Here is a 57,671-nt window from a genome sequence, read left to right on the forward strand (position 1 = left end):
CGACGTCACCCGCGCGCTGAACCAGGCGTACGACGTCCTCCTCGGCCACCGCGCCCTGCACCACGCGCGCAGCCCGGAACTCCGCGGCCGCGCGCCCCTTTTGCCTGCGGTGCCGCCGGAGCGGACGTGGGACGTCTCACACCCCGGCCCGGCGTATGGACCACCCCGGACAAGTGCAAAGATGGAGCCCGGCAGGACAGGGCCCCACCCGAGGGCCGAAGCATCAAGCGGCCGGACACCAGCCGCCTGCCGGTCACCGACGACCGGCGTACGGCGCACATGCATGGAGGACGTGACGTGGCGAACGACGCCAGCACCGTTTTCGACCTAGTGATCCTCGGCGGTGGCAGCGGTGGTTACGCCGCGGCCCTGCGCGGAGCGCAGCTGGGCCTGGACGTCGCCCTGATCGAGAAGGACAAGGTCGGCGGCACCTGCCTGCACCGGGGCTGCATCCCCACCAAGGCCCTGCTGCACGCGGGCGAGATCGCCGACCAGGCCCGCGAGAGCGAGCAGTTCGGTGTGAAGGCCACCTTCGAGGGCATCGACGTCCCGGCCGTCCACAAGTACAAGGACGACGTGATCTCGGGCCTCTACAAGGGCCTCCAGGGTCTGATCGCCTCGCGCAAGGTGACGTACATCGAGGGCGAGGGCCGGCTGTCCTCCCCCACCTCGGTGGACGTGGGCGGCCAGCGCGTCCAGGGCCGTCACGTCCTGCTCGCGACCGGCTCCGTGCCGAAGTCGCTGCCGGGCCTGGAGATCGACGGCGACCGGATCATCTCCTCCGACCACGCCCTGGTCCTGGACCGCGTGCCCAAGTCCGCGATCATCCTCGGCGGCGGTGTCATCGGCGTCGAGTTCGCCTCGGCCTGGAAGTCCTTCGGCGCCGACGTGACCGTCATCGAGGGTCTCAAGCACCTGGTGCCGGTCGAGGACGAGAACTCCTCCAAGCTCCTGGAGCGCGCCTTCCGCAAGCGCGGCATCAAGTTCAACCTGGGCACCTTCTTCGAGAAGGCCGAGTACACCCAGGACGGCGTCAAGGTCACCCTCGCCGACGGCAAGGAGTTCGAGGCGGAGGTCCTGCTCGTCGCCGTCGGCCGCGGCCCGGTGTCGCAGGGTCTCGGCTACGAGGAGCAGGGCGTCGCGATGGACCGCGGCTACGTCCTGGTCGACGAGTACATGCGCACCAACGTGCCGACCATCTCGGCCGTCGGTGACCTGGTCCCGACCCTCCAGCTCGCGCACGTCGGCTTCGCCGAGGGCATCCTGGTGGCGGAGCGCCTGGCCGGTCTGAAGACCGTCCCGATCGACTACGACGGTGTCCCCCGCGTGACGTACTGCCACCCGGAGGTCGCCTCCGTGGGCATCACCGAGGCCAAGGCCAAGGAGATCTACGGCGCGGACAAGGTCGTCGCTCTGAAGTACAGCCTGGCGGGCAACGGCAAGAGCAAGATCCTGAAGACCGCGGGCGAGATCAAGCTCGTCCAGGTCAAGGACGGTGCCGTGGTCGGCGTCCACATGGTCGGCGACCGCATGGGCGAGCAGGTCGGCGAGGCTCAGCTCATCTACAACTGGGAAGCGCTGCCGGCCGAGGTCGCCCAGCTCATCCACGCCCACCCGACGCAGAACGAGGCGCTCGGCGAGGCGCACCTGGCGCTGGCCGGCAAGCCGCTGCACGCCCACGACTGAGCCATCGGCCCTCGGGCGCGACGACACAGACTTCCGCAATTCCTTAAGGAGCAACCGAAACCATGGCGGTTTCCGTAACCCTTCCGGCGCTCGGTGAGAGCGTCACCGAGGGCACTGTCACCCGCTGGCTGAAGGCCGAGGGCGAGCGCGTCGAGGCCGACGAGCCGCTGCTCGAGGTGTCGACCGACAAGGTCGACACCGAGATCCCCTCGCCCGTCTCCGGCGTGCTGGCCTCGATCAAGGTCGCCGAGGACGAGACCGTCGAGGTCGGTGCCGAGCTGGCCCTGATCGACGACGGCTCCGGCGCCCCGGCCGCCGCCCCGGCCCCGGCCGCCGCCGAGGCCCCCGCGGCTCCGGCCCCCGCCGCCGAGCAGGCCCCGCAGTCCGCCCCCTCCACCGAGCAGGCGGCCCCCGCCCCGGCCCCGACCGCCGAGGCCACCTCCGGCGGCGGCTCCGCCGAGGGCACCGACGTGGTCCTGCCCGCGCTCGGCGAGTCCGTCACCGAGGGCACCGTCACCCGCTGGCTGAAGTCGGTCGGCGACTCGGTCGAGGCCGACGAGCCGCTGCTCGAGGTCTCCACCGACAAGGTCGACACCGAGATCCCGGCGCCCGTCTCGGGCACCCTGCTGGAGATCGTGGTCGGCGAGGACGAGACCGCCGAGGTCGGCGCCAAGCTCGCCGTCATCGGTGCCGCCGGTGCCGCCCCCGCGGCCGCCCCGGCCCCCGCCGCCGCTGCCCCGGCCGCCCCGGCCACCCCGGCTCCGGCTCCCGCCCCGGCCGCCCCCGCGGCTCCGGTCGCCCCGGCTCCGGCTCCCGCCGCGCCCGCCGCCGCTGCCCCCGCAGCTCCGGCCGCGCCCGCCGCTGCCGCTCCGGCCCCGGTGGCCCCGGCCGCTCCGGCTCCGGCTCCGGCTCCGGTGACCCCGGCCACCGCGCCCACCTCCCCGACCGCCACGCAGGCGACCGACGAGGGCGCCTACGTGACCCCGCTGGTGCGCAAGCTCGCCGCCGAGAACGGCGTCGACCTGGCCGGCGTCAAGGGCACCGGCGTGGGCGGCCGTATCCGCAAGCAGGACGTCCTCGCCGCCGCCGAGGCCGCGAAGGCCGCCGTCCCGGCTCCGGCTCCGGCCGCCGCCGCTCCGGCCGCCGCGAAGAAGGCCCCGGCGCTGGAGGTCTCCCCGCTGCGCGGCCAGACCGTCAAGATGACCCGCATCCGCAAGGTCATCGGCGACAACATGGTCAAGGCGCTGACCGAGCAGGCCCAGCTCTCCTCGGTCGTCGAGGTCGACGTCACCCGTCTGATGAAGCTGCGCGGCAAGGCGAAGGACTCCTTCGCCGCCCGTGAGGGCGTCAAGCTCTCCCCGATGCCGTTCTTCGTCAAGGCCGCCGCGCAGGCGCTGAAGGCCCACCCGGTCATCAACGCCCGCATCAACGAGGCCGAGGGCACCATCACCTACTTCGACACCGAGAACGTCGGTATCGCGGTGGACTCCGAGAAGGGCCTGATGACCCCGGTCATCAAGCACGCCGGTGACCTCAACATCGCGGGCATCGCCAAGGCGACGGCCGAGCTGGCCGGCAAGGTCCGCGCCAACAAGATCACCCCGGACGAGCTGTCCGGCGCGACCTTCACCATCTCCAACACCGGTTCGCGCGGCGCCCTGTTCGACACGATCATCGTGCCGCCGAACCAGGTCGCCATCCTCGGCATCGGCGCCACGGTGAAGCGCCCGGCCGTCCTGGAGACGGAGGAGGGCACGGTCATCGCCGTCCGCGACATGACCTACCTGACCCTCTCCTACGACCACCGCCTGGTCGACGGCGCCGACGCGGCCCGTTACCTGACGACGGTCAAGCAGATCCTGGAAGCGGGCGAGTTCGAGGTGGAGCTCGGCCTGTAACCCCACGGCCTGTGAAGAAGCCCCCTGTCGGCCACGACAGGGGGCTTCGCCGTTCCCGGAGGGCTTGGGCTTGTCGGCGCCGGCCGGCCGCACCTCGTCAGGGGCGCGGGGCTGTGTCGGTATGCGGCTCCGCCGCGCGGGCGCGACAAGCCACGACGGTGCCGCACCCGCCCCAAACCCGCACCCCTGCGGCGAGATGCCTCGAAAACACCCTGTGCCCCTCGTCTCACCTGGGCAAAAGCACCCCTATGCGCCGCACGGCATCCGCACCGCACCCTTATCGTCGTAGAGCCGCCTCGCGAAGGAGCCCAGAATGACCGCGCCCGTAATCCACTCGCTGCGCGAACAGATCCGCGAGCACATCGTGGAGGGCATCGTCAGCGGCCGCTGGCAACCGGGCGAGCGCATCGTGGAGCGCCGTATCGCCACGGAACTGGAGGTCAGCCAGACCCCGGTCCGCGAGGCGCTCCGCGAGCTGGAGACCCTCCGCCTGATCGAGTCCGCCCCGAACAAGGGCGTCCGCGTCCGCAACCTCACGGCGGCGGACCTGGAGGAGAGCTACCCCGTCAGGGCGGGCCTGGAGGCCATCGCGGCGGAACTCGCGGCCGAGACCCTCGCCGAGGACTGCTCGGCCCTGGAGCCCCACGTGGCGGCCCTCTACCAGGCCGACCGGGCCGCGGACGGCACCGGCCAGGTCCGCCACACCGTCGGTTTCCACCGCGAACTGGTGCGCGCCGCGGGCAACTCCGTGCTGCTGCACACCTGGGAGGGGCTCGGCATCGAGGTCTTCACCGCGCTGTCGATCCGCTGGCTGGGCACCGTCCAGCAGTCGTACGCGGAGGAGCACGAGGAGCTGGTGGAGGCGTTCAAGCGCCACGACCCCCGGATCGCCGAGCTGGTCAAGGCGCACGTGCTGGGCTGCGCGCCCCGCGCCTGAGCCGTACCCCGCTCACCTGCGGAAACGGGCACGAAAACCCGCAAAAACACGGCACCGGGTGCCTGCCCGAAAGACACCGGGTGCCTACTTTCGCGCAAAGACGGGGTTTTCACCCCCAAACCTTTGATCGATCATCGATCAGGGGGTTACAGTCACCGACGGACTTCCACCGAAGTTCTCGCCCTGTCCTGCCAAAGACCAAGGGCACCCCCATACCTCTTCTCCTTGAGGGCACCCCCTTCGACTGAGGAAGGCGGCGACATGACCGACCCCAACGCCATCCAGCAGAGCGCGCTCGACCAGCTCCCGGACCGCGACGCCGAGGAGACCGCCGAGTGGCGGGCCTCCCTGGACGCCGTCGCCAGGGAAGCGGGCCCGCATCGCGCCGCGTACCTGATGCGGCGCACGCTGGAGCGCGCCGAGGCGGACGGCATCGGGCTGCCGAAGCTCGTCGAGACGGACTACCTCAACACCATCCCCACCGCCGCCGAGCCGGGCGTGCCCGGTGACGAGGCGATGGAGTCCCGGATCACCGCCTGGAACCGCTGGAACGCGGCCGCGATGGTCACCCGGGGCAGCAAGTACGGCGTCGGCGGCCACATCGCCACCTTCGCCTCCGCCGCGTGGCTGTACGAGACCGGCTTCAACCACTTCTTCAAGGGCAAGGAGGGCGACGGCTCGGGCGACCAGCTCTACATCCAGGGCCACGCCTCCCCGGGCATCTACGCCCGCGCCTTCCTCGACGGCCGGCTGACCGAGACCCAGCTCGACAACTTCCGCCAGGAGGCGGGCGGCAACGGCCTGCCCTCCTACCCGCACCCGCGCCGGCTGCCCTGGCTGTGGGAGTTCCCGACGGTGTCGATGGGCCTCGGCCCGCTCTCCGCGATCTACCAGGCGCGGTTCAACCGCTACCTGACCAACCGCGGCATCAAGGACGTCTCCGCCTCGCACGTGTGGGCGTTCCTCGGCGACGGCGAGATGGACGAGCCGGAGTCGACGGCGGCTCTCGCGCTCGCCGCCCGTGAGGAGCTGGACAACCTCACCTTCGTCATCAACTGCAACCTGCAGCGCCTGGACGGCCCGGTCCGCGCGAACTTCAAGATCGTGCAGGAGCTGGAGGCCCAGTTCCGCGGCGCGGGCTGGAACGTCATCAAGACGCTGTGGGGCACGGCCTGGGACGAGCTGTTCCAGCTCGACACCACGGGCGCGCTGGTCCGCCGTCTGCGCCAGGTGCCGGACGCCCAGATCCAGACGTACCAGACGCGTGACGCGGCCTACATCCGCCAGGACTTCTTCGGTGCCGACCCGGCGCTGGTGGAGATGGCGAAGCTGCTGAGCGACGACAAGATCCTCGAGTGCTTCCACCTCTCGCGCGGCGGCCACGAGGCCCGCAAGGTCTACGCCGCGTACAAGGCGGCCGTCGAGCACAAGGGCGCGCCGACCGTGATCCTGGCCCAGACGGTCAAGGGCCACACCCTCGGCCCGGGCTTCGCCTCCAAGAACGCCAACCACCAGATGAAGAAGCTCTCGGTGGACGAGTTCAAGGCGATGCGCGACCTCCTCGGGCTGCCGATCCCGGACAGCGCCTTCGCCGACGGCCAGGTGCCCTACGGCCACCCGGGCGCCGACTCCCCCGAGGTCCGCTACCTCCAGGAGCGCCGCGCGGCTCTCGGCGGTCCGGCCCCGGCCCGCCGCACGCAGCCGCTGCCCGCGCTGCCCGCCCCGGCCGACAAGGCGTTCGCCTCCTTCGACAAGGGCTCCGGCTCGCAGAACGTAGCGACCACCATGGCGTTCGTCCGTCTGGTCAAGGACCTGGTCCGCGACAAGGAGACCGGCAAGCGCTGGGTGCCGATCGTCCCCGACGAGGCGCGCACCTTCGGCATGGAGTCGCTCTTCCCGTCGCTCGGCATCTACTCGCCCAAGGGCCAGACGTACGAGCCGGTCGACCGCGACCAGCTGATGTACTACAAGGAGGCCAAGAACGGCCAGATCCTCAACGAGGGGATCACCGAGGCCGGTTCGATGGCCGACTTCATCGCCGCGTCCAGCGCGTACGCCACGCACGGCGAGGCGATGATCCCGTTCTACATCTTCTACTCGATGTTCGGCTGGCAGCGCACGGCCGACCAGATGTGGCAGCTCGGCGACCAGCTCGGCCGCGGCTTCCTCGTCGGCGCGACCGCGGGCCGTACGACCCTGACGGGCGAGGGGCTCCAGCACGCCGACGGCCACTCCCCGGTGATCGCCGCGACCAACCCGGCCGCGCTGACGTACGACCCGGCGTTCGCCTACGAGGTCGCCGCCATCGTCAAGGAGGGTCTGCGCCGGATGTACGGCGAGGCCGCGCCGGACGAGGACAGGGACGTCTTCTACTACCTGACGGTCTACAACGAGCCGCTGCCGCAGCCGGCCAAGCCCGCCGTCCCCGGCATCGACGAGGGCATCGTCAAGGGCCTGTACCGCTTCAACACGGCGGAGTCCGCGGGTGTGACCGTCCCGGCGAACGCCCCCCGCATCCAGCTCCTGGGCTCGGGCACGGCGATCCACTGGGCGCTGGACGCGCAGAAGCTGCTCGCCGAGGAGTGGGGCGTGGCCGCCGACGTGTGGTCCGCGACCTCCTGGTCGGAGCTGCGCCGCGACGCGATGGAGGCCGACGCGGCCCTGCTGCGCGGCGAGGAGCGGGTGCCGTTCGTGCGCCGGGCGCTCCAGGGCGCCGAGGGCCCGGTCCTCGCGGTCTCCGACTACATGCGTCAGGTCCCCGACCAGATCGCGCAGTGGGTCGACCAGGACTGGTCCTCGCTGGGTGCGGACGGCTTCGGCCTCTCCGACACCCGCGCGGCGGCCCGCCGGCACTTCGGTGTCGACGCCGAGTCGATCGTGGTCGCGGCCCTGGCCCAGCTCGCCAAGCGCGGCGCGGTCAAGGCCACGGCGGTGAAGGAAGCCCGCGAGAAGTACGGTCTGTGACCTTCTGAGGTCGGTCGAAGGGGTACGGCAGCACGCCGTGCCCCTTCTTCGTTTCCCGGGTCCGTCTCCCGCCGGTCCACCGTGCCGTTCCGCGTGCGGGGCGGGTGCCGAGGCCCGATGCTTGTGCCGTGATGGACGAGACGGAGTTCTGGGAGCTGATCGACGCCACCCGCGAGGCCGCCGAGGGCGACCCCGAGGAGCAGGCCGACCTGCTGGTGGACAAGCTGCTCCAGCTCGACCCGGACATGGTCCTGGACTTCGCCCGTCACTTCGAGGCCCGCTACAACCGCGCCTACCGCTGGGATCTGTGGGGCGCGGCCTGGATTCTGCTGGACGGGGCGAGCGACGACGCCTTCGACTACTTCCGGTGCTGGCTGATCGGCCAGGGCCGGGAGGTGTTCGAGGGCGCGCTGCACGACCCGGACGCGCTGGCGGAGCTGCTGGACGACTTCGACGAGGAGATGGACGGCGACGGCGAGGAGCTGGGGTACGCGGCCGACGAGGCGTACGAGCGGCTGACCGGGGTGGTCGCCCCGGACCTGGGGATCGCCCCGGCGCCCGCCGAGCCCGCGGGGACGGCCTTCGACTTCGAGAACGACGGGGTGCTGGCGGAACGCTACCCGGTCCTGTGGGAACGCTTCAGGGAGTGAGGCGTGCCCGCCCGCCCTGCGGCGCCCCGTTCACCGGTCCGCCGCTCACCTGCCCTGCAGCCGGGCCGCCGCGTTCCTGATCTCGGGGAGGCGGGCGGTCAGGGCGGCGCCGGGGCAGGTGGTCTGGTAGCCGTCGTTGTGGCCCGCGAGCGCCGGGAGGGTGGCGGTCGTACCGGCCTGGTAGCGGCTCAGTCCACTGCTGGAGACCAGGCGGACCCGGGAGCGCGGGTCGACGTCGGCGAGGCCCAGTTTCCACGCGGCCACGGCGGCGATCGCGTCGGTCATCACGCGCGGGACGGGGACGCCCGCGGTGAAGGTGCCGAGCGCGGCGATCCCGGCGGTGCGGTGGTTGAAGCCCTGGGTGTGGGCGCCGGTGACGGCCCGGTCCTCTCCCCCGGCGCGGCCCTCGTAGACGGTGCCGCAGCGGTCCACGAGGAAGTTGTAGCCGATGTCGTCCCAGTGGCGGCTGCCGGTCTGGCCCGCGTACAGGGCGCGGATGATGCGCGGGGCGTCCGCGCAGTCGTAGCCGTTCGGCGAGTCGGTGTGGTGGACGAAGACGGCGATCACCTTGTCGTCGTAGCGCGGGGCGGGCTGCTCGTGCCGGGCGGTGGCGTCCAGCCAGGCGGAGCGGGGCACGATCACCGGGCGGGGCGCGTGGTGGGGCGTCGGCGCGTGGGGGGCGGTCGTGAGGGGGCGGACGGAGTGGTGGGTGACGATGCTCTCGCTGCCCCGCGCGAGGACGAGCACCGCGATCAGGGCGGTGAGCGCGGGCAGGCAGCCGACGACCAGAAGCACCGCGCCGGGTACCCGGACGCGCCGCCTCTGTCCGTCCGGTCCTCGCGTGGCACGCATGATCCCATCGTCGGATCGCCGGGCCCGGTCCGCGATGTGTGCTGTGCCACCCGGTGGAACCATCGTCCCCGTCCGGGACGTTTCCGGGGGTACACGCACACGCGCGCCGTTTCCCCGCCGGGGCGCTCGCGCGCGGCTGATCAGCGGGCGTGTCCCGACCGTACTGGGGGGTCCGAGAGAAAGGCGGCTTCGTGGACCTGCTCGACGTGCTGCTCGTGCTGGTGGTCCTCGTCTACGCGGCGGCCGGGTACCGGCGTGGTCTGGTGGCCGGGTGTCTGTCGCTGGCCGGGTTCGTGGGCGGCGCGGCCGTCGGTGTCTGGGTGCTGCCCTGGGTGACGGGCCTGGTGGAGCGCGGATCGGCCGCGGCGACCGTGGTCGCGGTGCTGACGGTGCTGGTGCCGGGTGTGATCGGGCACGAGCTGGCGGGCCAGTTGGGACTACGGCTGCGCAGCCGTATCGACCGCACGGGCGGGGGCGCGCTGCGGGTCGTGGACGGCATGGGCGGGGCGGCGGCCAACTCGGTGGCGGTGCTGCTCGTGGCGTGGGTGGCGGCGAGCGTCCTCGCGGCGGCGCCCTCGCAGACGCTGACGACGGCGATCCGCAACTCGGCGCTGCTCGGCGCGGTGCAGAAGACGATGCCGGAGACGACCCCGGTGTGGTTCGCGCGGGCCACCTCGGCGCTGACTCAGGCGGGGTTCCCGCAGGTCTTCAACCCGTTCGAGAACGAGTCCACGGCACAGGTGGCCAAGCCCAGCGGGGACAGCGTGACGGCGGAGGCGACGGAGGCCGCCCGGACGAGCACGGTGAAGATCGAGGGCGCGGTCGGCGCCGAGGGCCGCGAGGGCAGCGGGTTCGTGTACGCGCCCCACCGGGTGATGACGAACGCGCACGTGGTGGCCGGGATCGACGACCCGACGGTGCGGGTGGGCGGGGTCGGCCCGTCGTACGCGGCGCGGGTGGTGCTCTTCGACCCGAACCGGGACGTGGCGGTGCTGTACGTGCCCCGGCTGAGCGCCCCGGTGCTGCGCTTCGACGACGGTGCGCGGCGCGGGGACTCGGCGGTGGTGGCGGGCTATCCGGAGGACGGCGGGCTGGACCTCCAGGCGGCGACGGTGGCGAACCGGGTGCGGGCGACCGGCCAGAACATCTACAACGACCGCACGGTCACGCGCGAGGTCTACTCGGTGCGCTCGACGGTCCGCCCGGGCAACTCGGGCGGACCGCTGCTGACCACGTCCGGGCGGGTGTACGGCGTGGTGTTCGCCCGCTCCACCTCGGACTCCGAGACGGGGTACGCGCTCACGGCGGCGGAGGTCAAGGGCGACGCCTCCCGGGCGGCGAAGGCGACGGCACCGGTGGACACGGGGCATCTGATCACGTCGTCGTAGGGCGCCCGGGAAGCCGCGCGGGGGTCCGGGGGGTCTCAGACCGAGCGGCCCATGCAGATGTCGTCCACGTACTCCCCGGCGATGAGGAACTCCTCCGGGAACACGCCCTCCACCTTGAAGCCCTCGGCCTCGTAGAGCCTGCGGGCCGGGGTGTTGTGGCCGAGGACGCGCAGGGTGAGGCGCCGGGCGCCCTGCGCGCGGGCCAGTTCGACGGCGCCCCGGACCAGGGCGCGGCCGACGCCCAGGCCGCGTGCCTCCTCGGCGACGGCGATGCCCTGGATCTGCCGTACGTGTGCGTTCACGGCGAGCGGGGTGGGCGGGCAGACCCGCACGTAGCCGACGAGGCGGCCGTCGAGTTCGGCGGCCAGGTGGTTCTCCGGGAGGTGCCGGTCGTCGAAGAAGGCCGGGTACGGCGGGCTCGGCTCGGGCTGCACCGAGTGCAGGGTGGACCAGGTGAGCCGGTCGAGCAGGGCCAGTTCCGCCTCGTCCTCGGGCCGGGCGGGTCGTATGCGGGGCTGTGTCGGCTGTGTCATGCGAGGACTGTACGGCGGGCGCCGGGCGGCGACTTGGGGCGCCGGGCGGCCGTTCTCCCCGGTTTCCGGGGCGTGGGCGGCCATGCTGGGATCATGGAGCATTCGAAAATCGCGGTGGCCGGTGCTTCCGGTCTGATCGGCAGCGCCCTGGTGCGGTCCCTGCGGGGCGACGGGCACGAGGTGGTCCGGCTGGTGCGGCACGAGCCGCGGGGCGCGGACGAGGTGCGCTGGGACCCCGGGCGGCAGACCGTGGACGCGGCCGGGCTGAACGGCTGCGACGTGGTGGTGAACCTGGCCGGGGCCGGGATCGGGGACAAGCGCTGGACGCCGGAGTACAAGCGGCTGATCCGGGACAGCCGGGTGCTGGGCACGGCGGCGCTCGCGGACGCTGCCGCCTCGCTGCCGGAGCCGCCCCGGGTCTTCGTGAACGGCAGCGCGATCGGCTACTACGGCGACACCGGGGACCGGATCACCGACGAGAGCGCCCCGCCCGGCGACGGTTTCCTGCCCTCGGTGTGCGAGGAGTGGGAGGAGGCGGCGGCGCCGGTGCGGGAGGCGGGCGTGCGGACGGTGTTCGTGCGCACCGGTCTGGTGGTGGCGTCCGGAGGCGGCGCGTGGGGGCGGCTGTTCCCGCTGTTCAAGGCGGGGCTCGGCGGGCGGCTCGGGGACGGGCGGCAGTACTGGTCGTACATCGCGCTGCACGACGAGGTGGCGGCGATCCGGCACCTGATGGACCGTGAGGATCTGTCGGGGCCGTTCAACCTGACCGCGCCCGAGCCGCTGACCAACCAGGAGATCACCGAGGCGATGGGGCGCGTGCTGCACCGGCCGACCCCGTTCCCGGTCCCGGCGGCGGTGTTGCGCACGGTGCTCGGGGAGATGGCCGGGGATGTGCTGGGCAGTCAACGGGTGGTGCCCACGCGGCTGTTGGAGTCGGGGTTCGCTTTCGCGTTCCCCGGGATCGAGGACACGATCCGCGCGGCGCTGTGACCGTATGCGACCTCCATGCGACCGTGCCCTGTCGATGCGCGACTGTCCCTGACCGTTCGGGGCCCTAACCTCGACCCGAACTCGGGTATCCCCGGGGCCTGTTGGGGGCATCACGTCTCCACCGGCCGCGCAACCACAGGAGGGGCCTCGTGCTTGAGCCCGCGTACCAGGTGGACGTCGTCGTCGTGGGAGCCGGGATCGCCGGCCTCGCGGCGGCCCGTCGGCTCGCCAGTGCTGGAGTGTCGACCGCGGTCCTGGAGGCCGACGCGTGTGTCGGCGGCCGCATGTCGACCGAGAAGGTCGACGGCTTCCGGCTCGACCGGCTCGGACAGCCGCTGTTCACGTCCTGGCCCGAACTGCGCACCGTCCCCGGTCTCGAAGCGCTGCCGCTGCGCCGCTTCGCGCCCGGGGTCCTACTGCACCGCGACGGGCACCGGCACCGGGCGGGCGCCCCGGCGGTCGTAGGGGGCGCAAGGGGCGCACTTCACATCGCGCGCGCCCTCGCGAGCGCCCCTCGGGGCCAGGGAAGCGCCCGCGAGAGCCGTACGGCCGGGGCGGCCGGGGGCGCCGTGGACCGGGCACGGCTCGGCAGCGCCCTGAACCGGCTCGCCGCCACGCCCGTCGACCGTCTGCTGGCCCGTCCCGAACTGCCCGCCGCCCACGCCCTCCAGGCGCGCGGCCTGCCGCCCCGCACCGTCGAGGGCTTCCTGCGCCCGCTGCTCGCCGCCCTGCTGTGCGACCCGGAGCTGACCACCTCCAGCCGGGCCGCCGACCTGGCGCTGCACGCCTTCGCGAGCGGACGGCTGTGCGTGCCGGAGGGCGGCTCCCAGGCGCTCCCGGACCGCCTGGCCCGCTCGCTGCCGCCCGGCACCGTGCGCACCGGCGTCCGCGTCACCTCGGTCTCCACCACCTCGGTCACCACCGCCGAGCACGGCGTGATCCGCTGCCGCGCGGTGCTTCTCGCGACCGGCGCGCGGGCCGCCGCCGAGCTGCTGCCCGGGTTGCGCGTGCCGGACTTCCACCCGGTGACCGTCGTCCACCACACCACCGACGACCCCGCCCCCGCGCTCGCCACCGGCTCCGCTCTGCTCCTGGACGCCGACCGCGGCGGTCCGGTCGCGCACACGGCGGTGCTCAGTGCCGTGGACCCGGGGCGGGCGCCCGCCGGACGCGTGCTGATCTCCTCGACCGTGCTCGGCACCCCGTCCGGCGCCCCCGGCGAGCTGGACGGCGCGGTCCGCATCCAGCTGGCCCGCCTCTACGGCACCTCGACGCACCGCTGGGAGACCCTGGCCGTGCACCACACCCCCGAAGCGGTCCCGGCCCTGCGCCCGCCGTACGACGCGCGCCGCCCGGTGCGCCTGATGGCGGGCCTGTACGTGTGCGGCGACCACCGCGACTCCGGCACCGTCCAGGGCGCCCTGCACTCCGCCCACCGCGCCGCTGCGGCCCTGCTGAGCGACCTCGGCGCGGCGGGCTCGATGCACCGCGCCGACCCGGCGGCGACGGTGCCCCGAGCGGCGTAGCGCGACCAGGGCCGGACCGGCCCCAGGAGGACCAAACGGACCGCCGCTCAGCCCAGGGCGGCGATCCGCTCCCGGTATCCCCGCGCCGGAGCCGCGTCCCGGTAGGGCTCCAGGCGCCGCTCGAAGTCCCGGACGTACTCCACCGCGCGCACCGAGCGCATCTCCGCCGCCTGCGCCGCCGCGTCGGCGGCCAGCGCGCACGCCTGGTCGAGCTCGCCGAGACCGAGCCGGGCGGTGGCGAGGACCACGCGGCAGAACAGCCGGCTGCGGGCGTGCGCCGGGCCGCGCAGCCGCAGCGCGCGCTCCGCGTGCTGCGCGGCCGCGCGGAACTGCTGGAGGTCCCGGTGGCAGTGCCCCAGCTCGTCCGCGAGCTGGCCCTCGTCGAAGAAGCGCGCCCAGTACGGCACCTCGTCGCCGGGCCGGGCGGACTCCAGGGCGCGTTCGGCGCGCAGCAGCGCGCTGGTGCACGCCCGCGCCTCCCCCAGCACCGCGTGCGCCCGCGCCTCCGCCGCGTGCAGCAGCGCCTGGACGACCGGGGGCGCCGTCGTGCCCATCCCTTGCTGGGCGACCCGGGCGAGCTGGAGGGCCTCGCGGCCGTGTCCGAGGTAGACGGCCTGACGGCTCATGGTGACCAGCACGTAGGAACCGTAGGCCCGGTCGCCGGCCGCCTGGGCCAGCCGCAGGGCCTGGACGAAGTAGCGCTGGGCGAGCCCGTGGGCGGCGATGTCGTACGACGTCCAGCCCGCGAGCCGGGTGAGGTCGGCGGCGGCGCCGAAGAGCCTGCGGCCGGTCTGCTCGGAGTAGACCCCGCGCAGCATCGGCTCGCACTCGTGCTCCAGGTAGCGCACGAGGGCCTGCCGGGCGTGGCCGCCGCCGTACTGGTCGTCCAGGGTGCGGAACAGCTCCCCGACCGAGCGCAGCGCGGCGATGTCGCCCGAGGTCACCCGGTGCCCGGAGGAGCGGTCGGGGTGGCCGGGCGGGCGGAGCGCGCCGGGGACGGGCTCGGCCCGCTCGGGCGTGCTGCCGTGGCGGCCCTGCGCGGGCACCCGGGGTGCCGGTTCGCGCGCCACCCGGTCGTCCGGCCTGCCGATCAGCCAGTCCCGGCTGGGCACCACGAGCCCGGCCGGGGTGAAGGCGATCCGGCGCAGTTCGGCGTGGCTGCCGGAGTCCTTGCGCCACAGCCCGCCGACGATGTCCACCGCCTCCTCCGGCGTGGAGGCGAACTCGAGCCCGGCGTACACCGGCGCACACGCGTCCAGGCCGAGGTCCTGCGCGGTCAGCCGGCGTCCGAGGCGGCGCGTGAAGACCTCGGCGATGAGCGCCGGGGTGGTGCCCCGGGGCTGCTGACCGCGCAGCCAGCGGGTGACGGAGGTCTTGTCGTATCTGAGGTCCAGCCCGTGCTCCAGGCCGAGCTGGTCGACGCGCCGGGCCAGACCCGCGTTGGAGAACCCCGCCTCTGCGATGAGCGCGGCGAGCTGGCGGTTGGGGGTGCGCTGCGCGGGTCGGTCCGTCATCTGTGGTGCGGTCTCCTGCCTTCCAGCCCCCTGAGGTGCCGGGATCGCCTGTGAGCAGCCCTTTCGGCCGCACGAACGGCGCGAATGTAGCGGAGAGTGAGCAAGCGGTCGCACATTCCGCCGCGCATTCATCCGATCGTGTGAGGATCACCCGCGGGACTGACGTGTCCGAGCCGGACGTACAGTGGCGTGGGCGCCCGACGCGCCTGACAGACCCGACGAGGGGTGGCCTGAACGAGGGGTCGCCTGAGGGAGGCGCTTGCCGTGAGTGAGTTGCGGTTCGTCCACATGGGGTTCGGCGCGGACGCCGTCGAGTACCAGGAGGCCTGGGACGAGCAGCGCCGGGTGCACGCCGCCCGGTTCGCCGACGAGGTGCCCGACACGGTGCTGCTCCTCGAACACCCCCCGGTGTACACGGCGGGCCGGCGCACCGAGGACAGCGAGCGCCCGCTCGACGGCACCCCGGTGGTGGACGTGGACCGGGGCGGCAAGATCACCTGGCACGGCCCCGGCCAGCTCGTGGGCTACCCGATCCAGAAGCTGCCCCGCCCGGTCGACGTGATCGCCCACGTACGCCGCCTGGAGGAGGCCCTGATCCGCACCTGTGCGGAGTTCGGCCTGGAAACCACCCGTGTCGAGGGCCGCAGCGGGGTCTGGGTGCTCGGCGACCCGGTCGAGCAGCGCCCCGCGCTCGGCGGACTCTCCCTGGACTTCGACCCGCGGCTGAACGACGAGGAGTTCGACCCCCGGCTGAACGGCCCGGAGTACGCCCCCTCCAACGCGGGCCAGCGCCGCGAGGACCGCAAGATCGCCGCGATCGGCATCCGCGTCGCCAAGGGCGTCACGATGCACGGCTTCGCCCTCAACGTGAACCCGGACAACCGCTGGTTCGACCGCATCATCCCCTGCGGCATCCGCGACGCCGGAGTCGCTTCACTGGCCAACGAGCTGGGCCGGGACATCACGATCGCCGAGGTCGTGCCGGTGGTCGAGCGGCATCTGCGGGACGTCATGGAGAACGCGGACCTCAAGCCCCGGGTGATCGAGAAGACCGCCGCGGTCTGATCGGTCCGGCCGGGAACGGTCTGATCGGACCGACCGGGAATTCGGCCTGCGTCCGCGAGGTTTTCCTCACCCGTAGGGCCCAATGAACACGGGCGTACTCTGTTGTACGCCGAAGAATCGAAGCTACAGGGAGCCGGTCGTGTCCGCAGTCGCACCCGACGGACGCAAGATGCTGCGCCTGGAGGTCCGCAACAGCCAGACCCCCATCGAGCGCAAGCCCGAGTGGATCAAGACCCGGGCGAAAATGGGCCCCGAGTACACGAAGATGCAGAACCTCGTGAAGAGCGAGGGTCTGCACACGGTGTGCCAGGAGGCCGGCTGCCCCAACATCTACGAATGCTGGGAGGACCGCGAGGCCACCTTCCTCATCGGCGGCGACCAGTGCACCCGGCGCTGCGACTTCTGCCAGATCGACACCGGCAAGCCCGAGGCCCTGGACCGCGACGAGCCGCGCCGCGTGGGCGAGTCCGTGGTCACCATGGACCTCAACTACGCCACGATCACCGGCGTCGCCCGCGACGACCTGGAGGACGGCGGCGCCTGGCTGTACGCCGAGACCGTGCGCCAGATCCACGCCCAGACCGCGGGCCGCGAGGCCGGCCGCACCAAGGTCGAGCTGCTCGCCCCCGACTTCAACGCGGTGCCCGAGCAGCTCGCCGAGGTCTTCGAGTCCCGCCCCGAGGTCTTCGCGCACAACGTCGAGACGGTCCCGCGCATCTTCAAGCGCATCCGCCCCGGCTTCCGCTACGAGCGCTCGCTGAAGGTCATCACCGAGGCGCGCGACTTCGGCCTGGTCACCAAGTCGAACCTGATCCTCGGCATGGGCGAGACCCGCGAGGAGATCAGCGAGGCGCTGCGCCAGCTGCACGAGGCCGGGTGCGAGCTGGTCACCATCACCCAGTACCTGCGCCCCTCGCTGCGGCACCACCCGGTGGAGCGCTGGGTCAAGCCGCAGGAGTTCGTGGAGCTGAAGGAGGAGGCCGAGGAGATCGGCTTCTCCGGTGTGATGTCCGGCCCGCTGGTCCGCTCGTCGTACCGCGCCGGGCGCCTCTACCAGATGGCGATCGAGAAGCGGGGCGCGTTCGTCGCCAGCCAGGCGGTCTGACGTACCTCCGCCGGCGCACGCGCGCTGACGCGCCCGGCGCGCGCCCCGGGCGCCCGATCGGTGTGAGCAAGCCGTGTGAATTCACGCACAAGTTCCTACTGGCCAGTAATGGCCGAGTCGACGCGGTCCCGGCCGTCCTCGCTGATGAGGGCACCCGCCGGGGCCGCGCCGTCGTACCCGGGGTCCGCATCAGGGCTTCACTGGCGTTTGACCGGTCGGTCACGCCCTGGTAACACCAATCAGTGACCCTGAAATCACGCCCCGTACTCCACCCGCTCCGAGGGGGGACCTCGATCATGCAGGCCGCACCCGTCCGCGCCAACGCCATCCCGTCCCTGAGCGGCGCCCTGCGCGCCGTCGAGTCCCTGCTGATGAACGGCGGTCAGCGCACCGCCCGCCGCAACGCCTGGACCTCGGTCCTGGAGGACCGCCGCCGGGCCAGGGACCGCGTCGAGGCCCAGCAGGTCCTCGACCGCGCCGCCGCCCGTCTCTGACCGTTCCCCGCCCGGGTGTGACCCTCCCGACACCGCCGTCGAGAGCGCTCCGGATGCCACGTAGACTCGTGGCATGGCGAGGAAGGAAACCGCGGCGGACGCCGCGAGCGCAGGGCGACTGAAGCAGATCGCTCTCACGTACAAGATGACCCAGAAGGCCGACAAGACGATCGGCCTGGTACTGGCTGCCGTCGCACTCGGTATCTTCGGTGTCCTCCTCGTGATCGGCTTCCTGGTCGGGCACCCGTACTACTTCGGCTTCGCGGGCCTGCTGATCGGTCTGCTGGCCGCGGCCGTCGTGTTCGGCCGCCGGGCCGAGCGGGCCGCCTTCGGGCAGATGGAGGGCAAGCCGGGCGCCGCCGCGGCGGTGCTGGACAACATCGGCCGGGGCTGGACCACCACCCCCGCCGTGGCGATGAACCGCAGCCAGGACGTCGTGCACCGCGCGGTCGGCAAGGCCGGCATCGTGCTCGTCGCGGAGGGCAACCCGAACCGGGTCAAGAGCCTGCTCGCGGCCGAGAAGAAGAAGATGAACCGCATCGTCGCGGACGTGCCCGTGCACGACCTGATCGTGGGCGGCGGCGAGGGTCAGGTCGACCTGAAGAAGCTGCGCACGACGATGCTGAAGTACCCGCGCGTCCTGACCGGCCCGCAGGTGACCGCCACCAACGACCGGCTGCGCGCGCTCGGCGACCTGATGAGCAACATGCCGCTCCCGAAGGGCCCCATGCCGAAGGGGATGCGCCTGCCGAAGGGCGGCAGCCCGAAGTCCCGCTGACCGGCTTCCCACACGTACGAGAGCGGGGCCCGACCGGAGGAGTTCCTCCCGGTCGGGCCCCGCTCTCGTGTGTTCTCGGTCCTCGCCCGCGCCGTACCGGCTGAATCCGCGCCGCACCGACTGGAGACGGAACTAGATACGGACCTCGACGGTCTTGGCGAGGCGGTCGTGCAGGCCGCGGCCGTCGCGGTCCCAGACCAGGGCGGGGACGGCGAGGCAGAGCAGGACGGTACGGAGCACGGCGCGCAGCGGGTTGACCACGCCGGTCTCCAGGGACACCACGCGCAGCCCGAAGAGCCGCTTGCCCGGGGTGAAGCCGAGGGTGCCGACCAGGACCGCGCTCATCGCGAAGAAGACGAGAAGCGCCCAGTTGCTGGTGGCGGGGCTGTTGCCGTGGGTGATCAGGCCGTATGCGATCAAGACGCACAGCCCCCAGTCCACGGCGAGCGCGCCGAGCCGCCTGCCGGGCCGGGCGACGGAGTTCGGGCCGTCCTCGGGAAGCCCGAGCTGCTCGCCCCGGTACCCGAAGTCCGCGCCCGCCTCTTCCATGGCCGCGCGGGGCCCGGAGAGCCACGATCCCATTGCTTGCCTGTTGTCCACCCGTCCACGGTACTGTGCCCGGTTTCGATCACCGCGTGGAGGGGGGTTCCGGGGCTACGGTGGAGGGGCGGCCGGTTAACTTCTGCGAAACAAACGAGTCACGCCCGAGAAACCGCGCATCCCTAGTGTCGGAACCAGCGTGTGCCACCGCACTGGCCGCACGAACCCGATCTGCCACCCCGACCGGACTGGCCGGGAGTAGGAGGAGCTGGATGTTCCAGAACGCCGACGAGGCCAAGAAGTTCATCGCGGACGAGGACGTCAAGTTCGTAGACGTCCGTTTCTGCGACCTGCCGGGCGTCATGCAGCACTTCACCGTGCCCGTCGAGGCGTTCGACCCGGACGAGGAGCTGGCGTTCGACGGCTCGTCGATCCGCGGTTTCCAGGCCATCCACGAGTCCGACATGGCGCTGCGCGCCGACCTGTCGACGGCCCGTGTGGACCCGTTCCGCCGCGACAAGACGCTGAACATCAACTTCTTCATCCACGACCCGATCACGGGCGAGCAGTACTCCCGTGACCCCCGCAACGTGGCGAAGAAGGCCGAGGCGTACCTCGCCTCCACGGGCATCGCGGACACCGCGTACTTCGGCCCGGAGGCGGAGTTCTACGTCTTCGACTCGGTGCGGTTCGCCACCAGCGCGAACGAGGCGTTCTACCACATCGACTCCGAGGCCGGCGCCTGGAACACCGGCGCGGTCGAGAACAACCGCGGCTACAAGGTCCGCTACAAGGGCGGCTACTTCCCGGTGGCGCCGGTGGACCACTTCGCCGACCTGCGCGCGGAGATCTCCCTGGAGCTGGACAAGGCGGGTCTGAAGGTCGAGCGCCAGCACCACGAGGTGGGCACGGCCGGCCAGGCGGAGATCAACTACAAGTTCAACACGCTGCTCGCCGCGGCCGACGACCTCCAGCTCTTCAAGTACATCGTGAAGAACGTCGCCTGGCGCAACGGCAAGACCGCGACCTTCATGCCGAAGCCGATCTTCGGTGACAACGGCTCGGGCATGCACGTCCACCAGTCCCTGTGGTCCGGCGGCGACCCGCTCTTCTACGACGAGGCCGGTTACGCGGGCCTGTCGGACACCGCCCGCTACTACATCGGCGGCATCCTCAAGCACGCCCCGTCGCTGCTGGCCTTCACCAACCCGACGGTGAACTCGTACCACCGCCTGGTGCCGGGCTTCGAGGCGCCGATCAACCTGGTGTACTCGCAGCGCAACCGCTCCGCGGCGATGCGTATCCCGATCACGGGCTCCAACCCGAAGGCCAAGCGCGTCGAGTTCCGCGCGCCCGACTCCTCCGGCAACCCCTACCTCGCCTTCTCCGCCCTGCTCCTCGCGGGCCTGGACGGCATCAAGAACAAGATCGAGCCCGCCGAGCCGATCGACAAGGACCTCTACGAGCTGGCTCCCGAAGAGCACGCCAACGTGGCCCAGGTCCCCACCTCCCTCGGCGCCGTCCTCGACCGCCTCGAGTCCGACCACGACTTCCTCCTCCAGGGCGACGTCTTCACCCCGGACCTCATCGAGACGTGGATCGACTACAAGCGCACGAACGAGATCGCTCCGCTGGCCCTGCGCCCGCACCCGCACGAGTTCGAGCTGTACTACGACGTGTGATCGTCGGCGCCCGACCCGGCGCCAAGGACGTGCCCCCGGCTCCTGCTTCGGAACCGGGGGCACTCCCGTGTCTGCCTCTTTGTTTCCTCCTCAGACCTCGTACCGGCCGACCTCGAGGAAGTGGCGCAGGGCCTCCGGAGAACCGTCGTCCAGGGCCGCGTTCGCGGCGGCGCGCAGGGCGGGGCTGGTGTTGGGGTCGGCGAGGATCTTGGCGATGGCGACGCGGTCGTCCTCGGCCTGGGCGAGGACGTAGCCGGACTCCAGCCAGGCGCGGATCTCGGCGGGGTCGTTGCGGTCGAGCAGCTCGTTGACCTCGCGCTTCACCCGCTTGCCGCTGTCGGGGTCGCCGAGCAGGCGGACGAGCGCCACCCGGTCGTCCTCGGCCTGGGCCAACGGGTAGCCGGTCTCCAGCCAGGCCCGCATCTCTTCCACGGTCCCGCTGTCGAGCAGCGCGTTGGCCTCCTGCTTCACGCGCTGACCGCTGTCGGGGTCGGCCAGGATGCGCAGGATCGCGATCCGCAGATCGTCCGCGTCCATGTCGTCGTACGGCGACCCGGCGTCGGCCACGAGGGCAGGAGTCGCCGCGGGTGCGGTCGCCGCGGGCGCCGAGGCACCTGCCGCGAAAGAGGGCGTCGCGAACAGCAACGCCGGAGCCATCGCCCCGGCAGCCACAGCAAGCGTCACACGGGTCAGCCTCACGGGATCAACCACCTCGAGTCGTAGTCGCGACCTGACACAGCGGGGTGATGATGCCAGGCGACGCGGCGAAGATCATTGCCGGAACCATGCAGTCTTCGGGGGACGGCTTTGCTGGATCTGGGCGCGATCGCGGCTCCCCCATGGCCCACCCGGGTGCACACTGGACAGCACGGGGCGCTGAGTGCGGGGTGATGCGAGATGCGGAGCCGCTTTCGGAGTGATCGGCGGCTGACCGTGCGGATGACGGTCACGCTGTTTCTGCTCGGGTTGCTGTACGTGGGGTTCGTGGCCGCGCTGATCGTGCTGCTGAAGTCGTGGCTGCTGGTCGTCGTGCTGGTGGGTGCGCTGTTCGTGGCGCAGTTCTGGTTCTCCGACAAGATCGCGATGTTCGCGATGCACGGGAAGGTCGTGGAGCCGGAGGAGTATCCCGAGCTGCACGCGGTGGTGGACCGGCTGTGCGCGATGGCCGACATGCCGAAGCCCGTGGTCGCCGTGTCGTCCATGGACATGCCGAACGCGTTCGCGACCGGGCGGAACCCGGATCACGCCGTGGTCTGTGTGACCACGGGGCTGCTACGGCGCCTGGAGCCCGCCGAGCTGGAGGGCGTGCTCGCGCACGAGCTGTCGCACGTGGCGCACAAGGACGTCGCCGTGATCACGGTCGCGTCGTTCCTCGGGGTGCTCGCGGGGCTGATCGTCCGGTTCGCCTTCTACTCGTCGGTGCTCGGTTCGGGACGCCGGGACCAGAACACGGCGGCGGTGTTCGCGGCGGTGATCGGGGTCTCGGTCGCGGTGTACGCGATCAGCTTCCTGCTGATCCGCGCGCTGTCGCGCTACCGCGAGCTGGCCGCCGACCGCGCGGCCGCGCAGCTCACCGGCCGTCCCTCGGCGCTGGCGTCGGCGCTCACCAAGGTCTCCGGGGACATCGCCCGTATCCCGACGAAGGACCTGCGGACGGCGCAGGCGTTCAACGCGTTCTACTTCACCCCCGCCACCGGCAAGGAGCCTGGCATCGAGCGGTTCTTCTCCACCCACCCGACGCTGGAGCAGCGGCTGCGGCAGCTGGGCCGGATCTCGGCGGAGCTGGGCGAGGCGGCGGCTCCCGAGTCGGCGGGCTGACCATGGGGCTGCTGGACATCCTCCTGGGGCGTACGAAGCCGGTGCCGCCGGATCTGGACCGGCTGTTCGGGCTGCCGTCGGCGGCGGTGACGCTGGAGGTGGTCTCGGGGTTCACCCCGACCGGCACGGGCGCGGTGTGCTTCGCGACGGTCGAGGGCGCGGCCTTCGAGCAGACCCACCGCGAGGTGCAGGCGCTCCTCGACGCGGACACCGAGCGCACCGGACCCCGGGTGGAGCTGGTCCAGGACGCCCTCGGCTACTCCTGGCTCGTCTCCCGTCGCGCCCCCGACCAGCTCCCCCAGCTGGTCAACGACCTGCACGCGGTCAACAGCTCCATGGAGGTCAACGGCTTCGGCCCCCAGCTCCTGTGCTCCCTGGTCACCTTCACCCGCGACAACCCGGCCGACGACCGCTCCCTCGCCCTCGTCTACCTCTACAAACGCGGCAGCTTCTACCCCCTGTGCACCCACGCCGGCCGCCAGTCCCGCGACAACGCGATGGAACTCCAACTGGCGTCGGTGCTGGAGAACGATCTGCGGATGGAACCGGACAAGTCTCGGTGGTTCCCGTTGTGGGACGCGCCGGGGATGAACGGCTGAAGTCACCGCCGTAGGTCCTCGGGTTCTCGCGCCCTCGCGCCCTCGCCCCGCGCTCACTCACGGTCCGGAATTCGATCACTTCTGGCCAACTCGCACCGCGTGGCCGTCGGACGCCGTCTCTTCGCGATGACCTCCCGAGCCCTTGCCGTGCAAGGAGCTTCCGCCGCGACAGTCCATGATCGACGCGCCAGTTCCGGCCATTCTCAACTCATGAGCAAAAACTAAGCAGTTGCCATGATCATTCCGCGCTGCCAGGATCCGTGATCGCAAAGTTCCGGCAACGAAAGGGTATGTTCGGTGAAGTTCAAGAATGGCCTGAGAGCCGCTGTGGCCGCCGGTGTCCTCGTAGTGGCGGGTGCCGCCCCCGCGCTGGCGACCACGGTCAACGTGGGCGGAGGCACGTGGGACTACGGCGCGGGCACCGCCACCGTGTGGTCGGACTACTACCACCCGACCAAGTGCCACGGCTCGACCTCCGTCGGCAAGACGATCCAGAGCGACACGGCTTCCAAGGACAACTGGAGCATCACTCAGGTCGCGGCCGCGCTCTCCGGCAACGAGACCTACTACAAGACCACCTGCTGATCGCGTCCGGGCGTCGCCGCCCGGAAGCGCACGCCGAGTGGTCCGCCCCGTGGCACCGTCCGCCGGGCGGACCACCCGCTCCCCGTCCGATCTCGTGAGCCGCGCTCCCGCAGTGCCCTGACCAAGGCCCCCCATGCTGCATCGAGGTATCAAGTTCGTCCACGCCGCCGTGCTGGCGTACTCCGCAGTCCTCGCCTTCCTGTTCCTGCGAAGCCTCGACGAGGACTGGGTGCTCGGGCACACGGCCGTCGTGTGGGTGACGGACTCCGACAACTCGGCCAGTGGCGCGCGCGTGGCCCATGACGTGGCGGGGTTCGCCCGGGAGCACCACACGACCGTCGCGCGCGAAGTCCTCGACCTGAAGGACCCGTCGGGGCGCCGGCACCTCTATCTCGCCCCGGGCGGCCCGCATTCGGACTGGCTGAAACAGGGCTACCCCGGCTTCAGCCGCGACTACCACACCGATGTGCACCCCGTGAGCGAGCTGGGACTGCGCGATCCCCGTGGCTTCTACTACGTGTTCGGCTCGGACCGTGCGGCGGCTCAGCTCGCCCGGACGTTCGGCGACCTCGGACTGAAGGCCACGGTCAACCACCCCTTCGCAACAGACCAGTTGAGCGTGACGTACGTGGGCGGCGCCCTCTACCGCTCGTTCTTCGTCGTCGCGCTCGCCGTCGTGACGATGACCGGCGCGGGCGTGATGCTCAACTCGAAGGCGTACGGGGTGCTTCGCCTCCAGGGCATGTCGTTCGGGCAGATCCTGCGCCGTGACCTGCGCCAACTGGGCACGTTCTGGGGCGTGGCCTTCGCCGCGGTGGCCGCCGTGACCCTGGTGGCGCTGGGGATCTACAACGGCCTCGCCTGGCTGGGCACCTTCACCGAGATCGCGCTGGGCGTCACCGCCGTACTCGGTCTGGCGGCGGTCGCGACGCACGCGGCGATGCTCGCCCTCATGTCGCAGACCGACGTACTGTCCGCGCTGAAGGGCCAGTTGCCGGCGCGGACCGCCGCGGTGTGCGCCTACCTCGTCCGCGTCCCCGCGCTCCTGCTGGCGTTGAGCATCGCCTCCGCCGTCGTCCTGGCGGGCCAGGACGTCGTGACGCGGCAGGAGAGCAGCCGGGCCTACGCGGAGATCGGCTCGACCACGTCGATCGCCTTCAACGGCAGCGTCTCCAGCGAATCGGGGCTGCACGCCCTGGACACGCACGTGGCACCGTGGCTGCGCGCGGCAGACAAGGACGGGCAGATCATCTTCGTGGGCCACCGCACCATCCGAGGCCCCGGGCTGGACGCCCTGATGAAGCGCGACGTCCTGATCGTCGACGAGTCGTTCCTCGCCGCACAGCCCGTGCTCGACCGTTCCGGACACCGCCACCCCGCCAAGGCCGCGGGCGCCGACCGGATACGGCTCCTGCTCCCGGAGGACCTCGCCCCGTATGCCAAGCCCCTGCGCGCCCAGGTCCCGGGCCTGGTGAACCCGGTCGATCCGGCCGCCGTGCGCGCGGACCGGGTGAAGACGGAGTGGTCGAAGGACGGCCAGCGCGTCTTCACGTACAACCCCAACGGCCAGCGCCGCGACGGCGAACACCCCGGCGCGGACGACTCCTGGGTGACGGACCCGGTCGTCATCGTCTTCCCGAACGGCTCTCCGCTCGTCAGCGACAAGCTGTACGTCAGCTACGCCTCGCAAGGCGGTGTCGTGTTCCCCGACCCGCGCGACGTCACCGCCGGAGTCAGGGAACGCCACCTCGGCACGTACGTGATGTCGATGACGCCCGTCGCACAGAACGCCGCCGACAAGCTGCGCGATCTGGTCGGGGACTTCAGGGTCCAGCTCTTCAACCTGGCTGTCGCCGTGACGGTGTTGCTCATCACCGGGGTCGGCGTCTGCATCGTCCACTCGCGCAAGAACGCCCAGGCGATCTTCGTCCGGCACATCAGCGGGTGGACCTTCCCCGCCACACACCGCGCCGTACTGCTCCTGGAGGGCGTGCTGGCCCTGCTCCTGGCCGGGTGGCTGCCCTTCCAGGTGTGGCAGCAGAACCAGGAACTCGAGCACTTCAAGGCCCTCGGGGTGCCGGCACCCCGCCCCGCCGCCGAGCTGACCGGGCTCGACCTCGGCGTCGCCGGCGCACTCGTCGTCGTGGAGGTGGCGGCCGTGCTGCTGGCCCTCGCCGCCTTCCACCGCCGCATCGTCAAGGAAGGCGCGACCGAGTCGTGATTCCCCATCGCCGCGCAGGAGTTGCCGCATGATCGAGATCGAGAACCTGTCCAAGTCCTACGGGCCCCGCACCCTGTGGTCCGGCCTCGGCTTCACGGTGGCCCGCGGGGAACTGCTCGCGCTGACGGGTCCGAGCGGCTCCGGCAAGTCGACCCTGCTCAACTGCCTGGGCCTGCTGGACGAGCCCACCTCCGGTGCGATGCGCTACGAGGGGCGGGACATCACCCGCTTCAGCCCGCGTGCCACCCGGCGCTACCGGCGCGACGTCCTGGGCTACCTCTTCCAGAACTACGCGCTGATCGAGAACGCCACCGTCGCCGCCAACCTCGCGGTCGCCATGAAGCCGCGCCGGGCCCGGAAGGACGCCCCGACCATCGCGCAGGCCCTCGATCGTGTCGGTCTGGCCGGACGCGAGAAGGACCAGGTCCACCGGCTCAGCGGCGGCGAGCAGCAGCGGGTGGCGCTGGCCCGGCTCATCGTCAAGCAGCCCGCCCTCGTCCTGGCCGACGAACCGACCGGCGCCCTCGACCACGACAACACCACGATGGTCGTGGACGTCCTGCGCTCCATGAGCGACGACGGCTGCGCGGTCGTGATCGCCACACACGACGACGCGGTCCGCGATCGGTGCGACACCGTACTCACCGTGGGAACCGGAACCCACCCCGAACCCGTCGAGGAAAGGCAACACTCATGAACGCGCGCCTCACCCGCAACATCGTCCTCGGCGTCCTGCTGGTCGCCGTCGTCGCGGTCCTGCTGGTATACGGGGGACATGCGGGCGTCATCCTGGGCCGGATCGCGCTGCGCGTGTTCTGATCCGCGCTCTCTTCGAGGGAGGTTGGCGAGGACCTTGCCGAACGGACTTGAGGAGCAGGGCTGGTCGGCGACCGGGATGTGGGTGGGTGAGCAGCTTCCGGTCGGGAGTGCGGTCGTCAACGCCCGCTCACTTCACGGCGGTTGGTCGTCGCGGATGCGGTCGCTCGATCTGGACGACGGTACGGAACTTGTCCTGCGGTCCTTCGTGAAGCCCTTCTACCGACGGCACGCTCCCGCGCTGCTGTCCCGGGAGGCGGCCATGCTGAAGCTGCTGGCGGACGAGGCGGGTGTCCCCGCGCCGGGACTGGTCGCCGTCGACGCCGCCGGCCAACACTGCGACCACCCTTCCCTGTTGATGACGAAGCTGCCCGGCCGACTTCGCGTGGCGGAGCCGGACCCGGCCGTACTGGACCTGCTCGCGGCTCAGTTGGTCCGCATCCACGCGGTCGTTCCGGAGCCTCGGCCGCGTACCTACGAGGCGTGGACCTCGCCCGAGCGGGTGAGGGCGGTGGTGTCCGGTGGGGTGTGGGAGCGGGCGGTGGAGGTGATCGAGCGGGAACCGCCGTCGTACCGGGGCCGGTTCCTGCACCGGGACTACCACCCCGGGAACGTGCTGTTCACCGGCGAGGGGCGGGAGTCGCGCGTCAGCGGGGTCGTGGACTGGGTGGAGACCTCCTGGGGTCCCGCCGATCTGGACGTGGCCCACTGCTCGACCGCGCTGGCGCTGCTGCACGGCCCGGAACACGGCCTGGCCTTCAGGGGGCGGTACGAACGTCAGGGCGGGCACGGCCTCGCCGACGGCCCGGATCACCTGTACTGGCGCCTGCTCGACGCGCTCGCCTACGTCCCCGATGCGGCCAAACTTGCCGAACCGTGGCGGGAGTTGGGCCGGACGGATCTGACGCCCGAGGTGCTGAGCGGTCGACTGGAGGCGTACGTGAGCGCGCTGCTGAGCTGAGGGGGGCGGCACCGGCGTGGGGCAGGGCAGGCACATGCCCCACACCCACGTGGCCCAGCCCCTGCGCCACATCGACCCGCTCACGACGCTCCGTCCTCCACCTCCCGGCGACGGCCGGAGCGTGTCTACTGGTTGATCCGGCCCGGCACCGACCCGGACGACTGGACCGTCGTCCTCAACGAGGGCCGCGGACCCCTGTGGGAGTTCTACCCGGTGTCGTGCAGCGGGTTCCTCCTGGAGGTGCTCGCCGGTACGACCTCCTCGTTCTACTTGACCGACGTGGACGACGTCGTCGCCCCCGAGGACAGGACGCGTTTCGCCCCCAACGCGGAGATCCTGAACCGGTGACGGAGGGGTGGCACCACAACCCCCGGAATCCGGCGCCACCCCTCCCCACTCGCACCTATCGCATCAACGCCCGCACCATCCGGCACGTCGCCGCGGACGGCGGGTGGACGCCCAGCTTCTCGGCCGTGCGGCGGATGGTCGCGTCGCGGGCCTGGGTCGGCCGGTAGATCCCGGAGTCCAGCAGGGCTATGGCCAGACGCATGGCCTTCAGCCGCCGGTTGTGCGTGACGTACCACTCGCGCGGCTGCCCGGCCGGCAGCGGACTCTTCGCCACCGGCACATACGGCGAGTCGAGCGGCACGGCACGCCTGGCGGTGGACTGGGTGGGCGACGGCTTGTTCTTCACTACAGCGGCAGCGGGCACGGGCATCCTCCTGTCGCGACCGGAGCACCCACCGGAAACCCCGGCACGCACTCTCGAACACTGCTTCAATTCTACTGCGGGGGACTGACATCCGGAGGTCCCTCGAACGCCTCAAATTGCCTCATGAGCAGGACTTTTGGTGTCTCGTCACGCCGGTACCGCTCGCCACTCGCGCGACGCGAGAAAATCGAACACCCGCGACCTGGGAAGCCTTCGGCAGTGCCGCGTACCGTTCCCCCATGGAGATCTGGATCAACCCGAGCTGTTCCAAGTGCCGTAGCGCCCTCGATCTGCTGGATGCCGAGAAGGCGGGGTACACCGTGCGGCGGTATCTGGAGGACGCGCCCGGTGCGGAGGAGATTCGGGAGGTGCTGGGGCGGCTGGGACTGGAGCCGTGGGACATCACTCGGACTCAGGAGGCGGAGGCGAAGGAGCTGGGGGTCGGGGAGTGGGCGCGGGACGCCGGGGCGCGGGAGCGGTGGGTGGCGGCGCTCGCGGCGCACCCCCGGCTGATTCAGCGGCCGATCATCACCGCGGACGACGGGACGGCGGTGGTGGGGCGGACCGAGGAGGCCGTGCGGGAGGCGGTGCGGCGGAGCGCGGGGTGACGTGGGGGCGCGGTGACGGGGCGTGCGGTCGCGGGGTGCGCGGTCACCGGATGCGGGCGACAGCTGCAACTCGGGTGTGACACAGGTTACTTGGACGAGACCGGTAACCGCTGAGTAACGGCGCCCGGCGGCCCGTACATAGCGGCGTACGCTCCCCTACCTCGCAGGAGGCGCGGATGTCGCGCAGGAGACTCGACACCAAGAAGAAGATCGCGCTGCTCGTCAGTGCGGCGGCGGTGGCGGGTGGTGGTGCCTTCGCGCTGGCCACCACCTCCAACGCCGCGCAGGCTCCGAAGGACGCCAAGACGCTGTCCTCGGCGGCGGATTCGACCGTCTGCCAGGGCTTCGCCACGGCGCTCGGCAACAACCAGAAGTTCATCGCCGACCAGAAGGCGAACCCGGACGCGCAGTCCAACGCCCGGATCGCCAACCGTGAGGCGGTCATCGAGCAGATCAAGGTCCAGCAGAAGGCTGCCGGATGCACCGTTGGGGAGTCGGCTCAGGGCTCCCAGGCGGCGCAGGGCGGCCAGCAGGGCAACCAGCAGGCCGGGGGCAACCAGCAGGCCGGCGGGGCGGCGCAGCAGAGCGCTCCGCCCGCGCAGAACGGCGGCGGCAACAACAACGCCGGCGGCGCGGCCTCCGGACAGCAGGTCTGCAAGGGCTCCACCGTCACGCTCTCGGGCGAGGGCGGCGCCCCGGCCGCGTCCAGCAACCAGTTCCCGGCGGGTACGACCCTCAAGGTCACCAACCTGGACAACAACAAGTCGACCACCGTCAAGGTCACCTCGGTGTCCGGCAGTTGCGTCCTGCTCAACAACCAGGCGTTCGAGCAGGTACGGGAGCCGGGCAAGTTCCTCATCCGCCGCGCCGTGATCGAGAAGGTGGGATAAGGCTCGGCCGACCGACAGGAACGCGGTGGGGCGGCGCGCCGTCCCGGCCGGTCCCGCGTGCGGCTGCGCGTGGGGGGAGACGTCCGCCGGTACGGCCGTCTCCACGCGCGGCGGCACTACGCGGCCCGCGCGGCCACTCGTACCGCGTCACGGGTCCTGCTGCTCGCGGCCACGAGCAGCAGGACCGGCTTGTCCAGGGACCGCAGTCCGGCCGTCGTCGGGCGCGGTCCCGGCGCCGGCCGCGTGGCCGGACACCCCGCCGCCGCCTCGAAAGGCGCAGCCGGTCGGGGTCCAGGTCCGCTCCCCCTGCCTCCCGTCCGAGGAACGCGCGCACCCGGCGGGGCGCGGACCGCAGCGGCACCGGCAGGGCATGGAGCCGGTACGCCGCCTTGTACCCGGCGAGACACTGGGCCGGGTCCAGGAGGAACAGGCGGCGCACCCGCTCCGGCCCGCGCAGCGCGCGGTGGCGCCGGGACGGGAGTCCCTCGGCCCGCTGATCGTGCGCTCCGCCGAGCTGCTGCGCGGATGCGACGCAGGGCAGCGGGCCGCGGTCCGGGGACTTCCTCGCGGGGGGGGCGGGACGCGGCGGCCGGAGCGGGAGTGACCCACCCGCCTCCGCCATCCCACCCAACTCCCCCCACAAGGTGAGCCAGGCCACAAAAGGCGCCAGGTAACACGGGGTTCACACAAGGGCAACGGACGGGAAATCGCCTGTTGACAGGCTGCCCCGCAGATCGGCGCGGCACGAGGAGCCGCGGCATCGCGGCACCGAGCGTGCGCCCGAACCACCCCGGAGGAAGTAGCCCCGTGACCTTCAAGGCTGAGTACATCTGGATCGACGGCACCGAGCCGACGGCCAAGCTGCGTTCCAAGACGAAGATCATCGCGGGTGCTCCGGCCGGTCTCGACGCGCTGCCGATCTGGGGCTTCGACGGCTCCTCCACCAACCAGGCCGAGGGCCACGCCTCCGACCGCGTGCTCAAGCCGGTCTTCACCTGTCCGGACCCGATCCGCGGCGGCGACGACATCCTGGTCCTGTGCGAGGTCCTCGACATCGACATGACGCCGCACTCGTCCAACACGCGTGCCGCCCTCGCCGAGACCGAGGAGCGCTTCGGCGCCCAGGAGCCGATCTTCGGCATCGAGCAGGAGTACACCTTCTTCGACGGCGCCCGTCCGCTCGGCTTCCCGGAGAACGGCTTCCCGGCTCCCCAGGGCGGCTACTACTGCGGTGTCGGCGCCGACGAGATCTTCGGCCGCGAGATCGTCGAGGCCCACCTGGACAACTGCCTGAAGGCCGGTCTCGGCATCTCCGGCATCAACGCCGAGGTCATGCCGGGCCAGTGGGAGTTCCAGGTCGGCCCGCTCGCCCCGCTGGAGGTCTCCGACCAGCTCTGGGTCGCCCGCTGGCTGCTCTACCGCACCGCCGAGGACTTCGGTGTCTCCGCCACCCTCGACCCCAAGCCGGTCAAGGGCGACTGGAACGGCGCGGGCGCGCACACCAACTTCTCCACCAAGGCCATGCGCGAGGGCTACGACGCGATCATCACCGCGTGCGAGTCGCTCGGCGAGGGCTCCAAGCCGCTGGACCACGTCAAGAACTACGGCGCCGGTATCGACGACCGCCTGACGGGTCTGCACGAGACCGCCCCGTGGAACGAGTACAGCTACGGCGTCTCCGACCGCGGCGCCTCGGTCCGCATCCCGTGGCAGGTCGAGAAGGACGGCAAGGGCTACATCGAGGACCGCCGCCCCAACGCCAACGTCGACCCCTACGTGGTGACCCGCCTCCTGGTGGACACCTGCTGCTCCGCCCTGGAGAAGGCCAACCAGGTCTGACCCCACCGCCTCACCACCCGGACGGGCGCCCGCTGTGACAGCGGGCGCCCGTCCGCGCGTTCCGGCCAGGGGTCAGGCCGCCACCCCGACCGCACCGTCGCCTGGCCGCCCGGCGGTCCCAGCACGGCGGCATCCCGGCCACCGTGCCGTCCCGCAGCCCACACGTCCCGCCGTGGCGCCACCCCGGCCACCCCGGCCACCCCGCCGTCCACGGACTGAGACGCGACCCCGAGTGCTCACCCGCCCCCAGCGGCGCATCCCCACCTCGCCCCAGGTGAACGGCGGTCGATTCCGGCCAAGCAGGCGTCCGGTCAGTGAGAGACGCCTCCTGTCCGGCGTCCGATTCTGCTTCAATGGGCACATGGCCAGCTTCCAGCAGAACACCGCGACGGGTCGCCATGACCTCGAGCCGTTCTGGCCGTCCCGTCAGCACGACGACTTCGACCGGGTGTGTTGCCGCGCGAGCAGCGCGCGGGCCTTCTGAAGCCGTAACCCCGGCCTCCAGGCACCCGCGCGGTACGACGAACGTCCCGAGGCGCGCCCGACCACGAATCGCGGCCGTCGCCCTGCCCGACGCACTCCTCGCGCGAAAGAGCTGACCTCTCATGGCGACCCATCGTCCGCAGTCCACCGCCACTCCCCTCGCCGCCACCCAGGCCCCCGCCCCGGCACCCCGTTCCGCCCCGCTCCCCGCGAGCGGTGCCCGGCACCGGCTGCGCTCCGTCGACCGGGACGAGGCGTGGGCCCCGGCCCACCCCGCCGGCGCCGGGCAGCCGGCCACCGTCGCGGATCTGCTGCCGCCGGGGGCCACCTGGCTGCCCGCCCCGCCGCACACCCTGCCCGACCTCCCCGGCCGGCCCCCGATGATCGGCTACCTGGTGCTCGTACCGGCCGACCAGCGGCCCCCGTTCGCCCCGGTCGCGGTCCCCGACCGGCCCGTCCCCGCCGAGGGCGGCGGCCCCCTGGTGCGGATCGACTCCGCGCGCCGTACGGCCTCCGTGGAGGGCCGCGAACTCGACCTGACCTACCTGGAGTTCGAGCTGCTGGCCCACCTGGTCGCGCATCCGCACCGGGTGCACACCCGCGACCAGCTCGTCACCACGGTGTGGGGATACGGCCATGTCGGCGACGGCCGCACCGTCGACGTGCACATCGCCCGGGTCCGCCGCAAGCTGGGCATTCACCGGCACACCATCCAGACGGTGCGCCGCGTCGGCTACAAGTACATTCCGCCGACGGGAAGCTGAGCTGGGGCCAAGCGGCGACCGAGCGGGAGGGAATCTCAACTCCCGCTGCTCAGAGGGTATTTCATGCCCCCACTCGGGGTAGTCCTCTGAATTATTTGTGAGAAGGCTGAACACCTCTGAGGCGGCGTCCGTATGGATGGACGCCGCTTCACTCCTGTCGGGCGCCTCGATGCTGCCCCGCAAGGAAGTCAGAGGAGTTCCATGGGAAGCAACACACGTAAACGCCGTACGCCGCTGGCTGTGAAGGTCACCGCAGCATCGGCGGCCCTAGCGCTCGGTGGGGGCGGGCTGATCTGGGCGAACTTCTACGCCTCCGCGCACGAGGCGAACAACGGGGGCAAGTGGGGAGGCAACTCGACCAAGGCCGCCGCCGCCCAGGTGGCGACCATCTCCTGCCCCGACGTCGGCCAGAAGCTCACCAACGTGCCGAACCAGGCCCGCAAGGACGTGGACGGCGAACTGGCCAACCTGGACCGCCAGATCACCGAGGCGTACCAGCGCCTGGCGACCACCCGCGACGCCCAGACGCGCGACGCGAGCTTCGTCCAGAACTCGATCCTCCAGCCGCTCAAGGAGCGCCGCCAGAACATCCTGGACCGGATCAAGCTGGAGATCACCCGCGTGGGCGGCACCGCCCCGAGCGATCTGGACACCCTCGCCAACTGCACCGGTACGCCCGCCAGCCAGACCACCCCCGGCGGCCAGAACGGCGGCCAGCAGCAGGGCGGCCAGAACACCGGCGGTCAGCAGCAGAACAACGGCGGTCAGCAGCAGGGCGGCCAGACCGGCCAGAACAACGGCGGTCAGCAGCAGGGCAACGGCGGCCAGCAGGGCAACATCGGCGGCCAGGCCGGCAACGGCCCCGTCGCGGCCGACTTCGTGGACATCACCAAGGTCCAGCCGAACGTCAAGGCCAAGCCGCGCAACAGCCGCAACGCCTCGCGGGGCACCTTCACCACGCGCTGCGGTGTGAACGCCAACAAGAACCACAACACCGACAACGTGATCGTGGCGCCCGGTGTGAAGAACGGCGCGCACCACCTGCACGACTACGTCGGCAACCAGAAGATCGACGCGTTCGCCAGCAACAACACGTTCCTGCAGGGCGGCACGAGCTGCCAGAACAAGAGCGACCTGTCGTCGTACTACTGGCCGGTCGTCCGCGTCCAGGACGGGTCGCAGGACTTCGACCAGAACAGCGACGGCGGCGGCAAGGAAGGCAACGTCGGCAAGATCCTGACGCCGGTCCAGGCGCAGATCAAGTACGTCGGCAGCCCCACCGGCAAGGTCGTCGCGATGCCGCAGTTCCTGCGGATCATCACCGGTGACGCCAAGACCACCACCAACGGTCTGGCCAACGCCAACGCGCACTGGAGCTGCACCGGGTTCGAGAGCAAGGTCCAGCTCACCGAGCAGTACCCGATCTGCCCGCAGGGCAGCAAGGTCGTGCGGACGTTCGCCTTCCAGAGCTGCTGGGACGGCCAGAACACCGACAGCGCGAACCACCGCACCCATGTGGCCTTCGCCGACGCCAACGGCAACTGCCAGAACGGCTTCAAGGCGATCCCGCAGCTCACGATGCGCCTGGTGTACAACATCACGCCGCCCACCCTGGCCAATGGCCAGGTGAAGAACGCGTACGCCGTGGACGGTTTCCCCGAGCAGCTGCACAAGGCCGCCACGGACCACGACGACTTCATCAGCATCACCCAGGGCGGTCTCGCCAACAAGATCGCCAACTGCGTCAACCGCGGTCAGAACTGCTCGTGATCCCCTGATCCCCCCACCTGGGGAGCACGAGTAGAGGCCGGTGACGGGCCCCACCCCGTCACCGGCCTCCGTCGTGTCCGCCGTGTCCCCCGCACCCGGCCCGGCCGGTACGCGCGGGTCTCAGCCGGTGTGCGCGTGGTGGTCGGTGCCCACCTCGAGGTCGCCGCCGAGCGTCCCGCGCAGCGCCTTGACCGTGCCGTTCTCACCCACCGCCACCCACTTGCGGCCGACGAGGTAGAAGCCGCCGTAGTCCTTCGCGTCGTTGATCCACTCGCGCTGGCCGCGGTCGGTGGCGAAGGTGGCGAGGACGAACTTGCCGTCCTTGTTCTTGCACAGCGCCTGGCGGATCTCGTCGGCGTCGGTCTGCATGTCCGGGGTGCACTTGACCTCGGCGGCCAGGCTCTCCAGGCTGCCGGTCGCCGTCACCGGGACCTTCTTCTCCTGCTGCCCGGACCCGCAGCCCGCCAGCGCCAGTACGGCCGTCGCGGCGCCCGCCACGGCGAGCGCCGCCCTCGTCACCCTCATCTGCACTGCTCCTCCGGTCTGGTACACCCACATGCCGCACGGGGCCCCGGCGCGGGGGCCCGTACCGACGGATACGGCTGCGGACGCCGCACCGCTCAAATCCGGTGCGAAAGCGGATCACTTGTGCGAGGGTGACGCGATGAACAAGGACTGGGAAGAGCGCGTGAACACCCTCTGGGCCGGCTTCGCGGACCGCCCCGAGGAGGAGGCTCCGGCCTTCCGTGCCGAAATAGCCGCCTTGACCGCCGAGTTGCCGGAGGGCAGTCCGCTGGGCCCCTTCGAGGAGGCGTGCGCCTGGGACTCCACCGGCCACTCCGACAAGGCGGTGCCGCTGTACCGGGAGGCGCTGGAGCGGGGCCTGCGCGAGGTGAGTCCGTACCGGGGGCGCCGGACCGCGATCCAGCTCGCCAGTTCGCTGCGCAACACCGGGCACCCGGAGGAGGGCGTACGCCTCCTCACTCCGGAACTCGACTCGCACTCCGACGAGTTGGACGACGCCGTACGGGCCTGTCTCGCGCTGTGCCTGTCCAGCCTCGGCCGGGACCGCGAGGGGCTCTCCCTCGTGCTCGGCGCGCTCGCCCCTCATCTGCCCCGCTACCAGCGGTCGATGGGGAACTACGCCCGGGCACTGGTGGCCGAGTCACCCGCGCGGCGGTAACCCACCGGCGTTTCGCTCGTTCTCCCCGATGTGCAGTCACAGGATGTAGCCCAGCGTCACGCAGCCACCCACGGGGCCCGGGGACCCGCCGCCGATGTCGAGCAGGCCGAGGCCGCGCTCGTCGAGCACTATCCGCGGCTGGTCCGGCTCGCCTATCTGGTGCTGCCGCCCGAACTCGGCCGCGGTCGGCGCGTGCTGACCGCCCACGCGCTGGCCCAGCGGGCGCTGCCCACCGGGCGCAAGCAGCGCTCCCTCATCCCGGCGCAGGCGTCCGGGAGGGACGGCGACCCGGCGTACGGCTTCGTGCGGGAGCGGGTGCTGCGCTCGGCCCTGGAGGCGTGCCGGCCGCGCAAGGGCCTGCCCAAGCGGTCCCAGTTGCCCGCGCTGCTGCCCCGGGCGTGGGGGCTCAGGCTCTTCCCGCGCTCCGGCGGAGCCGCCGAACTCGCCCTGGAACAGCGGCTGTCCGCACTGTCTGCCCCGGCCCGCGCCGCCTATGTGCTGCGCGGTCTGGAGGGCCTCGCTGACGGTGACGTGCGCAAGATCCTCAAGTCCGCCGGGGTGACCCGCGTGGAGTCGGCTCTCTCCGAGGCGAACGGCGTCCCCGCGCAGTACGGGCTGCTGTCCTCGCCGGAGTTCGACGCCTGCTCGCTCCAGGCACGCCCCACCGACCTGGTGCGCCGCCGCCAGCACACCAAGGCGGCGCTCGCGGCGGGCGCCGCGCTCCTGGTGTGCTGCGCGCTGGTGGCGATGCCCGGCGGCGGCTGGGGTCCCGAGGGCGCGGCCGCGCCGTCGTACGCGTCCAACCCCGCCGCCGAGGCCGCCCTGGACCCGGCCAAGCTCACCCGGGTGCCCCCGGCCGCCTGGAAGACCTCGGCGCGCACCGACTTCTCGGTGTGGCCCGCGCGCGGCCCGCTCACCGGCGACAAGGACCTGCTGCGCCGCGCGCTGGCGGTCTGGGCCCGCCCCGGCGCCACCGTGCGCGTCTCGGCGACTCCGGGCACCCAGACCGGCGGCCCCGCCGGACCGCCCCAACTGCTGTACGCGGGACAGGTGGACGCGGCCCGCGTGGTGATCCTCTACGACGGGCTGCGCATCGCCCGCTACGCCGAGCCGGTGGACGGCACCGAGGGAGCCGCCCTCGACTTCGCCCGGGTGGACGGCGCGGGCCGCGCCGAGGCCGGCGCACTGGTACTCGGCCGCGCGGACGGCAACGTCCGCTATCTGACGGCGCCCTGGGTGAAGAGGGCCGCCGAACGCGACCTGACCAAGCCGGAGTCGGCGCCCCACGCGCTCACCCTCACCGACGGTGTGACCTCCCCGCTGGCCAGCCCCGCACTTCGGACCGGGAGTTGCACCTCCTGGAGCGTGCTCCAGTTGACCGACGGCACCGGCACCCGGCTCGCCACCGACCTCGGTGAACTGGTCCCCGCGCACCTCACGGCGGGACGGCCGGGCTCGCCCGCGGAGGCGTCCGGCGCCGAAGGGCTGCGCGACTGGGCGCCGTTCGCCTGCTCGCTGGGCGCCGAGCGCTCGGCCGGCATCCGCGAGGTGAACGCGTGGGCGTACGCCGAGCAGGCGCTGCCGGACGCGGGCGGGAACGGCACCTGGGTGTGCACCCGGGCGGAGACCTGGCGTGGCGACGGCACGGCGGCGCTGGCGCAGTTCCGTACGCCGGGCGGGGCGGCCGGGGCGGTCGTGGCCAAGGCGACGGACACCACGGCGTGCGGTCCGCGTGATCCGCATGTGCTGGCCGGGGTGCTGTGGAAGTCCGGTACGGGCTCCTGGTATCTGCTCGCGGCGGGCAGCGAGGACGTGGCGTCGGTCCGCGCGACCGGCGGAGTGAAGGCCGAGGGAACCGGGCGTCTGCTGGCGGCACCCGCCGAACGCGGCGCGCAGGCCGACCTCAAGGGCACGCTGGCGAGCGGGCGGGACATCAACGGGCTGGGCTAGGGGGTGTCTCCCCCCCCAGGGACGCGGCTTGCTGACAAGCGAGTCAACAAGCTCTGCCCCAGGGGTTCTCACGCGCCCCGCGCCTCAGTACATTGACGCCATGTCTAACAAGCAGGCCGGGCCGGTCGAGTCCGAGCGCATCGCGCTCAAGGCCCGCAACGTGTCCTTCTCCTGGGCGGACACCCCGCTGCACTGGGTGCCCGGCGACCCGTTCACCACGCACACCATCAACGTGCTGCACCTGCTGCTGCCGGCCGGCGAGCGCTGGTTCGTGCACGTCTACAAGCAGGCGCTGCCGCTGATCCGGGACGAGCGACTGCGAGAGGACGTCATCGGGTTCATCGGGCAGGAGGCGATGCACTCCCAGGCCCATGACGAGGTGCTGCCACACCTGCGCGAGCAGGGGCTCGACCCGACGCCGTACACCGCGCAGGTCGACTGGTTCTTCGAGAAGCTGCTCGGGGACCGCACTCTGCCGCCGGGCCGGGCACGGCGCTGGTGGCTCCTGGAGCGGATCGCGCTGATCGCGGCGATCGAGCACTACACCGCCTTCCTCGGCGACTGGGTGCTCAACGCCGCGGAGCTGGACCGCCGGGGCGCCGACCCGACCATGCTGGACCTGCTGCGCTGGCACGGCGCGGAGGAGGTCGAGCACCGCTCGGTCGCCTTCGACCTCTTCACGCACGTGGACGGCGACTACCGGCGCCGGGTGCGGACCTGGGCGCTGGCGTTCTCGGCGCTGCTGTTCCTGTGGCAGCGCGGGGCCCGCTTCTTCATGGAGAACGACCCGACACTGGTGGACGGCAAGGCGTCGTTCGCGGAGTTCTACCGCAGCGGCCGCCGGGGCACGCTGCCCGCGACGGGCGCCCTGCTGAAGTCCGTCCCGCGCTACCTCAGCCGCGCCTACCACCCCTCCCAGGAAGCCTGCACCGCGCAGGCGGTCGCCTATCTGGCCACATCCCCCGCCGCCCTGGCGGCCGAGCGGCACGAGAAGGAGGCGTCGTGACGCCGAAGCCCCGCACCCTCCTGCTGCTGGCGGGCGGTGCCACCGCCCTGCTCGCCCGGCGGGCGCTGCGCCGCCGCGTGAAGAACTCCCCGCTGTGGCCGCTGCCCGCCCTCGACCCGCCGATCTCGGGCCGTCCGCGCAGGGGAGCGCTGCGGCTGCTGCTGACCGCGCGCGAGGAGGTCGCGGACGGCGTGGTGCGGCTGCGCCTGGAGGGTGACGGGCTGCCGCCCTGGGAGCCGGGCGCGCATCTGGACCTGGTGCTGCCCTCGGGCCTGGTCCGGCAGTACTCGCTGTGCGGCGACCCTGCGGACACCACCTCGTACACGGTGGCCACACGGCTGGTCGCGGACGGGCGGGGCGGCTCGCGCGAGGTGCACGAGCAGTTGGCGGAGGGGACGGAACTCCAGGTGCGCGGGCCGCGCAACCGCTTTCCGCTGGTCGAGGCGCCCGCGTACGTCTTCGTCGCGGGCGGGATCGGCATCACCCCGGTGCTGCCGATGCTGCGGGCGCTGCCCGAGGGCGCCGAGTGGCGGCTGCTGTACTGCGGGCGGTCGCGGGAGTCGATGCCGTTCCTCGCGGAGGTGGAGAAGCTGGCGGGCGACCGGCTGACCCTGGTCGCGGAGGACGAGGACGGACGCCCCGACCTGGCCGCGCTGTTCGCGGACACGGCACCCGGCACCGCGGTCTACTGCTGTGGCCCGGAGGGGCTGATGGACGCGGTGGAGGAGCGGCTGCCCGGGGGCGCCACGCTGCACCTGGAGCGGTTCGCGCCGCGGACCACGGCCGGAGGCGACAGCGCGTTCGAGGTCGAACTGCGACGCAGCGGCCGGACGGTGACCGTACCGGCCGATTCCACCGTGCTGGCGGCCGTACGGCGTGAGCTGCCGGACACCGTGTTCTCCTGCGAGCAGGGTTTCTGCGGGACCTGCCAGCAGCGGGTGCTGGAGGGGGAGGTGGACCACCGCGACGAGCTGCTGACCGACGCGGAGCGCGGGGACTCGATGCTGATCTGTGTGTCCCGGTCCCGGGGTGAACGCCTGGTGCTCGACATGTGACGGAAGTGCGCGCCTCGATGCGGAACCGGATCGTCCAACTACCGGTTCCGATCGGTAAGGTGGGGGCATGAGCACCGGGGTTCGCCGCAGGATGGGCGTCGAGGAGCGACGGCAACAGTTGATCAAGGTCGCGCTCGATCTGTTCAGCCGCCGTTCGCCCGACGAGGTCTCCATCGACGAGATAGCGTCGGCGGCGGGCATCTCCCGCCCGCTGGTATACCACTACTTCCCCGGCAAACTCAGCCTGTACGAGGCCGCGTTGAAGCGTGCCTCGGAGGATCTGGCCGGGCGGTTCGTGGAGCCGCTCGAAGGCCCGCTGGGGCTGCGGCTGCTGCGGGTGATGCGCCGCTTCTTCGACTTCGTGGACGAGCACGGCCCCGGCTTCTCCGCGCTGATGCGCGGCGGTCCGGCGGTCGGTTCCTCGGCGACCAACGCCCTGATCGACTCGGTGCGGCAGGCCGCCTACGAGCAGATCCTCACCCACCTCGGCATCGAGGACGCCGAGGCGGCTCCCGCGCGCCTGGAGCTGGTGGTGCGCTCGTGGATCTCGCTGGCCGAGTCCACCGCGCTGATCTGGCTGGACGGGCGGCGGGTGCCGCGCGCCGAGCTGGAGGTCCAGCTCGTGGACGACTTCGGCGCGCTCGCCGCCGTGAGCGCGGCGCGGGACGAGGAGATGGCCGCGCTGATGCGGTCGATGGTCAAGGACGAGCCGGCCGACGGTCCCTTCGCGGAACTCGCCGGCCGGCTCATCGCCCTGGCGTCCTGAACGCCCGCCCGTCTACCGGGTGAAGACGGCCACGGTCCGCGCCGGGACGCTGAACGTGCCCGAGGCGGCCTGGTAGCGGGCGGACTTGACCACCCGGTCCGACCCGGACGCCTGCACCGGGTGCAGCCGGTAGTGCTCGCCCGCGAGGGAGCTCACCTTCTGCTCCTGGCGCTCGGGCGTGGCGTTGAACACCACGACCAGGTCACCGAGTCGCATGGTGATCACGCCGGGGGTCTCGTCCTTGCCGGAGAGCGGGAAGGCGAGCCGCTGCTGCACCTGGTCCGCCGTGGCGAGCGAGAACGCGGGCTCGGTGGTACGGATGCGCAGCAGGTCGCGGTACGCGGCCGAGGTGCCCGTGATCTGCGGGCAGCCGACCTTGACCTTGGTCAGCAGCGGGGCGGCGTAGGGCCACTTGGCCTTGTTGTCGGCAGCCGGGGGCAGCCCCCGGCCGAAGCCGTTGCCGTCGGCGCAGTTCCAGTGGATGGCGTTGAACCAGTCGCCGCTGTCGAAGGAGTTGCGGTCCAGCGACTTCGAGCGCAGCAGGTCGGTGCCCGCCTGCGAGAGCGCCGGGCCCTGGGAGAGGGCGGCGGTGGCCATCGCGAGGACCTGCATCCTGGCCCGGTCGGACGCACCGGTCCCGGCGGGCAGCTTGTAGGCGAGGGCGTCGAACAGCGACTCGTTGTCGTGGGCGTCCACGTAGGCGAGGGCGTCGCCGGGGGCGGCCGCGTATCCGGCGGGTGCGCCGTTGTAGTCGATCTCGGCTCCGGTGACCGCCTTGCCGTCGGTGTCGGTGAAGCGGTACTTGGCGAGGTTGCCGCTCAGGCCCACCTTGATGAGGTCCTGGTAGTGCAGCAGCCGGGCCTTCTGCTCGGCCGGAGTCCCGTTCTCCTTGGAGGAGTTGGGGTCGGTGTAGAGCCCGGAGGCGAAACCCTGGACGCCGGGGTCCTCGTCGAAGGGGCTGCCTCCGCGCACCGCGTCACGGGCGCGGTCGGAGAAGGTGGCGATGCCGGTGCCGGCCATGTTCTTCTGCGTGGCCTGCACGAAGCGGGCGTCGTCCGCGACCTCCCCGAAGTTCCAGCCCTCGCCGTAGAGGATGATCTTCTTGCCGTCGACGCCGTCCTTGGCGAGGGTCAGCCCGTCCAGCGCCTTGCGGACGGCGAGGATGTTGGCCTTGGGGTGGTGGCCCATGAGGTCGAAGCGGAAGCCGTCGACCTTGTACTCCTTGGCCCAGGTGACGATCGAGTCCACGACGAGCTTGCCCATCATGGCGTTCTCGGTCGCGGTGTTGGCGCAGCAGGTGGAGTTGGCCACGCTGCCGTCCGCGAGGAGCCGCTGATAGTAGCCGGGCACGACCTGGTCGAGCACCGAGGTGTCGGCCTGGCCGCTGGCGGCGGTGTGGTTGTAGACGACGTCCATGACGACCCGCAGACCGTCCTGGTTGAGACCCTGCACCATCTTCCGGAACTGCACGGTGCGCCCGGTGCCGTCGGGGTCGGTGGCGTACGAGCCCTCGGGGACCGTGTAGTGGTACGGGTCGTAGCCCCAGTTGTAGGCGTCCTTGGCGGCGGTCTTCGCCACGCACTCCTGCTGCTTGTCGGAGTCGGCCGGGTAGGAGGCCAGGTCGCAGTCGGGAGTGGCCTGGTCGGCCTTCTTCTCGGGGATGGTGGCGATGTCGAACGCGGGCAGCAGGTGCACGTAGGACGTGCCCGCCTTCGCCAGTTCGCGCAGGTGCTTCGAGCCGTCGCTGTTCTTGTCGGTGAAGGCGAGGTAGGTGCCCCGGTCTCCGGCCGGGACGGTCTTGTCGGCCACCGAGAAGTCCCGGATGTGCAGCTCCTGGATCTGCGCGTCCCGCAGCGGCACGGCCTTGGGCTTCTTCAGGCCCGTCCAGCCCTTGGGCGCCAGCGAGCGGTCGGCGAGGTCGACGACGAGGCTGCGCTCGGAGTTCGCGGTCAGGGCGACCGAGTAGGGGTCGGTGACCTTGTTCGTCACGATCTTCCGGACGCTGGGCGCCCACACCGTGACGGCGTACCGGTAGGGCTTGCCCTTCCAGGAGGCGGGCCCGGTGACGGACCAGACGCCGGTGGCGTCGTCGCGGTGCATGGCCTTGAGCGAGCCGTCCAGCTCCAGCGCGACGCTCTGGGCCGTCGGCGCCCACACGGAGAGCGTGGGCTTCCCGTCGTGGAAGACGGGCCCGAGCTCGGCCTTGGTCGCGCCCGGATACAGGTCGTCCAGCGCCCCGGCGATCTGCACGCCGGTGGCGGCGAGCACGGCGCCGTTGGCGGCGCGCTGGGAGGCCACGAGCTGGCCGGTGAGCGCCTCGCGCACCCGGCTCCGGTCGCGCGGGTCGACGGACCAGGCGGTGTAGTCCTTCAGGTGCGGGAACTTCGCCTTCTGGGCGTCGGTGAGGCTGGTCCTGTTCAGTCGCAGCCAGCGCTCGTCGTCGCTGGTGAGGGCGGAGTCCTTCACGGCGATGGAGCCGTCGTGGGAGGCGAGCAACTGGGTGGAGGCGGCGCCGTCCACGCCGTTCCAGGCGACGGTGTCCCGGTCGATCCAGACCGCCTTGGAGGTGGTCAGGTCGAGCGCCGCCGCGCTGCCCTTCGGCTGCGGGAGCAGATAGGTCTCCTGGCCGTTCAACAGCCACACCTCGTGGCCGTTCGCCGTGAGGTCCAGGGACTGGTCGGTGGGCAGATCCTTGTCGTCGCCCTTGTGGATGATGTAGCTGAGGCTGGTGGCACCCTCGGTGAGCGGCACCTCGTAGACCGCGCCATAGGCGTCAGTCTTCACCGGCTGGAGGGGCTTCGACCAGTCGGTGGGGTTCGCGGCGCCGGTCCAGACGTGCAGGCCCCAGCCGTCGTAGTTCCCGTCGGCACGGTGGTAGTGCAGGACCGCCTTGGTCTTGTCCTGGGCCGGCTGGCCGGGGTTCTCGGTGAGCACCTCGGGCTTGCCCTGCTCCAGCCAGACCTCACCCGTCTTGGTGACGTCGATGGACCGGTCGGCGGACACGTCCTTGTCGCCGTTCTTGTCGACGACCAGGAAGCCCACGTTCGAGGCGCCCGGCTTCAGCTTGACCCAGGCGAAGGCGCCGTAGGCGTCGCGGCCGGTGAAGGGGTGCCCGGCGGGCCAGGTGGTGGACTCGCCGTCGGCGAGGTCGCCCCAGGCGTAGAGACCCCAGTCGGCGTAGTCGCCGTCGGCACGCTTGTAGTGGACGACCACGTAGTCGCGCGAGGAGGCCGAGGGCGTCTCGGGCGCGGCCGGGGTGCCGGTGGCCGAGGTGCCCTGGGCGCTCGCGGTGCGGCCCGCGGAGTCGATCACGACGGCCTTGTAGCGCAGCGCGGTACCGGCGGGCACGTCCTTGCCGATGGCCTGGGTGACCTCGTACGGCGCGTGGTCGGCCGAACCCAGCGTCTTCCAGGGCCCGTTGCCGACCTGGGCGGCGAAGACGACGCGGTTGAGCTGCCCTCCGTCGACGTCGGCGCCGATCTCGACCGTGCCGGTGGCTCCGGCGGCCGGGGCGGTGAGGGTGAGCGTGGGCTTGGCGGCGGGCGCGGCGAGGGGGCGGTCGGCCTGGTAGACCACGGCGGACTCGGCGGGGACGGTGACCGTGAGCTTGCGGTCGGCGTCCGTCCGCACCGTGCCGTGGGCGCCGTACAGGCCCCGGTAGGTCATGCGGGCCGAGCCGGTCGCGAAGGAGGCGGACTTGGTCTCGCCGGCGTTGTTGACGGCGACGACGTACTCGGCGCCGGTGCGCGCGTCCGTGCGGGTGAAGGCGTAGATCCCGGCGCCGTCGGCCGCGTAGCGCTCGGTCTGCACGCCGTCGGTGAGGGCCGGGTTGGCCTTGCGGAGCCCCGCCAGAGCCGCGATGTCCCGGTAGAGCGGGGCCTTGGTGTCGTAGGAGTCCCGCGCGTGGGTGCGGGTGGTGCCGATCTCGTCGTCGTCGAGGTAGTCGGCGACCTTGGAGGCGAACATGGTCTGGCGGGCGTCCTTGTCGCCGCCGGAGCCGGTGAAGCCCTGCTCGTCGCCGTAGTAGACGACGGGGTTGCCGCGGCTGAGGAACATCAGCTCGTTGGCGAGCCTGTCCTTGCGCAGGATCTCGGCGTCGGTGGCCTTGGGGTTGTCCTGCTCGAGGAAGTACCCGATGCGGCCCATGTCGTGGTTGCCGAGGAAGGTGACCTGCTCGTAGGCGTTCGCCTTGTCGGTCGTGTACTTGTAGTCGTCCCCGAAGACGCCAGCCAGCTTCTTGGCGCTCGCGCCCTGGGAGGCGTAGGCGCGGGCCGCGTCCTGGAAGGGGAAGTCGAGGGTGGCGTCCAGGCGGCCCTGGGTGACGTACGGGGAGGTCACCGAGGTGTCGGCGGAGTAGACCTCGCCGAACATGAAGAAGTTCTTCCGGCCGCGGGCGGCGGCGTACCTGTCCAGTGCGGTGGCCCACTGGGTCCAGAACGGCATGTCGACGTGCTTGACCGTGTCGATGCGGAAGCCGTCGACGGCGAAGTCCTTCACCCAGCGCTGGTAGATCCTCTCCATGCCGGTGACGACCTCGGGACGCTCGGTCCACAGGTCGTCCAGGCCGGAGAAGTCGCCGTACTCGGCGGACTCGCCCGCGAAGGTGGAGTCGCCCCGGTTGTGGTACATCGTCGGGTCGTTGAGCCAGGCCGGGACCTTGCTCTCGCTCGTGACGACGGGGGTGCGCGGGAAGGAGGAGGTGTCCACGGCCGGGAACTTCCTCCGGCCGTCCGCGTAGTCGGAGTCGTCGAAGGGGCGGCCGTCCTTGGTCAGATAGGGGAAGGCGCCCTTGGAGAGGTAGTCCTGCGACTTCTCCTTGTAGTCCACGACGTCGGCGGTGTGGTTGGTGATGACGTCGAAGAAGACCTTCATGCCCTTGCCGTGGGCCTTGGATATGAGGTTCTTCAGGTCGGCGTTGGTGCCGAAGTGCGGGTCGACCTGGGTGAAGTCGGTGATCCAGTAGCCGTGGTAGCCCGCCGAGGCGTCGGCGCCGCTGCCCTGCACGGGACGGTTCTTGAAGATGGGGGCGAGCCAGATGGCGGTCGTGCCGAGGCCCTTGATGTAGTCGAGGCGGTGGGTGAGGCCCTTGAGGTCGCCGCCCTGGTAGAAGCCCTTGTCGGTGGGGTCGTAGCCGGTGCTCGTGCGTGAACCGGTCAGACCGCCGCGGTCGTTGCCCTTGTCACCATTGGCGAAACGATCCGGCATGACGAAGTAGAACTGCTCGCGGGTGTCGTCGTGCCGGGCCGGCTGCGCGGCCAGGGCCGCGTCCGACGGGGGTGCGGGCGGGGCCGCGGCGTGCGCCGCCAGCGGCGGTACGAGGGCGGCGGCGAGGGCCACGGCGACGACGGCCGCCGCTCTCCTCCGGACGGGGGTGCGGCGCGACCGGCGCGCCTGCCAACTCGGTCTCACGGGCACAGACTCCTTGCGCTCACGGCTCGTTCGGGTCCGGCCCCTGGACACGGCTTCGTTGCCGGACGCCGCGCGACCGTACCGCCGCCGCAAGCCTTGCTGCAAGACTCTTGAAACCCGAAGAAAGAAATTTCATCCCTGAACGACGGACGAACCGCCCGTATACGACGGGCGGTTCACCGGTGAAGCGTTCAACGGCCGCTCAAGGACGCGTGCGTTCAGCAGCTCGACTTGCCCGCGTACAGCGCGAGCGCGGTGTTGGCGCCGAGCGTGGCCGTGAACTGGCCGCTCGAATTCACCGTCACGCTCGTGTTGTTCTGCACGTTGCAGTACGTGCCCGCCGCGAGGGAGGTCTGGTAGGTGCGGGTAAGCGACGAGGTCTCGTGGTTGATCGCCACGTAGCCCTTGTTGCCGCGCCCGAAGGCGATGGCGTCGTTGCCGTTGTCCCACCAGTTGGAGACCGCCTGGCCGCGTGTGGCGTTGCGGAAGGCGACCATGGACTTGATCTCCGGCCAGGCGTGCTGGCATTTCCAGCCGTCCTGCCAACAGGCGTTGACCTTGCCGTTGTTGGGCGGACCGGCGTCCACGTCGGACCACTCGTAGCCCGAGTTGATGTCCGGCGCGCCGTAGGGGTAGGCCAGCATGAAGACGTTGGCCAGCGTGTAGTTGGCGCCGTCCTTGTAGTTGAGGGTGCTGCCGTTGCGCTCGGTGTCGTGGTTGTCGACGAAGACACCGGCGACCGAGCTGCTCATGTAGCCCCAGCCCTCGCCGAAGTTCTTCAGATAGGCGAGGTTCTCGTTGTTGAACACCCGCTTGAGGTCGTAGGCGTAGCGGAACTCCTGGACGTCGCCGTTGCCGGTGTACTCGGTGGGCTGGACGGCCTCGCCCGCGCCGTAGATGACCTCCTGCTTCCAGTACACGGACGGGTTGGTCAGGCGGGACTTGATGTTGGCCAGGTCGGCGGCGTCGATGTGCTTGGCCGCGTCGATGCGGAAGCCGTCGACGCCGAGGGAGAGCAGGTCGTTCATGTACCCGGCGATGGCCCCCCGGACGTACGCCTCACCGGTGTCCAGGTCGGCCAGGCCGACGAGTTCGCAGTGCTGGACGTTCCAGCGGTCCTGGTAGTTGCTGACCTGCGAGGTGCAGTCGTCGAAGTCCGGCGGGGAGTACAGGCCGGGGTAGTTGTACTTCGTGTACGACGAGCCGCCGGTGCCGGTGCCGCTGCCCGCGGACATGTGGTTGATCACGGTGTCGGTGACGACCTTGAGGCCGGCCGAGTGACACGTGTCGACCATGTTCTTGAAGGCGGTGCGGTCGCCGAGCCGGCCCGCGATCTTGTAGGAGACGGGCTGGTAGGAGGTCCACCACTGCGAGCCCTGTATGTGCTCGGCGGGCGGGGAGACCTGGACGTAGCCGTATCCGGCGGGGCCGAGGGTGGTGGTGCACTCGCGGGCGACCGAGGCGTAGTTCCACTCGAAGAGGACGGCGGTGACGTCCTTGGTGCCGGGCGGGGAGGCCTGTGCGGCAGTCGGGTACATGCCAACCGACATGCCGAGCGACACCGCTGCCGCGAGGGCGAACGCCGTGGGGAGGGTTCTGCGTGCCATGTGGGGGTTCCTTCGTCGTTGAAGGCTTGAAGGCGCTTGCTGAAACATTTCAGCAAACTTGCGGTGACGCAGATGTTAAAGGCCCGCCACCTGAAAAGGCAGCGGGCCGAGGGAAGTTGATGCAAGAACTTTTCGTAAAGGCCGTCAGGCCGTGGTCCACCACACCGTCGTGTCCGCCGGGAGCGTCGCCTCGGTGCCGTCCACCGTGACCTCGCCACTGGCCAGCAGCACGCGGCCGTGCGAGGGGACGGTCACCGGGGCGGTCGTGGTGTTGGCGACGCAGACGAACTCACCGCGACGGAAGGCCAGGACGCCCTCCGGAGCGGTCAGCCACTCCAGCGACTCGCCCGCGCCGAGCGAGGGGTGCTCGCGGCGGGCGGCGAGGGCGGCGCGGTACAGCTCCAGGGTCGAGGCCGGGTCGCCGGTCTGGGCCTCCACACTCAGCTCGCCCCAGTTCGCCGGCTGGGGCAGCCAGCTCCCGCCGGTGCCGAAGCCGTACGAGGAACCCGTGCGGGTCCACGGGATCGGCACCCGGCAGCCGTCGCGGAAACCGTCCTGGCCCGCGCCGCGGAAGTAGGCCGGGTCCTGGCGCACCTCGTCGGGCAGGTCCACCACGTCGGGCAGACCCAGTTCCTCGCCTTGGTAGAGGTAGGCCGAGCCGGGCAGGGCCAGCATCAGCAGGGTGGCGGCGCGGGCGCGGCGCAGGCCGAGTTCGCGGTCGCCCTCGGTGCGGATCTGGGTGCCGAGCCCGGGCGGGTTGGCGAAGCGGGTGGCGTGCCGGGTCACGTCGTGGTTGGAGAGCACCCAGGTGGCGGGGGCGCCGACCGGGCGCATCGCGTCCAGCGTGCGGTCGATGACCACACGCAGCTCGTCGGCGTCCCAGTCGGTGCTCAGGTACTGGAAGTTGAACGCCTGGTGCAGTTCGTCGGGGCGGACGTAGTGCGCGGTGCGCTCGACGGTCGGGGTCCACGCCTCCGCGACGAAGATGCGGTCGCCCGCGTACTCGTCCAGGACCGTGCGCCACTGGCGGTAGACCTCGTGCACGCCGTCCTGGTCGAAGAACGGCATCACGTCGTTGCCGAGCAGCTTGAGCTGGTCGTGGTCGCCGAGGTCCGGCAGTCCCTCGGCCTTGACCAGGCCGTGGGCCACGTCGATGCGGAAGCCGTCCACGCCCATGTCCAGCCAGAAGCGCAGGATGGAGCGGAACTCGTCGCCCACCGCCGGGTGTTCCCAGTTGAAGTCGGGCTGCTCGGGCGCGAAGAGGTGCAGGTACCACTCCCCGGGCGTGCCGTCGGGCTCGGTGACCCGGGTCCAGGCGGGGCCGCCGAAGATGGACTCCCAGTCGTTGGGCGGCAGTTCGCCCTTCTTCCCCTTGCCGGGACGGAAGTGGTAGCGCTCGCGCAGCGGCGAGCCCGGGCCCTCCGCGAGGGCCCGCTTGAACCACTCGTGCTGGTCGGAGGAGTGGTTGGGCACGAGGTCCACGATGATGCGCAGTCCCAGCCCGTGGGCGTCGCGGATCAGCGCGTCGGCGTCCAGCAGGTTGCCGAACATCGGGTCCACGGCGCGGTAGTCGGCCACGTCGTAGCCGGCGTCGGCCTGCGGCGAGGCGTAGAACGGGCTGAGCCAGACGGCGTCCACGCCGAGGTCGCGCAGATACGGGAGTCGGGCGCGCACGCCCGCCAGGTCGCCCATGCCGTCGCCGTTGCTGTCGGCGAAGCTGCGCGGATAGACCTGGTAGATCACCGCGCCGCGCCACCAGTCGCGGTGCTGGGCGACGGTGGCGACGGCGGTTTCGTCGGCCGGGGCTGCGAGGTGCTGCTGGCTCATGGCGTCCTTGGTGCGTGACGAGGTTCGGTTCGTAGGCATGGGTGCGCGGGGCTGCCCCAGGCCGGAGGTTGCGCCGGGCGGGGCTGCCTCAGCCCTTGGTGCCGCCCGCGGTGAGGCCGGTGACCAGGTTCTTCTGCACGAGGTAGAAGAACACGGACACGGGTATCGCGATCAGCACCGCGGTGGCGGCCATGTAGTTCCACTGCGCGTCGTGCTCACTGACGAAGGTCTGCAGGCCCACGGCGAAGGTGTACTTGGAGTCGTCCAGCATGAAGGTCGTCGCGAAGGCGACCTCGCTGACCGCCGTGATGAAGTTGTAGAAGGCGGCGACCGCGAGCCCGGGCCGGGCCAGCGGCAGGATCAGCCGGAAGAAGGTGCCGAACGGGGTGAGCCCGTCCACCCGGCCCGCCTCGTCGATCTCGAAGGGGATGGTGTCGAAGTACCCCTTGAGCAGCCAGGCGCTGTACGGCACGGCGGTGGTGCAGTTGATGAGGATCAGCGCCCAGTAGGTGTCGATGAGACCCAGCTCGCCGAAGATGTCGTACATCGGCACGATCAGGATGGCGATCGGGAACGCCTGGGTGAGCAGCAGGATCCACATGAGCTGCTTGTAGCCGGGGAAGCGCATCCGCGAGACGGCGTAGCCGGTGGTGGCGGCGACGAAGACACCGATGACGGTGGTGCCGAGCGCCACGATCAGCGTGGACTTGAACCAGTCGAAGAAGCCGCTGTGCTGGAGCACGTAGGCGTAGTTGGAGAAGTCCGCGGTGCTCAGGATCTTGCGGGGGTGGAGATAGGCGTCCTTGTCCGGGCCGAGGGAGAGGAAGAACAGCCAGGCCACCGGCGCGAGCGCGATCAGGCTCGCGAGGATCAGCCCGCCGTGCAGCAGGGCGCTGCCGAGGGGGCCGCGCTCGCCGCGCCGGCGGACCGCGCGGGCGGCCGGCGCGGCGGCGGGCGTGCTGTTCCCGGACTTCTCGACGAGGGTCGTGGTGCTCATGGCGGCGGCTCCTGCGGCGTCAGACGGCGAGCTGGTCATTGCGCTTCAGCCAGCGGAAGTAGAAGGAGGTGAAGACGGTGAGGATCGACAGCAGCAGCACGCCGTAGGCGGCGGACTGGGCGAAGTCGCGCGGCTGCTGTCCGAAGCCGAGCTGGTAGGCCCAGGTCACGAGGATCTGGGCGTCCGGCGCCGAGTTCTTGCCGAACAGCAGGAAGATGATCACGAACTGGTTGAAGGTCCAGATCACGCCGAGCAGGATCACGGTGGAGCTGACCGAGCGCAGTCCGGGCAGGGTGACGTGCCGGAAGCGCTGCCAGGCGGTCGCGCCGTCCATCTCGGCGGCCTCGTAGAGCGTGGAGTCGATGGACTGGAGCCCGCCGAGGAGCGAGATCATCATGAACGGCACACCGCACCAGGTGTTGACCATGATGGCGGCGAACCGCTGCCAGAAGGAGTCCTCCAGCCACTCGGGCTGGGGCAGATGGAGCGCGCCGAGCACCTGGTTGAGCACACCGCCGTCGGCGAGCATGATCCGCCAGGAGAAGACGGTGACGAAGGTCGGCACGGCCCAGGGCAGCACCAGGAGCACCCGGTAGAAGGTGCGGCCGCGCAGCTTCTGGTCGAGCATCATCGCGAGGCCGAGCCCGATGACGTAGTGCAGGGTCACACACGCGACGGTCCAGACGACGGTCCACAGGAAGTGCGACCAGAACCGGTCGTAGGCGGTCGGCCCGAACAGGATGTCCTTGTAGTTGTCGAGCCCGATGAACTTGTACGTGGCGTCGATGTGGTTGACGCCGATCGTGCGCGCCGAGTTGAGGCTGTTGGCGTCGGTGAGGGTGAGGTAGACGCCCCGCACCAGCGGGTAGCCCACCAGGACACCGAGGACGACGACGACCGGGGCGATCATCGCGTACGCGTACCAGTACCGCTGATAGCCGTTCTTCAGGCGCTGCGCCAGCCCGGGACGGGGCGCGCGCTCACCTCGGCGTTCGCCGGTCGCGCGGTCGATGGCGACTGTCATGGTTCGACACCTTCTGGAAAGTTCGGGTACGGGCCGGGACGCGCGGGGCGCCGTCCGGTGACCGCCGGACCCTCCCCATCCCCCACGGCGAGGAGGGTCCGGCGGTCACGCGGGCTCACTTGCCGAAGCCGGGCACCAGCTTGGCGATGGCCACTTCGGCGTTGCCGAGGCCCTTGTCCAGCGACTCCTTGCCGCCGGCGACCTTGGGCAGCTCGGTGTCAAGCGGGCCCCACAGGGAGCTGTACTCCGGCAGCGCCGGGCGCGGCTGGGCGGCGGAGAGGACGCCCTGGTAGCCGGCGATGCCCGGGTCGGCCTTGACCTTGTCGGTGTAGGCGTCCGTGCGCGTGGGCAGGGTGGAGTTCTTGAGCGCGATGGTCTCCTGGGACTTGGCCGAGGTCATGAAGTTCACGAACTTCAGGGCCGCCTTCTGGTGGGCCTTGTCGGAGCCGGCGTAGACCGAGAGGTTGTGACCGCCGGTCGGGGCGCCCGCCTTGCCGGTGGAACCGGCCGGGACGGTGGCGATGCCGAGGTTGCCCTTGTCCTTGAACGCCGAGCCCTTGTAGAAGTTGGTGATCTCCCAGGGGCCCTGGATGATCGAGGCGACCTTGCCGTTGACGAACGCGTCCTGGATGTGGGCGTAGGCGTCGGCGGTGGCGTCGGCCTTGTGCAGGCCCTTGCCGGAGAACAGGCTCAGCCAGGTGCCGTAGCCCTTCTTGGCCGCGGCGGAGTCCACGGTGATCTTCTTGGCGGAGGCGTCGACGGTGTCGGTGCCCTCGCCGTAGAGGAAGCACTGCGCGTAGTAGGCCTGGGTGGAGCCCCAGTAACCGTCCACGCCCGTCTTGGACTTGACCTTGGCGGCGTCCTTCTTCAGGTCGTCCCAGGTCTTGGGGGCCTCGGTGATGCCGGCCTTCTTGAACAGGGCCTTGTTGTAGACGAACGCGAGGGTGTCGGTGACCAGCGGCACGCCGTAGGTCTTGCCCTCGTACTGGGCCTGCTTGATCAGGTTCGGCTGGAACTTGGCCTGGTCGGCGAGGGCCTCGGTGCCGTCCAGCGGCAGCAGGTAGCTCTTCTTCGCGAACGTGGGGGTCCAGCCGACCTCGGACCGCAGGATGTCCGGGGCGCCCTGGGAACCGGCCGCGGTGTCGAACTTGTTCTGCGCCTGGTCGAAGGGCACGTTGACGTACTTGACCTTGATGCCCTTGTTGGCGGCCTCGAACTGCTTGATGAGGGCCTTGTAGGTCGGCGCCTCGTTCGTGGCGTTGGAGGTGTCCCACCAGGTGACGGTCACCGGGCCGCTGGACTTGCTGTCGCTGTCGCTCCCGCCGCACGCCGTCGCCGTGAGGGCGAGGGACGCCACGAGCGCGGAGGCCGCTATGCCACGCCGCATCAGTTCTCCTTGAGGGTGAAAGCCCGAGTTTGCAGGAGCGGCCCCGTCTGCCGCCGCCTGCGACTTGCCGACTGCGCCATTGCCGCGGCCGGGCGACTGGGAACGTAACAGCGATGCAATCCTGGCGAAAGACCTTGCAGAAAAAAAGTGCAAGAAGGCCGTGTGGTTACCGTGTCGTGACCTGCGCCAGACCTTGTCGAAATACTGGTCTTACGCCGGTGGGAGGGTTGACGGACACTTGTGCAAGACTCTGCAAGCTCTTGCCGCAGGGTGTCGCCGCCGGGATCATCCCCTTGCGGCCGTGCGCCGGGGAGACCCTCCGGCGGGCGAAGCGATGAGATTCCTAGAGGGACGAGGAGCGCGATGACGCGGCAATCCACGGCGGGCCGTTCGGCAAGCCGTGCACGACGTCCCGCCGGTGTGCAGGGCAGGCCCCGGCCGGTACAGTCCGGTGGCGTGACCACACGGCTTGCCGACATCGCAGCGCAGGCGGGGGTGAGCGAGGCGACCGTCAGCCGTGTCCTCAACGGCAAGCCGGGCGTCGCGTCCGCCACCCGCCAGTCCGTGCTCGCCGCGCTGGACGTGCTCGGCTACGAGCGCCCGGTACGGCTGCGGCGGCGCAGCGAGGGCCTGGTGGGCCTGATCATCCCCGAGCTGGAGAACCCGATCTTCCCGGCCCTTGCCCAGGTCATCGGCCAGGCGCTGACCGGGCAGGGCTACACCCCGGTGCTGGCCACCCAGACCCCGGGCGGCTCCACCGAGGACGAGCTGACCGAGATGCTGGTGGACCGGGGGGTGGCCGGGATCATCTACGTCTCCGGACTGCACGCCGACACCACCGCCGACATGCAGCGCTACGAGCGGCTGCGCGCGCAGGGCGTGCCCTTCGTCCTCGTGGACGGCTTCTCGCCCAAGGTGCAGGCGCCGTTCATCTCGCCCGACGACCGGGCCGCGACGACGCTCGCGGTGACCCACCTCGCCTCGCTGGGCCACACCCGGATCGGGCTCGCGCTCGGGCCGAAGCGGTTCGTGCCGGTGCAGCGCAAGATCGAGGGCTTCGTGCGCGCGATGCAGGAGCAGCTCGGGCTCGACGCGACCACGGTGACGACCGAGCTGGTGCAGCACTCGCTGTACACGCTGGAGGGCGGTCAGGCGGCGGCGACCGCGCTGATCGGGCGCGACTGCACGGCGATCGTCTGCGCGAGCGACATGATGGCGCTCGGCGCGATACGCGCGGCCCGGCAGCTCGGTCTGGAGGTGCCGCGCGACGTCTCCGTGGTCGGCTTCGACGACTCCCCGCTGATCGCGTTCACCGACCCGCCGCTGACCACCGTCCGCAAGCCGGTCCCCGCGATGGGCCAGGCCGCGGTGCGCACGCTCCTGGAGGAGATCGGCGGGACACCCGCGCCGCACAGCGAGTTCGTGTTCATGCCGGAGCTGGTGGTGCGCGGCTCGACCGCGTCGGCGCCGGGGCGTGGCGGCCAGGACCGCGGGCACTAAGGCCTGTCTGACAATTCCCGTCGTCGCCCGGCAGACGAGAATTGTCAGACAGGCCCTAGCACAACAGGTCTCCGTACGCAGAACATGCGTGCTGGAACCCGCCTTGGGATGATCAGTCAGGCACGCTTTGTCTGGCAGACTCGGTGGCTATGAGTGACTCGACCGTGACAGACCCGGAAGGTCGCGAGAAGGTGACCGTTCCGCGGACCGTCACGGGCGAGCGCGCGAGGAGCGTGCGGGAGCGGCTGCGCCGTCGTTCCCGTCGCCCCCGGCTGTGGTTCGAGATCCTGCTGACCGGGGCGAGTTACTGGGTCTACTCCCTGATCCGCAACGCGGTCCCGGAGCAGAAGACCGAGGCGCTGCGCAACGCCGACGGGATCTGGCGCCTGGAGCACCACCTCGGCATCGCGGTGGAGGCGTCGGTCAACCACGCCGCCGACGCGGTGACTTGGCTGATCATCGCCATGAACTACTACTACGCCACGCTGCACTTCGTGATCACGATCGCGGTCCTGGTGTGGCTCTTCCGCCGGCATCCCGGGCGCTACGGCGCCGCCAGACTCGTCCTGTTCGCGACCACGGGCGTGGCCCTGCTCGGCTACTACCTTTTCCCGCTCGCCCCGCCCCGGCTGATGCGCGGCGGCCACTTCGTCGACACGGTCATGGTCCACCAGACCTGGGGCTCGATGGCGTCCGGCGACCTCAAGCACATGTCCAACCAGTACGCCGCGATGCCCTCCATGCACATCGGCTGGTCCCTGTGGTGCGGGCTGACCGTCTTCGCGCTGGCCTCGGTCCCGTGGGTCCGCGTGCTGGCCCTCCTCTACCCGGTGGCGACCCTGGTGGTCATCGTCGCCACCGCCAACCACTTCTGGCTGGACGCGGTGGGCGGCGTGGCCTGCCTGACCTTCGGGTTCGGGGTGGCCTGGCTCTGGTACGGACGGCTCCCGGGGGCGCTGCCCCGGGGTGTGGACGACGGGACGGACGCCGGGACGGAACCGGCGCCTGACGCGGGTACGACGCCCCGGTCCACAGCCGGCTCCCGGTGACTCAGTCCGTGTAGAACCGCTCGTCCACGACCGCGCGGGCCCGGCGGGCGGTGCGGCGGTAGGCGTCGAGCATGGTGCCCGCCTGGCCCGCGCCGTGGCCGAGGTAGCGGCCGACGGCGGCCAGTTCGCGGGGCTCGGTCGGGAAGGTGTCCCCGGCCCGGCCCCGGACCAGCATCACCGCGTTGCGCACCCGTCCGGCCAGCACCCACGCCTCGTCGAGGACGGCCGCGTCCTCCTCGCTCAGCAGCCCCGCGTCACGCGCGGCGGCCAGCGCCTCGCGGGTGCGGGTGGTGCGCAGTCCCGGCACCTCCCAGGCGTGCCGCAACTGGAGCAACTGCACGGTCCACTCCACGTCGGACAGCCCGCCGGGGCCCAGCTTGGTGTGCAGTTTGGGGTCGGCGCCACGCGGCAGCCGCTCGGACTCCATGCGGGCCTTCAGGCGCCGGATCTCGCGCACGGCGTCGTCGTCCAGGCCGTGGCGCGGGTAGCGCAGGGGATCGATCAGCTCGATGAACCGGCGCCCCAGGTCCTCGTCGCCCGCCACCGGCTCGGCCCGCAGCAGCGCCTGCGACTCCCACACCAGGGACCAGCGGCGGTAGTACGCCTCGTACGACTTCAGGGTGCGCACGAGCGGCCCCGACTTCCCCTCCGGGCGCAGGTCCGCGTCGATCAGCAGCGGCGGGTCGGCGCTCGGGATCTGCAACAGGCGGCGCATTTCGGCCACGACCTTGTTCGCGGCGCGGTTGGCCTCGTGGTCGTCCACGCCCTCGCGCGGCTCGTACACGAACAGCACGTCGGCGTCCGAGCCGTAGCCCAGCTCGTGCCCGCCGAAGCGGCCCATGCCGATGATCGCGAACCGGACCGGCAGGGTGTCGCCCCAGTGCTCGCGCACCACCGCGCGCAGGGTGCCCGCCAGGGTGGCGGCGGTGAGGTCGCTGATCGCGGCGCCGGTACGGTCCAGGAGCGCGCCCTCGTCGGCCTCGGCGGGGGTGGTCTCGGTGCCGTAGGAACCGACGATGTCGGTCGCGGCGGTACGGAACAGCTCGCGGCGGCGGACCCCGCGGGCCGCGGTGACGCCCTGCTCGGCGTTCTCCGCGCGGCCCACCGCGGCCAGGATCTCCTGCTCCAGCTGGGCCCGGCCGCGCGGCTCCAGGCCGCCGCTCCCGCCGTCGCCGTCGCCGAGCAGGGCCACCGCCTCCGGGGCGCGCAGCAGCAGGTCGGGGGCGAGGCGGCCCGCCGACAGGACGCGGGCCAGGTTCTCCGCCGCCGCGCCCTCGTCGCGCAGCAGCCGCAGGTACCAGGGGGTCTTGCCGAGCGCGTCGGAGACCTTGCGGAAGTTGAGGAGCCCGGCGTCCGGGTCGGCGGAGTCCGCGAACCAGCCGAGCAGCACGGGCAGCAGGGTGCGCTGGATCGCCGCCTTGCGGGTCACTCCGGAGGCCAGCGCCTCCAGGTGGCGCAGGGCGGCCGCCGGGTCGGCGTACCCGAGCGCGACCAGGCGCTCGCGGGCCGCCTCCGGGCTGAGCCGGGCCTCGCCGGGGGCGAGCTGGGCCACCGCGTCGAGCAGCGGGCGGTAGAACAGCTTCTCGTGCAGCCGTCGTACGACGCCGGTGTGCCGCTTCCACTCGCGGCGCAGCCGGGTCACCGGGTCGGTGCGCAGGCCGAGCGAGCGGCCGAGCCGGCGCAGGTCCTCCTCCGCCTCCGGGACGAGGTGGGTGCGGCGCAGGCGGTAGAGCTGGATGCGGTGCTCCATCGCGCGCAGGAAGCGGTACGCCTCGTCCAGGCGGGCGGCGTCCTCGCGGCCGACGTAGCCGCCGGCCGCCAGCGCCTGGAGCGCGTCCAGGGTCGTCCTGCTGCGCAGGGTCGGGTCCGTGCGGCCGTGCACGAGCTGGAGGAGCTGGACCGCGAACTCGACGTCCCTGAGGCCGCCGGGGCCCAGCTTCAGCTCGCGGTCGATCTCGGAGGCGGGGATGTTCTCCACCACCCTGCGGCGCATCTTCTGCACGTCGGTGACGAAGTTCTCCCGCTCCGCCGCCTGCCACACCATCGGCGCCAGCGCCTCGATGTACGCCTCCCCCAGTTCCGCGTCCCCCGCCACCGGGCGCGCCTTCAGCAGCGCCTGGAACTCCCAGGTCTTCGCCCAGCGCTGGTAATAGGCGACATGGCTGCTCAGCGTGCGGACGAGGGGGCCGTTGCGGCCCTCCGGGCGCAGGTTCGCGTCCACCGGCCAGATCGAGCCCTCGACC

47 protein-coding genes and 1 pseudogene (1 of these 48 running past the window's edge) are annotated in these 57,671 nt (G+C 71.3%); 34 read left to right on the forward strand and 14 right to left on the reverse strand.

Going from position 1 to position 57,671, the window contains the following annotated elements; translation table 11 throughout:
* Positions 1-297 precede the first annotated feature (297 nt).
* The 5 genes from lpdA to ACWEEU_RS11400 all read left to right on the forward strand — a co-directional run bounded on the left by lpdA (position 298) and on the right by ACWEEU_RS11400 (position 8,135).
* On the forward strand, positions 298-1,686 hold the full coding sequence (lpdA, locus tag ACWEEU_RS11380) for a dihydrolipoyl dehydrogenase (RefSeq protein WP_385751552.1): 1,389 nt from the start codon (positions 298-300) through the stop codon (positions 1,684-1,686).
* 62 nt (positions 1,687-1,748) lie between these two features.
* Positions 1,749-3,584, forward strand: a complete 1,836-nt coding sequence (sucB, locus tag ACWEEU_RS11385; protein WP_451731052.1) for a 2-oxoglutarate dehydrogenase, E2 component, dihydrolipoamide succinyltransferase — start codon at positions 1,749-1,751, stop codon at positions 3,582-3,584.
* 313 nt (positions 3,585-3,897) lie between these two features.
* The gene (locus ACWEEU_RS11390) at positions 3,898-4,521 is read left to right on the forward strand and encodes a GntR family transcriptional regulator (RefSeq protein WP_385747908.1); all 624 of its coding nucleotides are present in this window, start codon (positions 3,898-3,900) and stop codon (positions 4,519-4,521) included.
* 261 nt (positions 4,522-4,782) lie between these two features.
* Entirely contained in the window at positions 4,783-7,485 is a 2,703-nt protein-coding gene (aceE, locus tag ACWEEU_RS11395) for a pyruvate dehydrogenase (acetyl-transferring), homodimeric type (RefSeq protein WP_451731055.1), read from the forward strand.
* 131 nt (positions 7,486-7,616) lie between these two features.
* The gene (locus ACWEEU_RS11400; RefSeq protein WP_385747949.1) at positions 7,617-8,135 is read left to right on the forward strand and encodes a DUF4240 domain-containing protein; all 519 of its coding nucleotides are present in this window, start codon (positions 7,617-7,619) and stop codon (positions 8,133-8,135) included.
* Positions 8,136-8,180: 45 nt separating this feature from the next.
* Here the strand turns inward: ACWEEU_RS11400 and ACWEEU_RS11405 are convergent, their stop codons facing one another.
* Complete coding sequence (locus tag ACWEEU_RS11405; protein WP_385747911.1) at positions 8,181-8,987, reverse strand: peptidoglycan recognition protein family protein; 807 nt, start codon at positions 8,985-8,987, stop codon at positions 8,181-8,183.
* A 191-nt stretch (positions 8,988-9,178) separates the two neighbouring features.
* Here ACWEEU_RS11405 and ACWEEU_RS11410 point away from each other — a divergent pair, with 191 nt between their 5' ends.
* The gene (locus tag ACWEEU_RS11410; protein ID WP_451731059.1) at positions 9,179-10,375 is read left to right on the forward strand and encodes a MarP family serine protease; all 1,197 of its coding nucleotides are present in this window, start codon (positions 9,179-9,181) and stop codon (positions 10,373-10,375) included.
* Positions 10,376-10,410: 35 nt separating this feature from the next.
* On the opposite strand, the gene ACWEEU_RS11415 is transcribed toward ACWEEU_RS11410, so the two are convergent.
* Positions 10,411-10,908, reverse strand: a complete 498-nt coding sequence (locus ACWEEU_RS11415) for a GNAT family N-acetyltransferase (protein ID WP_385747915.1) — start codon at positions 10,906-10,908, stop codon at positions 10,411-10,413.
* Positions 10,909-11,001: 93 nt separating this feature from the next.
* On the opposite strand from ACWEEU_RS11415, the gene ACWEEU_RS11420 reads away from it, so the two are divergent.
* Together ACWEEU_RS11420 and ACWEEU_RS11425 are read left to right on the forward strand one after the other, a co-directional pair.
* Positions 11,002-11,898 carry a TIGR01777 family oxidoreductase gene (locus ACWEEU_RS11420; protein ID WP_451731063.1) on the forward strand — a complete coding sequence of 299 codons (897 nt, stop codon included), beginning with the start codon at positions 11,002-11,004 and terminating at the stop codon, positions 11,896-11,898.
* A 149-nt stretch (positions 11,899-12,047) separates the two neighbouring features.
* Positions 12,048-13,424 (forward strand): NAD(P)/FAD-dependent oxidoreductase, encoded by a 1,377-nt coding sequence (locus tag ACWEEU_RS11425; protein WP_451731066.1) that lies wholly within the window; start codon positions 12,048-12,050, stop codon positions 13,422-13,424.
* Positions 13,425-13,471: 47 nt separating this feature from the next.
* Here ACWEEU_RS11425 and ACWEEU_RS11430 read toward each other — a convergent pair whose 3' ends face one another.
* Positions 13,472-14,938, reverse strand: a complete 1,467-nt coding sequence (locus ACWEEU_RS11430) for a regulator (protein WP_385747920.1) — start codon at positions 14,936-14,938, stop codon at positions 13,472-13,474.
* A 264-nt stretch (positions 14,939-15,202) separates the two neighbouring features.
* Between ACWEEU_RS11430 and lipB the strand changes: the two genes are divergently transcribed.
* The 4 genes from lipB to ACWEEU_RS11450 all read left to right on the forward strand — a co-directional run bounded on the left by lipB (position 15,203) and on the right by ACWEEU_RS11450 (position 18,380).
* The gene (gene lipB / locus ACWEEU_RS11435; protein WP_451731070.1) at positions 15,203-16,003 is read left to right on the forward strand and encodes a lipoyl(octanoyl) transferase LipB; all 801 of its coding nucleotides are present in this window, start codon (positions 15,203-15,205) and stop codon (positions 16,001-16,003) included.
* Positions 16,004-16,142: 139 nt separating this feature from the next.
* The gene (gene lipA, locus ACWEEU_RS11440; RefSeq protein ID WP_362386309.1) at positions 16,143-17,108 is read left to right on the forward strand and encodes a lipoyl synthase; all 966 of its coding nucleotides are present in this window, start codon (positions 16,143-16,145) and stop codon (positions 17,106-17,108) included.
* Positions 17,109-17,404: 296 nt separating this feature from the next.
* Entirely contained in the window at positions 17,405-17,602 is a 198-nt protein-coding gene (locus ACWEEU_RS11445) for an SCO2195 family GlnR-regulated protein (protein WP_385747923.1), read from the forward strand.
* A 73-nt stretch (positions 17,603-17,675) separates the two neighbouring features.
* On the forward strand, positions 17,676-18,380 hold the full coding sequence (locus ACWEEU_RS11450) for a DUF4191 domain-containing protein (protein ID WP_199583505.1): 705 nt from the start codon (positions 17,676-17,678) through the stop codon (positions 18,378-18,380).
* Between the two features lie 132 nt (positions 18,381-18,512).
* Here ACWEEU_RS11450 and ACWEEU_RS11455 read toward each other — a convergent pair whose 3' ends face one another.
* Positions 18,513-18,980 (reverse strand): RDD family protein, encoded by a 468-nt coding sequence (locus ACWEEU_RS11455; protein WP_385747925.1) that lies wholly within the window; start codon positions 18,978-18,980, stop codon positions 18,513-18,515.
* Between the two features lie 212 nt (positions 18,981-19,192).
* Between ACWEEU_RS11455 and glnA the strand changes: the two genes are divergently transcribed.
* Positions 19,193-20,602, forward strand: a complete 1,410-nt coding sequence (gene glnA, locus ACWEEU_RS11460; protein WP_385747927.1) for a type I glutamate--ammonia ligase — start codon at positions 19,193-19,195, stop codon at positions 20,600-20,602.
* Between the two features lie 90 nt (positions 20,603-20,692).
* On the opposite strand, the gene ACWEEU_RS11465 is transcribed toward glnA, so the two are convergent.
* Positions 20,693-21,301 (reverse strand): ALF repeat-containing protein, encoded by a 609-nt coding sequence (locus ACWEEU_RS11465; RefSeq protein WP_385747929.1) that lies wholly within the window; start codon positions 21,299-21,301, stop codon positions 20,693-20,695.
* Between the two features lie 198 nt (positions 21,302-21,499).
* Between ACWEEU_RS11465 and htpX the strand changes: the two genes are divergently transcribed.
* The 8 genes and pseudogenes from htpX to ACWEEU_RS11505 all read left to right on the forward strand — a co-directional run bounded on the left by htpX (position 21,500) and on the right by ACWEEU_RS11505 (position 27,950).
* Positions 21,500-22,420 (forward strand): zinc metalloprotease HtpX, encoded by a 921-nt coding sequence (gene htpX / locus ACWEEU_RS11470; protein WP_385747930.1) that lies wholly within the window; start codon positions 21,500-21,502, stop codon positions 22,418-22,420.
* A 2-nt stretch (positions 22,421-22,422) separates the two neighbouring features.
* Positions 22,423-23,019 (forward strand): PspA-associated protein PspAB, encoded by a 597-nt coding sequence (gene pspAB / locus ACWEEU_RS11475; protein WP_451731077.1) that lies wholly within the window; start codon positions 22,423-22,425, stop codon positions 23,017-23,019.
* Positions 23,020-23,316: 297 nt separating this feature from the next.
* Positions 23,317-23,604: a lactococcin 972 family bacteriocin gene (locus ACWEEU_RS11480; protein WP_385747934.1), complete on the forward strand. Its 288-nt coding sequence runs from the start codon at positions 23,317-23,319 to the stop codon at positions 23,602-23,604.
* Positions 23,605-23,737: 133 nt separating this feature from the next.
* A complete protein-coding gene (locus ACWEEU_RS11485; RefSeq protein ID WP_451731080.1) occupies positions 23,738-25,825 on the forward strand; it encodes a bacteriocin-associated integral membrane family protein in 2,088 nt (695 codons plus the stop codon).
* A gap of 28 nt (positions 25,826-25,853) precedes the next feature.
* Positions 25,854-26,522, forward strand: coding sequence for an ABC transporter ATP-binding protein (locus tag ACWEEU_RS11490; RefSeq protein WP_385747938.1), 669 nt, complete (start codon positions 25,854-25,856; stop codon positions 26,520-26,522).
* Complete coding sequence (locus tag ACWEEU_RS11495) at positions 26,519-26,644, forward strand: hypothetical protein (RefSeq protein WP_385747940.1); 126 nt, start codon at positions 26,519-26,521, stop codon at positions 26,642-26,644. The genes ACWEEU_RS11490 and ACWEEU_RS11495 overlap by 4 nt, the downstream gene beginning before the upstream one ends.
* Positions 26,645-26,687: 43 nt before the next feature.
* Positions 26,688-27,602, forward strand: a pseudogene (locus tag ACWEEU_RS11500) (phosphotransferase family protein); the annotation flags it as partial.
* A gap of 132 nt (positions 27,603-27,734) precedes the next feature.
* Positions 27,735-27,950 carry a hypothetical protein gene (locus ACWEEU_RS11505; RefSeq protein WP_451731084.1) on the forward strand — a complete coding sequence of 72 codons (216 nt, stop codon included), beginning with the start codon at positions 27,735-27,737 and terminating at the stop codon, positions 27,948-27,950.
* 55 nt (positions 27,951-28,005) lie between these two features.
* On the opposite strand, the gene ACWEEU_RS11510 is transcribed toward ACWEEU_RS11505, so the two are convergent.
* Positions 28,006-28,320, reverse strand: a complete 315-nt coding sequence (locus tag ACWEEU_RS11510) for a hypothetical protein (RefSeq protein WP_199583519.1) — start codon at positions 28,318-28,320, stop codon at positions 28,006-28,008.
* A 233-nt stretch (positions 28,321-28,553) separates the two neighbouring features.
* Here ACWEEU_RS11510 and ACWEEU_RS11515 point away from each other — a divergent pair, with 233 nt between their 5' ends.
* The 6 genes from ACWEEU_RS11515 (at position 28,554) to ACWEEU_RS11540 (ending at position 34,668) form a co-directional block, all read left to right on the forward strand.
* On the forward strand, positions 28,554-28,922 hold the full coding sequence (locus tag ACWEEU_RS11515; protein WP_385747943.1) for an ArsC/Spx/MgsR family protein: 369 nt from the start codon (positions 28,554-28,556) through the stop codon (positions 28,920-28,922).
* A 176-nt stretch (positions 28,923-29,098) separates the two neighbouring features.
* Positions 29,099-29,812, forward strand: a complete 714-nt coding sequence (locus tag ACWEEU_RS11520; protein WP_451731088.1) for a hypothetical protein — start codon at positions 29,099-29,101, stop codon at positions 29,810-29,812.
* Positions 29,813-30,619: 807 nt separating this feature from the next.
* Positions 30,620-31,651, forward strand: a complete 1,032-nt coding sequence (gene glnII, locus ACWEEU_RS11525; protein WP_385747947.1) for a glutamine synthetase — start codon at positions 30,620-30,622, stop codon at positions 31,649-31,651.
* A gap of 361 nt (positions 31,652-32,012) precedes the next feature.
* Positions 32,013-32,135, forward strand: a complete 123-nt coding sequence (locus tag ACWEEU_RS11530) for a hypothetical protein (protein ID WP_267880469.1) — start codon at positions 32,013-32,015, stop codon at positions 32,133-32,135.
* Between the two features lie 121 nt (positions 32,136-32,256).
* Complete coding sequence (locus ACWEEU_RS11535) at positions 32,257-32,898, forward strand: winged helix-turn-helix domain-containing protein (protein WP_385746634.1); 642 nt, start codon at positions 32,257-32,259, stop codon at positions 32,896-32,898.
* Positions 32,899-33,099: 201 nt separating this feature from the next.
* Complete coding sequence (locus ACWEEU_RS11540) at positions 33,100-34,668, forward strand: DUF1996 domain-containing protein (protein ID WP_385746636.1); 1,569 nt, start codon at positions 33,100-33,102, stop codon at positions 34,666-34,668.
* Positions 34,669-34,788: 120 nt separating this feature from the next.
* Here the strand turns inward: ACWEEU_RS11540 and ACWEEU_RS11545 are convergent, their stop codons facing one another.
* Positions 34,789-35,193, reverse strand: a complete 405-nt coding sequence (locus ACWEEU_RS11545) for a hypothetical protein (RefSeq protein WP_385746638.1) — start codon at positions 35,191-35,193, stop codon at positions 34,789-34,791.
* Positions 35,194-35,332: 139 nt separating this feature from the next.
* Here ACWEEU_RS11545 and ACWEEU_RS11550 point away from each other — a divergent pair, with 139 nt between their 5' ends.
* The 5 genes from ACWEEU_RS11550 (at position 35,333) to ACWEEU_RS11570 (ending at position 40,628) form a co-directional block, all read left to right on the forward strand.
* Positions 35,333-35,851, forward strand: coding sequence for a tetratricopeptide repeat protein (locus tag ACWEEU_RS11550; protein ID WP_451731094.1), 519 nt, complete (start codon positions 35,333-35,335; stop codon positions 35,849-35,851).
* Between the two features lie 30 nt (positions 35,852-35,881).
* Entirely contained in the window at positions 35,882-37,801 is a 1,920-nt protein-coding gene (locus ACWEEU_RS11555; protein WP_451731097.1) for a hypothetical protein, read from the forward strand.
* Between the two features lie 100 nt (positions 37,802-37,901).
* Entirely contained in the window at positions 37,902-38,807 is a 906-nt protein-coding gene (locus tag ACWEEU_RS11560; RefSeq protein WP_385746644.1) for a metal-dependent hydrolase, read from the forward strand.
* A complete protein-coding gene (locus tag ACWEEU_RS11565; RefSeq protein ID WP_451731100.1) occupies positions 38,804-39,862 on the forward strand; it encodes a PDR/VanB family oxidoreductase in 1,059 nt (352 codons plus the stop codon). The genes ACWEEU_RS11560 and ACWEEU_RS11565 overlap by 4 nt, the downstream gene beginning before the upstream one ends.
* Positions 39,863-39,929: 67 nt before the next feature.
* Positions 39,930-40,628, forward strand: a complete 699-nt coding sequence (locus ACWEEU_RS11570; RefSeq protein WP_451731103.1) for a TetR/AcrR family transcriptional regulator — start codon at positions 39,930-39,932, stop codon at positions 40,626-40,628.
* Positions 40,629-40,640: 12 nt separating this feature from the next.
* Here the strand turns inward: ACWEEU_RS11570 and pulA are convergent, their stop codons facing one another.
* The 6 genes from pulA to ACWEEU_RS11600 form a co-directional block, all read right to left on the reverse strand.
* Complete coding sequence (pulA, locus tag ACWEEU_RS11575) at positions 40,641-46,037, reverse strand: pullulanase-type alpha-1,6-glucosidase (protein ID WP_451731106.1); 5,397 nt, start codon at positions 46,035-46,037, stop codon at positions 40,641-40,643.
* A gap of 218 nt (positions 46,038-46,255) precedes the next feature.
* Entirely contained in the window at positions 46,256-47,644 is a 1,389-nt protein-coding gene (locus tag ACWEEU_RS11580; RefSeq protein WP_385746652.1) for an alpha-amylase, read from the reverse strand.
* 144 nt (positions 47,645-47,788) lie between these two features.
* Positions 47,789-49,471 carry a glycoside hydrolase family 13 protein gene (locus ACWEEU_RS11585; RefSeq protein ID WP_451731110.1) on the reverse strand — a complete coding sequence of 561 codons (1,683 nt, stop codon included), beginning with the start codon at positions 49,469-49,471 and terminating at the stop codon, positions 47,789-47,791.
* Positions 49,472-49,559: 88 nt separating this feature from the next.
* Positions 49,560-50,468: a sugar ABC transporter permease gene (locus ACWEEU_RS11590; protein WP_385746656.1), complete on the reverse strand. Its 909-nt coding sequence runs from the start codon at positions 50,466-50,468 to the stop codon at positions 49,560-49,562.
* A gap of 19 nt (positions 50,469-50,487) precedes the next feature.
* The gene (locus ACWEEU_RS11595) at positions 50,488-51,492 is read right to left on the reverse strand and encodes a carbohydrate ABC transporter permease (protein WP_385746658.1); all 1,005 of its coding nucleotides are present in this window, start codon (positions 51,490-51,492) and stop codon (positions 50,488-50,490) included.
* Between the two features lie 115 nt (positions 51,493-51,607).
* Entirely contained in the window at positions 51,608-52,879 is a 1,272-nt protein-coding gene (locus ACWEEU_RS11600; protein WP_385746660.1) for an extracellular solute-binding protein, read from the reverse strand.
* A gap of 456 nt (positions 52,880-53,335) precedes the next feature.
* Between ACWEEU_RS11600 and ACWEEU_RS11605 the strand changes: the two genes are divergently transcribed.
* Together ACWEEU_RS11605 and ACWEEU_RS11610 are read left to right on the forward strand one after the other, a co-directional pair.
* A complete protein-coding gene (locus tag ACWEEU_RS11605; RefSeq protein WP_385746662.1) occupies positions 53,336-54,379 on the forward strand; it encodes a LacI family DNA-binding transcriptional regulator in 1,044 nt (347 codons plus the stop codon).
* Between the two features lie 149 nt (positions 54,380-54,528).
* Complete coding sequence (locus tag ACWEEU_RS11610; protein ID WP_451731116.1) at positions 54,529-55,428, forward strand: phosphatase PAP2 family protein; 900 nt, start codon at positions 54,529-54,531, stop codon at positions 55,426-55,428.
* 1 nt (position 55,429) lies between these two features.
* Here the strand turns inward: ACWEEU_RS11610 and ACWEEU_RS11615 are convergent, their stop codons facing one another.
* On the reverse strand, positions 55,430-57,671 hold the 3' portion of the coding sequence (locus ACWEEU_RS11615) for a bifunctional [glutamine synthetase] adenylyltransferase/[glutamine synthetase]-adenylyl-L-tyrosine phosphorylase (RefSeq protein WP_451731119.1). Its footprint extends 758 nt past the window's final position; 2,242 of the gene's 3,000 nt are visible here — the last part of the coding sequence; its start codon lies off the right edge, out of view — the gene reads right to left on this strand; it ends in the stop codon at positions 55,430-55,432.

Source organism: Streptomyces sp. NPDC005004 (assembly GCF_053600675.1).

Bases quoted from the DNA above. Each gene is read 5' to 3' on its own strand.
- ACWEEU_RS11450 (WP_199583505.1), top strand. From the start codon at position 17,676: ATGGCGAGGAAGGAAACCGCGGCGGACGCCGCGAGCGCAGGGCGACTG.
- ACWEEU_RS11415 (WP_385747915.1), bottom strand. From the start codon at position 10,908: ATGACACAGCCGACACAGCCCCGCATACGACCCGCCCGGCCCGAGGAC.
- ACWEEU_RS11570 (WP_451731103.1), top strand. From the start codon at position 39,930: ATGAGCACCGGGGTTCGCCGCAGGATGGGCGTCGAGGAGCGACGGCAA.
- htpX (WP_385747930.1), top strand. From the start codon at position 21,500: ATGCGGAGCCGCTTTCGGAGTGATCGGCGGCTGACCGTGCGGATGACG.
- ACWEEU_RS11535 (WP_385746634.1), top strand. From the start codon at position 32,257: ATGGCGACCCATCGTCCGCAGTCCACCGCCACTCCCCTCGCCGCCACC.
- ACWEEU_RS11405 (WP_385747911.1), bottom strand. From the start codon at position 8,987: ATGCGTGCCACGCGAGGACCGGACGGACAGAGGCGGCGCGTCCGGGTA.
- ACWEEU_RS11495 (WP_385747940.1), top strand. From the start codon at position 26,519: ATGAACGCGCGCCTCACCCGCAACATCGTCCTCGGCGTCCTGCTGGTC.
- pspAB (WP_451731077.1), top strand. From the start codon at position 22,423: ATGGGGCTGCTGGACATCCTCCTGGGGCGTACGAAGCCGGTGCCGCCG.
- ACWEEU_RS11540 (WP_385746636.1), top strand. From the start codon at position 33,100: ATGGGAAGCAACACACGTAAACGCCGTACGCCGCTGGCTGTGAAGGTC.
- ACWEEU_RS11530 (WP_267880469.1), top strand. From the start codon at position 32,013: ATGGCCAGCTTCCAGCAGAACACCGCGACGGGTCGCCATGACCTCGAG.
- sucB (WP_451731052.1), top strand. From the start codon at position 1,749: ATGGCGGTTTCCGTAACCCTTCCGGCGCTCGGTGAGAGCGTCACCGAG.
- ACWEEU_RS11485 (WP_451731080.1), top strand. From the start codon at position 23,738: ATGCTGCATCGAGGTATCAAGTTCGTCCACGCCGCCGTGCTGGCGTAC.
- ACWEEU_RS11585 (WP_451731110.1), bottom strand. From the start codon at position 49,471: ATGAGCCAGCAGCACCTCGCAGCCCCGGCCGACGAAACCGCCGTCGCC.
- ACWEEU_RS11595 (WP_385746658.1), bottom strand. From the start codon at position 51,492: ATGACAGTCGCCATCGACCGCGCGACCGGCGAACGCCGAGGTGAGCGC.
- ACWEEU_RS11550 (WP_451731094.1), top strand. From the start codon at position 35,333: ATGAACAAGGACTGGGAAGAGCGCGTGAACACCCTCTGGGCCGGCTTC.
- ACWEEU_RS11400 (WP_385747949.1), top strand. From the start codon at position 7,617: ATGGACGAGACGGAGTTCTGGGAGCTGATCGACGCCACCCGCGAGGCC.
- ACWEEU_RS11510 (WP_199583519.1), bottom strand. From the start codon at position 28,320: ATGCCCGTGCCCGCTGCCGCTGTAGTGAAGAACAAGCCGTCGCCCACC.
- ACWEEU_RS11520 (WP_451731088.1), top strand. From the start codon at position 29,099: ATGTCGCGCAGGAGACTCGACACCAAGAAGAAGATCGCGCTGCTCGTC.
- ACWEEU_RS11590 (WP_385746656.1), bottom strand. From the start codon at position 50,468: ATGAGCACCACGACCCTCGTCGAGAAGTCCGGGAACAGCACGCCCGCC.
- ACWEEU_RS11420 (WP_451731063.1), top strand. From the start codon at position 11,002: ATGGAGCATTCGAAAATCGCGGTGGCCGGTGCTTCCGGTCTGATCGGC.
- ACWEEU_RS11610 (WP_451731116.1), top strand. From the start codon at position 54,529: ATGAGTGACTCGACCGTGACAGACCCGGAAGGTCGCGAGAAGGTGACC.
- ACWEEU_RS11560 (WP_385746644.1), top strand. From the start codon at position 37,902: ATGTCTAACAAGCAGGCCGGGCCGGTCGAGTCCGAGCGCATCGCGCTC.
- ACWEEU_RS11445 (WP_385747923.1), top strand. From the start codon at position 17,405: ATGCAGGCCGCACCCGTCCGCGCCAACGCCATCCCGTCCCTGAGCGGC.
- ACWEEU_RS11600 (WP_385746660.1), bottom strand. From the start codon at position 52,879: ATGCGGCGTGGCATAGCGGCCTCCGCGCTCGTGGCGTCCCTCGCCCTC.
- aceE (WP_451731055.1), top strand. From the start codon at position 4,783: ATGACCGACCCCAACGCCATCCAGCAGAGCGCGCTCGACCAGCTCCCG.
- ACWEEU_RS11580 (WP_385746652.1), bottom strand. From the start codon at position 47,644: ATGGCACGCAGAACCCTCCCCACGGCGTTCGCCCTCGCGGCAGCGGTG.
- ACWEEU_RS11515 (WP_385747943.1), top strand. From the start codon at position 28,554: ATGGAGATCTGGATCAACCCGAGCTGTTCCAAGTGCCGTAGCGCCCTC.
- ACWEEU_RS11430 (WP_385747920.1), bottom strand. From the start codon at position 14,938: ATGACGGACCGACCCGCGCAGCGCACCCCCAACCGCCAGCTCGCCGCG.
- ACWEEU_RS11545 (WP_385746638.1), bottom strand. From the start codon at position 35,193: ATGAGGGTGACGAGGGCGGCGCTCGCCGTGGCGGGCGCCGCGACGGCC.
- glnA (WP_385747927.1), top strand. From the start codon at position 19,193: ATGTTCCAGAACGCCGACGAGGCCAAGAAGTTCATCGCGGACGAGGAC.
- ACWEEU_RS11390 (WP_385747908.1), top strand. From the start codon at position 3,898: ATGACCGCGCCCGTAATCCACTCGCTGCGCGAACAGATCCGCGAGCAC.
- ACWEEU_RS11490 (WP_385747938.1), top strand. From the start codon at position 25,854: ATGATCGAGATCGAGAACCTGTCCAAGTCCTACGGGCCCCGCACCCTG.